The sequence below is a fragment of the Streptomyces sp. NPDC028907 genome, assembly GCF_055564995.1.
Genome location: NZ_JBVHVE010000021.1, coordinates 57,672 through 113,134, shown reverse-complemented (window position 1 = coordinate 113,134; position 55,463 = coordinate 57,672). Strand labels below are relative to the sequence as shown.

Sequence of the window (55,463 nt, the reverse complement as noted above, 5' to 3'; positions counted from 1 at the left end):
GGAAGGTGACCGACGCCGCATCCTGGGACGGGTGCAGCGCGATCCGGGCGAACAGGTGGGACAGTCGTCGCCGGACGTACTCGGCGACTCCCGGGCCGAGAGCTGGTTCCATACCTTCGATGAGCTGGACGAGCCGGTGATAGCGCGGATTGAAACGGGCCAGGTCGAACAACTGGTCCATGCCGTCCACGGCGGCGAAGGCGAGTCGTTTGTAGAGCCAGTTGTTCAGCTCTCCTGCCTGGGCATAGGTCTTGGTCTCCGGAGTAACGGAGTGGAGCATCAGGTATTCGGACAGAACCTCGAAGTACAGGTAGCCGAGGAACGGCACGTGGGCCACGGCGTCGGACAACTGGTCGATGAACTCGGGTGCCGGAGTGGCATGGCCGGCGGCGTTGCGCAGGGCGACGTCGAGGAACACGGCCGCGGCACGCAGCCCGGTCAGCACGGCGTGGTCGAGCTGGTCGTTCTCGGCCAGGGTCAGGAAGCTCTGGTAGCGCTCGTAGGTACGCAGGTGGATGGCACCGAGATGCAGGTAGTCGACGCCCTTGGGCCGGATCGGGGCGTCCGGGATGACCTCGAAGACCATGGGCGTGGTGGAAGGCTTCGTCCGCATCAGGTAGGCGCCGAGGTTGTGGGGGCGAAGTCCCTCACGCTGACTGACGAGAGGCGAGCAGTACAGGGCTCCGACCAGGCATCCGCTGGAGACGTGCAACTGCCGGCTGATGCGGATGGCGTCGATGTCCTTGGTGGTGTGCAGCAGGTACATCGGCTTTCCGCTGACGAGCGCTTCGGTCATCGCGTTGTGCCGTATCAGCCAGCCGTTGGGGGTTGAGTGCTCCAGGTAGTGGCGCCAGTCGCTCTCGCTTTCGGTCAGCGAGGAAGGAATTCGACGCTGCGCGGGCATGGTGTAGTCCGTGTGGGCGTGTTCCCATTCGTCGCGCAAGGCAACTCCCGATGATGGAGGATCTGCAGCGAGGTCGAGGGCTGATTTCGAGAAGCTAAAGAGTCTCGACGTTCGGCCCGGAAAGGCGGTTTCGGCAGTCGAGAACATAGGTTGCGCATTTCTCGATCATCTGGAGGTCGAATCGCGGGTGGTCCATGAGAAGAACCACTGCATCAGCGGCGGCTACCTCGTCCGGGGTCGCATCGACCCGGGGCACGTTCAGCTTGGTGTCGTCGCCGTCCGGGATGTTGGGTTCGGCGCCGCGGACCTCGGCGCCGAGGTCGATGAGAAGTTCGGCGACACGTGCCGAAGGGGAATTGCGAAGGTCGGTGGCGTTGTACTTGTAGGTCAGGCCGAGCAGCAGGATCCGAGATCCGCTGACGGGCATGCCGCGCTTGTCGAGTGCTTCCACGAGACGCCGGACGACGTAGTCGGGCATGTGCCGGTTCACGTCGGCGGCGAGTTCCGCGAACCGGAACGGGACGCCAAGCTCCTGCTGGGCCTTCCACGAGAGGAACATCGGGTCAACGGGCAGGCAGTGCCCGCCGACCCCCGGCCCCGGGGTGAACCGCGTGAATCCGAACGGCTTGGTCGCGGCGGCGTCGATCGCCTCCCAGATGTTCACGCCGAGGGAAGCAGCCAGCATCGCCATCTCGTTGACCATGGAGATGTTGACGAACCGGAAGGTGTTCTCCAACAGCTTGGCCAGCTCGGCGACCTTCGTCCCGGACACCGGTACCGTGGTCTGAAAGATGCCGTCGTAGAAACCCTTGATCGCATCGAGTGATTTGGCGTCGATTCCGGACACCACTTTCGGGGTCCCGTCGAACGACCATCGCTTGTTTCCGATCCGCTCGGGACTGAATCCGGCCAAGAAGTCCACCCCGCCCTTGAGGCCCGACGCCTTTTCCAGGATCGGCAGCAGCAGTTCCTCGGTGGTGCCGGGATAGCTCGTGGACTCCAGGACCACCGTCGCGCCGGGGCGAAGGTGCCCTCCCAGCGTCCGGGCGCAGGACTCGATGTAGGTCAGGTCGGGTACGCCGTCCCGCAGCGGGGTCGGCACGGTGATCACCGCGATGTCGAAGCCGGCCAGCGCGGCAGCGTCGGCGGTCGCGGAGTAGGCCCCGCAGTCCAGCACCGCGCGCAGCCGCGAGGAGTCCACGTCCCTCACGTAGGACTGGCCGGCGGCGAGCTGCTGGACGCGGTGCGGGTCCACGTCGTAGCCGACGACACGGTGACCCACCTCTGCGGCGCGTACGGCCAGGGGAAGCCCTATGTAGCCCTGACCAGCGACAACTATCTGCATGGCAGCTCCTACTCGATTGCGGTGCTTGAATGGACCGTCGTTCCTGGTCTGGTAGGGAGAAGCGCTGTGCCCCTGGTGTCCGTCGTGATGCCCGTGTACAACTCGGCAGCCACCCTCGGCGCAGCCGTCCGATCGGTGCTCACGCAGACCCACAGCGACCTGGAGCTTCTGGTCACCGATGACCAGTCCTCCGATGGCTCCATGGACCTGCTCCGCGAGTTCGCCGAGCAGGACGAGCGCGTCCTGCCGGAATCGGCACCCGAACAGGGCGGTGCGGGCCGGGCCCGCAACCTTGCGATCGAGCGTGCCCGCGGGGACTACGTGGCCTTTCTCGACAGCGACGACATGTGGCTTCCGGAGAAGACCGAGAAGCAGCTCGCCTTCGCTTCGGAGGCCACTGCGCCTTTGACGTTCACCTCGTACTTCAAGATGGACGCCGACTACGACGGCGAGAGCACCGACTGGGTCCCGAACGGGCGGGTGATCCGTGCGCGGGAGCACGTGGACTACCGCGCGATGCTGCGTCGGGACTACATCGGCGCCTTGACGGCCATGTACGACCGCAATGTCCTGGGCACGAGGCTGATGCCGGAGATGCGCAAGCGCCAGGACTACGCGCTGTGGTTGAGCATCATGCGGGACGGCTCGGAGGCCCAGGGCCTGGCTGAGCCGCTTGCGGTGTACAGGGCCCACCAGGCGGGATCGCTGTCCTCCAACAAGCTGTCGCTCGTGCAATACAACTGGGCCCTGTACCGCGAGCACGAGCATCTGTCGGTCCCACGGGCGTCGCGGGCGCTGGCCGGCGCTGTGTGGCAGTCGCTGCGCAACTCCCGCATCTAGGTCCGCGCACGGGCTCGGGGAGCCCGGTACGCGACTGTTTCCGGGGGTACCCGACCGGGCCCCGCCCCGTGGCCGTGCCGCGTGATCGAGGGCTGGACCCCGGGGTGGGACTCGGTGGGTCATCGGTGCTGTCGGCCGACTACGCGGCCGAGCCATCGCCGGCCCTCGGGCGCAGGAACAACTGAAGGAGCAGCCGCCGACCGGCCTCTGGGACGGTCTCCTGACCGCCGTGGAGCGCCTCCCGACCGTGCAGGAAGCGGCGCTGGTTCACGATGAGGTAGTCCCCGGGCTGGAGCATGAAGGAGACCTGACCCCGGACCAGCTCCTCGGCGAGCTCCCTGGCGGCGTCGGCGTGTACTTGGCCGAGCTCGGACCTCTCCAGCATCTTGGCGGTGAACCGGACGAACCCCTCGCCCGGGTCGGAGCCGTCCAGGATCGGGAACGGCTTGTACTCCTCGCCCACGCCGAACAGGTCGAAGAAGGTCCCGTAGTGGTAGGCCGACTCGGCCAGCAGGGCGCGGCTGTCCTCCGACAACCGCGCCACCGCCGCGTGGGCGTCGGAGAGGATGCTGGGGCCGCCGCCGAGCGGGTCGGGGCGAACGCACAGGAGCGTGGTGTAGTCCGGGGGCAGGGTCGCGTTCACCAGGTCCATGTGAAAGGCGTTGTACCCGATGCCGCTGGACTTGCCGGGGTCCTTGTCGATCTTGACGCCGATGTCCTTCCACAGGGGCCACCGTGGGAAGGGCGAGAAGGGGATCGCCACCTCGGCGGCGAAGGCCGTCGCAAGCCGCAGGAACCGGTCGTCGTCGGTCCCCAGCGCCTTGGCGAGGTTCCCCAGCTGCAGCACCGCGTATCCGCCGCCCTCCCCGGTCAGTGCGTGGCGCAGCGTTGCGGTGGTCTCCGCGAACCGCGGGGTGGCCGTCAGCTCGGTCCGGTACCGCTCCACGAACCATCCAGCTTCCACGTCGGGAGGGGAAGGTCGATCAGAGCGGCTTCGAGTTCGCTCGGGATGTCGATGAACACGCGGAGCTTCCTTCTCTCTTAGGGTCTCGGGGGCGACCCGGAGCTCTTGTGACCGCCCCCCGAAGGTCCACTGCTGTTCTCTCGTTCAGGCGGTCGAGCGTGGGGAGAGCCAGTGGGAGGGGCTCTCCCCACGCGCTTCTTCCGGTGCCGAGCCTTCTTTCAGGTCTGGTCGCCGGGTGGTGCACCCGCCTGTCTCCAGGCAGGTCGTCTCGTCAGCTCGCGCACAGCGTTTACTGGCCCTCGCGGCGTTCGCCGTTCCGGCCGGCGCCTGCCTCGATGTTCCAGACGGCGACGTCGACGGTGCTGGCGTCCATGAGGTCCCTTCAGCCCTGGGTTCGATAACTACGTGTGGCGAGTTGAGTTGATGGGCCAGCCCCTGGCTCCACACGGAGGGCGGCCGGGGCGCGACGTCACGGCGCCGCCTCCTCCACTGCGGTCTTTGGGTCCTCTATGCACGGGCACAGTGGTCCATACGACCGCGAGGCCCCAGCCCTAGACGGAGGCAGGCTCCAGGTCACCGACCGCGGCGGTGTACTCGTCGTCGAGGATCGAGTTGAACGCGTGGTCGGTGCGGTCCATCGCCTCCTCCTCACGGAAGGCGCCGGACCGGGCCCAGTACGCCCGGTAGGGAGCGCGCTCCATCAGCGCGCGGGCTTGCACACGAAGCGCTGCTCTGTCGAGCAGGCCCACGCGGAACTTGACGGACAGGAAGCTGATCAGCCGGTTGCAGTGCATCAGGCTGACGTTCTCCTCGTCGGACAGGCCGTTGGCCGCCCAGATCGCCCGGTGCTCGGGGGCAGCGGCGATGTCAGCGAGCAGTTGCTGGTGCATCTGCGCGGTGTCCAGCGCGAGCCGCTGCCGGTGCCGGCGTTCGGCGAGCCAGAGCCCGGCAGCCCCCACGGCGGAGGCGACGAGGACGGCGTGCGGGATCTTCATTGTTGGCCTTTCGTGGTGGCGTGCAGCGGATTCAGGCGCGCGACGCGCGCTCGCTCCTCGCGGACTTGTTCGGTGGCGTGGTTTAGGGCCTGGACGAGGCGGGCGAGGTTCTGCGCGCGGTGCGTGGCCGACCGCGGGGCGGCGCTCCGGGCCAGGGGCTTCAGGTTGAGGCGCCCCGCTGCTTCGCCGAGAGTGGCCTGTGCACCGATGCCAGCGTCCGAGTCGGCGGGGATGCTGAGGCGTTGGGTGCGCAGCTCGTCGGAGACCATCCGGCCGTAGCGGGTGAACTCCTCGGCCATGTCCAGAGCAACATCGACGGACGGGAGATCGGCCCCGTTCAGGTCCCATTCGAGCGCCGCCTCGACGAGCGGCAGGATCTCGGTCTTGTCGGGGACGGTGGGGCTCAACGCAGCCATGCGATCACCTGGTCTGGGGTCAAGATCTGGTACTGCCATGCCCGCGTGATGGCGTGGGCGCGGTTGCGGGCTTGCAGGTTCGTCAGCAGGTCGCGGCCGTCCCGGCGGACGATGTCGACCGGCCGCTTCAGCTCGGTGACCATCTGCGCGGCCGTCATTCCCCGGGCGATGAGCGGCACGATTTCGCGCTGTTCACGGGGCAGGTCCAGCTCCTCGGGGTTCAGCAGCTCCGGCCAATCAACGGCCCTAGTGGCGTAGGCGACGGCGAGCGCGGCAGCGTTCTCGGTCACGCCGTACAACTTGCGCTTGGCGAGCTTGAGGTAGCCCGCTGCCGTGCCCTCTCGGATCTTGAGGTCAATCGCGACCACGGCGAGGGTGCTGCCGTCGGCCAGGCCCTCAAGGACCTGCCGTTCCCTGGGCGCGAGGATGACCTTCGCGATGGCCGTGGTCACTGCTGTACTCCTTGGCGAGTGTGGGTGATCTGCTGACACAGCGCGGCGAACCGCAGTTCCTCGACGGCGGCCAGGCGGTATATGGCGGGTCTCGGCCGTCGACGGCGCCGCGACCACCGCAGGGCTGCGAGGGGGAGCACGGCGGGAACGATGCAACGGACGTGGCGCGCGGCGTTGGGCCGCTTCGCCCCCCATGGGGAGCAGACAGAGTCGTGTTCTCCCAGCCCCGGGCATTGAGCCGGGCCGTCAGGGCAGGCCAGACGTCCGCGATCGTCGCACCCTCGCTGCTCCGGCATGACCGGGAACGCGAAGGAGTAAACAGCGGTCCGGGAGTCGGCCTCGTCCAGGTCGACGGAGACGGGCTGGTGGTGGCCGTCATGCTGCGCTCCCCACCAGTACGAGCTGCGGACGGTCGTCTTCGTGGGACGGCTCGGTCTCCGCCTCGCGGCTGTGGCGCAGCCGCAGGGCTTCGTAGGCGGCGGCATGGGGCGGCAGGCCGACGCTTGCACGTCGGGCGTCGAGGTTCTCCAGATCCTGTGTCGGCAGCATCTGTATGCCGGCGAGGTCGCGCCGGCACTGCGTGCCGAAGGTCTGCGGTTGTCCGGCGTTGATACTGCACCGGTCGCGGAGGTGCGCCCATTGCTGGATCGGCGCTTCGCGCTGCTCTACCGCGGTGGCCAGAAGCCGGAGCGCGAGCTGTTGCAGGTCGGGGAAGTCATCGGCGTACAGGGCAAGTTGCCAAGCGGCTTCGGCGCCCTCGTCGCCGACCATGCTCTTGCCGGGCCATCCGTGTTCCGAGGCGATCCGCCTCAGCACCTGGGCGTCGGCGTGGTCGACGTGCCGTCCCATGTCGATCTCGGTGGGGCTCAGCAGTCCGCGGACGAGTTTCGTCCGGTGTTCCCGTGCCCGCTCGGCGCGGTCGATGAGATTGCGGGCGATGTCGGGCCGCAGTGGTGGTGTGGTCATCGTCAGACTCCGAACTGGAGAGTGATCGCGAGGCGACGTCCGCCGCTTGGCGTCGAAGTGCGGGTCATTCGTCGTCTCCCATCAGGTCGAGGAGGGCGACGATCGCGAGGGCGTACCGGCGTAGGTACGACAGCGCCTCGACCTCTGTCGGCCGTTCGTCACCAAGGGCGATAAGGCGGCTCATCTCCTCGGTGGGATACACCGCGACTCGGTGCGGAACGACGTGCTTGAGCTGGTGGGTGGCTCGGCGGAACCGGTTGGTGATCCGCACAGCGTCTTGCTCGCTCAGCGGCTCGACCTTGAGGGGCCGCGATCGGGGCAAGGGGAGGCCGAGACGGGCTAAGAGGCCGTCGTGCCTCCGGCTGGGGGCCGCGGAGGATGGCCGGTCGCTGAGGACTTCTTCGAGGGTGTCGATCAGGTCGTCGCTGATTCCCTCGGCCACGAGGGAGCGGGAAAGGACGTGGGCCAGCCTGCGCTTCGCTTCGTCTTCGGCGGAGACCGGTCGGCTCAGTAGCTCGGCGGCGGTGGCTAAGTCGATGGCAACCATTACGGCCTCCCCGATGGAAGGCGGAATGTGGCCCAGGTGGTTCGGCCGTCGTTGGTGACGCCCCATTTCCGTGCGAGGACGGTGACGAGCAGCAGACCGCGGCCCGACTCGTCGTCGTCTCCAGCAGTCCGCATCCTGGCCGGAGTCGGGTTGCCGTCGGTGACCTCGATGCGGACTTCGTCGTCGGGGTACCGGACTCGCAACCTGACGTCTCCCTCTCCGTGCTCGATTGCGTTGGTGACCAGCTCGGAGACGACGAGCACGATGTTCTCGGCCAGTTGCCCGCGCACGTTCCACAGCCCCAGGACGGCCGTGGTGATCCTGCGCGCCCGCCCAGCACAGCGCGGGTCCGACGCGAAGGCCATCTCGAAGGCGCGCGACGTCTGCGCCACCGGCTTCGCAGCAACCGGTGCGACGACTGCGGCGGGGCTCATCGGGGGCCTCCCAGGCGGGTGGTGTGGGGGAGCGTGCGCCACGCGGCGCCGTTGCGTCGCAGGGCACGCCTCGTCCTGTCGATCACGGGGCGTGTTCGCACGGTGACCAGCGAACACCGTGCGGTATTGAAGAGGGAAGGAAGTTCCAACGAAGTTGACTCGTCAGTAATGGCGTTCGGGGTGCCGGAGCCGGGGCCCGTCCTGACATGCTGGGCGGCATGGTCACACTTGACGAAAAGCCCGCAACCGCAGATGACTTGCTGCCTCTGGCGTTGACGAACTACGGACACTTCACGTCTATGCGTGTCGACACTGACCACAGCATCCGCGGCCTGACGCTGCACATGGAACGCCTCGTGCGGGACTGCAAGATCGTCTACGGTGCCGACCTGGACGCCGGCCGTGTCCGCGACCACGTCCGCGCGGCTCTGGACGGGCAGGTCGGACCGTGCGTCGTCCGCGTCACGATCTACGATCCCAGCGTTGAGCTGGGCCACCCCGCCGACGCCAAGAACCCGAGCGTCCTGGTCACCGTGCGCCCCGCTGGCAAACTCCCTCCAGCCCCGCTGCGCGCTCAGAGCGTGCAGTACGAACGTGACCTTCCCCAGGTCAAGCACTGCGGCCTCTTCGGTGCCCTGCACGCGCGCCGTGCGGCCCAGCTCGCTGGGGCCGAGGACGCGCTGTTCGTCGGCCGCGACGGCTACGTGTCCGAGGGCGGCACTTGGAACGTGGCCTTCATCGACGGCAACGGGAGCGTGGTCTGGCCGCAGGCACCTGTGCTGCCCGGCGTGACGATGGCCCTGCTCCAGCAGAACGCCACCGGCGTCGAGCACCGGACCGCCACCGTCACCGTCGACCAGGCCAAAGGCATGGCCGCCGCCTTCGCTACGAACACGTCCATCGGCGTCCGCGCCCTGTCGGCCATCGACGACCAGGAACTGCCGACCGAGCACCCCGTGCTGAGCGCACTCCGCGACACGTACCTGTCCATCCCCGGCGAAACGCTGTAAACGCAGGGGGCGAGCGTGACGACGGGGGTCACACGGTGGACCGGGCGGGAAGTCGCCCTGCTGCGCGAGGCACTGCGCATGAACGGCAAGGACTTTGCAACCAAGGTCGGCATTAGCTCCCGGCAGCTCGTGAACTGGGAGGGACGGGGTGACTCGATCAAGCCCAACCCCGGCAACCAAGCGGCGCTGGACACCTTGCTCTCCACATCGTCCCCCGATGCCCAGTGGCGGTTCGCCCAGCTCCTCACCGAGCAGGCCGCCGTGGGACACGACGAGCGCACCGAGGAGCTGCTGCGCCGCGACCCGCGCACCATGAGGCATCCGGTCGACGGGAAGGTCATGGTGTTGATCGAGGAGGGCATCTACCTGTCCGGTCCCGAGGACACCTCGATCTGGGTGGACGCGTACCGGATCGACGTCTACCCGACGACCAACCTCGACTATGAGCTGTTCACTCGTGCCACAGGGCACCGGCCCCCGCAGCACTGGCCTGGCCGGCGCTGCCCCAGCGCCCTGCACGACCACCCCGTGGTCTGGGTGACATGGCACGACGCTGAGGCGTACGCCCGATGGGCGGGCAAGGTGCTGCCGACCGTCCCCCAGTGGGAGAAGGCTGCTCGCGGCTCGAAGGGACACGCTTATCCCTGGGGTAGCGAGCCCACCGCCGCGAAGTGCAACACCGCCGAGTCGGGCATCGGCGGCACGACGCCGGTCGCCCGCTACCAGTCCGGCGTCAGCCCCTACGGGGTTTTCGACCTGTGCGGCAATGTGTGGGAGTGGTGCTCCACGCCGGGAACCGACGGGCCGGACCGCTACCAACTGAAGGGATCGGCGTTCAGCAGCCCGTTCGAGCGCGCCGCGCCGGCGCTGGAGAACGCAGCCAACGTCTCGATGAAGGACAACGACACCGGGTTCCGCTGCGTCACCGCCGTGTAGACCGATGTCGAGGGGCCGTCCGGTGCTCGCCCCCGGGTTCACGACTGCCTTCCCGCGGTCTCGGGCGTCACGAGTGCGACGAACCCGCCGTGCTCCTTGATCAGGGTGAGCTGGAGTTCGTACTCGTCGAGGTGCGGGCTGATGACTGAGTGCGTGAGCGCCACGGCCCCGTCGACGAAGCCGGCCCGGATCTGCTGGCGCACCGCGGACCAGCCAGGCCGCAGCAGCGGATCGGTCGCGCCGATGCGGTCCGTGAAGACCTGGAGCGTGCTGATCTGCCAGCCCCGGCCGAGCGCGTAATCCCGTGCCGCATTGAAAGAGTTCGTCGGCTCGTAGTCGTGCGCCGCGAGTAGGTACAGGCACACTCGCGGTACGCGCCCCACTGACTCGATGCGAGTGAGGTGCCCGTGGAGCACTTCGCGGCGGTCGTCCATGAGCCGGACCAGCGGGTCCTGTGCGACACGAACCTCGTCGGGATGAAACCGTGCGTGAAACGCACGTTCTTGGTCCGTCCAGTCCTGCCCTCCTCTGCGGAGGACGGTGATGCTCTGGCGCATTGCAGGCCTCGGCTCGTCCGGGGGAGTGGGGGTTGTGCCGTGCGGCCCGGCTCCCGAGGTCTCCTGGGCTGGCCCTCGCAGGCCGGGACCGCACACGATGCACGGGGACGCATGTCCCCATGGGCTGCGTGAACTGGGTTCACGATCAGCGCGCTCAACTACCGTGCTGCATGTGCGATTTACTGTGCAAGGGCAATCGCGAGAGCGCAGAAATTGGCAAATGCCTAAGCACAGGCAAGTGGTTGTTCAAGAGGGCACTGGGGGTGGAAGACTCACCGACACGACCCGCAACGGCACCGGACATAGAGCGTGTTGAGCACCGGCAGGACTGGGGAGAGGGTTACACAGTGGCAGCGAAGCGCGGGGCGACGTTCCGACGCAGGGAGCTGGGCAAGGAGCTGCGAAAGCTCCGGGACAAGAAGGGGGAGACGCTCCAGGAGGTCGCCAAGGCCCTGGGCTTCTCTCATACGAAGCTCGCGCGGGTCGAGATCGGCGAGAACGACCTCCCGCGTGTGAGCGACCTTGAAGCGCTCATCGACCATCTCGACCCGGATCTGCCCAGAGAGGATCTGGAGACACTTCTCCAGTTGCATCGCGAGTCGCTGAGCAAGGAACCGTGGACGCCGTACAAGGCGCACATGCCGTCGAAGATGCCTACGTACCGCGGTCTGGAACAGGACGCGACAGTGATGCGTGCCTGGCAGCCGGCCTTCGTCTTCGGCCTGTTCCAAACGGAGGGTTACGCGAAGGCTCTGTACCAGATCGCCAAGCCGGTGGATGAGACGACGAGCGAGTACATCGAGCAGAACGTCCGGCTACGGCTGGAACGGAAGGAGCTGATCACACGCTCGGATGACCCGCTAGAGCTACGCGTAATCATGGATGAGGCCGCCGTCCGGCGGATGGTGGGCGGCCCCGAGGTGATGCGCGGGCAGTTCGAGGAGATCGTGAAGCTGAGTGAGCTGGACAACGTGACTGTCCAGATCCTCCCTCACGACGTCGTGACCTATCGCTCGGAAAGCAACTTCATTCTGCTCGACTTCTCCGAGAGCCTTGACCCGGTCGTGCAATCCGACATGTGGAACACGATCAGCGTCACGGATGAACGACAGGAGGTTCAGCGGAATGTCCGCCGCTTCGATGCCATGCGCGACAGCGCCCTGCCCCCGGCTCGCACAGCCGGGTTCCTGGAAGCACTAGCCCGAGAGTGGAAGTAGCCATCAATACCAAGACCATGGCCCCGGATGTGGCCCCAGAGTCCGCCTGGTTCAAGTCGTCGTACAGCAACGACTCGGGCGGTGCATGCGTCGAGATCGCAGGGCTGACCAGTCTGGTCGGCATCCGCGACTCCAAGGACAAGACCGGCCCGGCCCTCGTGGTGCCAGCCACCGCCTGGTCCTCGTTCGTCGAGCTCGTGTGCTCCGGCGACGTCGACTTCGGCGTGGTCAATCAGTAGCGTCCAGACCAAGCGAAGAGTGGCTCGTCTCCCCCCGGCCCATAACAGGGGGAGACGGACCACGCTGGTACAGCCGTACCCACCGGGTTAGCGGAGCGTACCCCCCATGATCGGGCAGGAAGACGCCATGAGGGCAGCGCGCGTGTACTTGGCTGATGATCTCCGCCGATACGCGGAGTGCTCTGGCCTACCATGCCATTTGCTGAAACGGGGAGGGCGACGGCGATGCAAGGTCTCGAATTAGTGCTCGTCCGGCTGGCGTCGACGGTGGGCTCGATGCTCGCGAAGTCCGTACTGACGCCGAAGCCCGGGGCGGGGCTGGTGAGCGATCCGGTTCGGCCGCTGCCGAAGCCGGCGACACCGGAAAGACTGGCGCGGGTGCTGTCCGGCCGGATCGCGTCCGCGTACGGGTCGCTGCCGGAGCACGAGAGGCTTGCAGCCGTGGCGGCGGTTCAGGACACGTTCGCGGCGGCGGCCCCGCTCGACGCGAATCGCTTGTTCGCGGTGGACCTGGATCCCAAGCGGCTGGCAGCAGAAGTCCGTCGGCCGGTGACGGACCTGTCCGACCGAGCGGCCGAGTTATACGGGGAGTTACTGGGGCTGTGCTGTTCGCATGTCGTCGAGCAGCTCACCGCGCACGCGTCGTTTCCGGCGCGGGCGGCGGTCGAGCAGACGAGGAGGGCCGGCCGTGCGGAGGAAATGTTGCGCGACCTGCGAGGTCCTCGTCCCGAGGCGGTTGCGCTGGATTTCGAGGAGAGGTACGCGGAGTTCGTCGCCGCGACCCACTCGCGCGTGGAGCTCTTCGGAATCACGCTGGGGAGCAGAACACGCGCTGAATGGTCGTTGGACGCCGCGTACATCAGTCTCGCGGTCACCCATGAGCGGTTCGACGAGGCACCCGGGGAGGAACACGGTCTGCCGCGCACCGCACCGACCGCCATCAAGGTGGAACGTGCCCTGGCGGACTGCGGTCGACTGATGCTGCGCGGCCCGGCGGGGGCGGGCAAGTCGACGCTTGTGCAGTGGCTCGCGCTCAACGCGGCGAAGCGGAGCTTCGGTACGGAGCTGGCGGACTGGAACCGCTGTGTGCCCTTCGTGCTGCGGCTGCGGTCCTTCAACTCACTGGGCAGCCTGCCGATGCCGGAGGACTTCCTGGCCGCCTCGGGGGTGCCGCTGCAGCCACCCGCCGGGTGGGTGACGGAACTCCTCGACCGAGGGCGCGCGTTGGTGCTGGTCGACGGGGTCGACGAGGTCCCGATGCGGTTGCGGAGCCGTACGGAGAGCTGGTTGAGGTCACTGATCGCCGCGTTCCCGAACGCACGCTACGTGGTCACCACACGGCCGTCTGCGGTGCCCGAGAGCTGGCTGACGGGTCAGGACTTCACCGCGCACTCGCTCCTGCCGATGGAGCGGGACGACATCCACTCGTTCATCGGGCACTGGCACGACTCGGCACGTCGGGAATGCGCGGCCGACTCGGAGCGGGAGCTGCTGGACACGTACGAAGCAGGCCTGAAGGAAGCCGTGACGACACGCCGCGACCTGGGCCGACTGGCGACGAACCCGCTGATGTGCGCACTGCTCTGCGCTCTGAACCGCGACCGCCGTATGCAACTTCCCCGTGCACGCAAGGAGTTGTACGACGCGGCGCTGGACATGCTGCTGGTTCGCCGCGACACGGAGCGGGAGGTGGCATCCGTGGAGGGGGTCACCCTCTCCCGCGAGGAACAGACGGTACTGCTGCAACGCCTGGCGTACTGGCTGATCCGCAACGGCCAGGTCGAAGCGTCCCACGACGACGCGGTCGAGATGCTGGACGAGTGGCTGGCCACTATGCCGCGGGTACGCGAGCAAGGTGATGCCGCCAAGGTGTTCTCGCACCTGCTGATCCGCAGCGGCCTCCTACGCGAGCCAGTCCCGGGGTACGTCGACTTCGTGCACCGCACCTTCCAGGACTACCTGGGGGCGAAGGCGGCCGTCGAATCACGTGACTTCGGTGTCCTGGTGAAGAACGCGCACGACGACCAGTGGGACGACGTGGTCCGCATGGCAGTGGGGCACGCACGGGTCGACGAGCGGGGCCGGCTGCTCCGACAACTGCTGCGACGAGCCGGCAAGGTGCGCAGGCACCGGCACCGACTGGTGCTGCTGGCCGCGGCCAGTCTGGAACACGCGGCGGAGCTCGATCCGGTGGTTCGGGCGGAAATCGAGGCCCGCATGCAGGAGCTGGTGCCCCCCAAGACATTGTACGAAGCGGACGAACTCGCAAAAGTGGGCGAGCTCGTGCTGGAACTCCTGCCGGGTCCGGAGGGACTGGACACGACGGCCGCGAGCGCCGTCGTGCGTACCGCCGCGAAGGTGGGCGATGACGCCGGGATGGCGGTGATCGCGCGATTCCGGGAGGACACGCGTATGTCCGTAGTCGCGGAGTTCTGCCAATCCTGGTCCTCGTTCGACGCCCGGCGGTATGCGGACACCGTGCTTTCCGCCACGACGCCGGAGGCCTACGTACGGGTGTCCACCGCCGAGCAACTGGCGGAACTGCCACGGTTGCCACATCTCCGTCGGATCACCCTCGTCGGCCCCCATGGACTGCCCGCCGAGATCCTGGAACACCGGAACCTGGAGTATCTCTTCGTCTGTGACGACCCATCGCTGCGCGATCTGGCACCGCTGGGTGCGCTGCCTCACCTCACCACGCTGGTCCTCGCAGGCTGTCCGTCGGTGAACGGTCTCGTCCCCCTGCGCGGCCTCGGGATCGAGTTTCTCTCCGTGCATGACCTGGCTGAGGGCATGTCCCTTGCCGGACTCGACGGGCTGGCGGATCTTCGCCATCTGGCGCTCGGCTTCGCCGCCGGGGTGGCGGATGTCGCCGCCATCCCGGTCGAGAGTGCGCTCACTGGCCTTGTCTTCCTGCGCGGCGCCGCGCACATCGGCCTGCACGGACTCGAACGCTGGCCCGAGTTGAAGACTCTGGGGATCGCAGGAGACTTGCAGGGGGCCCAGTTGGCGAGCCGACACGAGGAGACCCAGCTGGTCGATCTGCACATCTACGACCAGACCGCACTCGATCCGGCGACACTGATACGGCACCGGCGGCTGAAGGAGATCCAGCTCAATCGCTGCCGGCTGACCACGGGACTCAATCCGCTCAAGGACCTCCCAGAGCTGACCCGCCTTGTCATCAGCAACGCCCCCGAGCCCTTGGACCTCACCCCGCTCGCGGAACTGGAGAACCTCACCGTTCACACGCTCTCCGGCGTAGCTCCGGTGGGCACCGAACACTTCCCACCCGAGCGACTCAACCCCAGACCAGACTGACCACGGACATCAGCAGGCCCACACCGACCTTCCCCGTACGCAGACGGGCTCGCTGCGTCAGCGGGTGGTTCGGACAGTGAATCATCTCCAGCCCTGGCTATCGGGGATCGCTTTTTCCAGCTCGGCCATCCATTTCCTGTCCGGCCTGCTTCGTGCCCGACGCCTGGAGCGCGGCAGCTGATGGCGTCGGTTCCCCCATGACGGGCCGGCCATGCTGGCCTGCCCACCTGCGGTGGGGTCATACCTTCGCACCAGTTGGCCGCTGGTTTCGGCGTTGGGACCATCACGGTCTACCGGCCCCGGGCTTGCCCCGAACGCTGCTACCTGCCCATCAACCGAATCGCTGGCGACGGCAGTACTACCCGGGCATGCACAAGACCTAAGGAATCGGGATCATCATCAGTGCGCTGTCTGCTCGGCTTGTCGCGCAGGCTCGGCTTCTTCGAAGCGCCGATCGGCTTGTGAGGGCCAGGCTTCGAGCTGGAAACGCGCTGGACGGTCCTCGTGCCGTCCGACCCGGCATTCATCGCCGGCCTTGCCGAGGGCCTTGTTCATTCGAGTGAGGAACCGGTCGTACTGCTCGTGCCAGATCAGGGTCGAGCCCGCGTCCGCATACGCATCGGTTCTCGCGAAGGCCAGGGCCGCGATCTCGTACCCCAGGCCCTCGTGCTTCATCCAGCACGGCGGGATGACGTCCTGCGGCTGCCAGGCATACCTCCAGTTCAGCCAGCGGCACACGGAGTCGAGCCAAGCGGGCATCGGCGCGATCAATTCGGCTGGCAGAGCCCCGAGATCCCAGGGAGCGGGGCCGTCGACCATGGACTCCTCCGCGCTCCGTTCCGCGATGTACTCCAAGATCAGCGCGGGCGGCTCGGGGAAGGGCTCGCATTGCGGACGGAGGTTCGTCATGCGGCAGCCGCCCCCTGGCGGCCAGTCCAGGCGGCAGCGTGAGCCTTGGCCTGGTTCTTCTTCGCCGTGGCCTGCCGTGAGCGCTCCGCCTCGTTGGCCGTTCGCAGGTCGCGGACGTGACCTTCGATCTCGGTCCAGGACTCCCAGGTCCACATGCCGTCGAGACGGGTGACGATGGGCGGGAGGTTGTCCGCGAGGACCAAGGCGTGACCTTCCGGCAGACCTCTGATCTCGTCTCCGCGCAGGACCGGTTCCAGTGCCATGTGCGTGGCGGTCGAGTGGCCGCCACGGTCTCCTCCAGTCGTGGTCTTCGTTGTCCGCTCCCGTTCAACCTGACCGCACAGGTCGGACATGTCCCTGAGGAAGGCAGGGTCCTTGTCCCCGCTGAAGACCACTACGTTGTTGGTGAACGCTGCCAGCTCTTTCGCCGTGTCCTCGCCGAAGCGGGCGCGGGCGGACGCCCAAGCCTGAAGCCCGTAGATGACCGTGATGCCTCGACCACGGCCGTCTGCGACGCGCTGACGCAGGCTGGGGATGGGCGCGATATTCGGCGCCTCGTCCAGAGCGGCGAGGAGGGCCGGGTCGAGCCGTCCGGCCGGGGAGGCGATGGCGTGATCCTCTGCAAGGTCGAGCAGGTCTTCGGCTATCGCTGTGGTCAGGGGTGCGACGCTGTTCACCTCCGAGTCCTTGCCGAGCAGGTAGATGGTGCCTTCTGCGTCAAGGAACTCGTGGAAGTCCGTAGCGTCCTCTCCATCGCCCTGGAGAGCGCGGATCACAGTCTGGTGCATGAACGGTTCCAGGGCCGCGTCGAGGGTCGAGGCGGTATTGCCGACGGTGCGGCTGTCTCCTGTGGTGGCAGTGCGGAGCATGTCCGCCCAGCCGGGGCCGGCGCCGGGATGGGCGTTGAGGATGCCAAGGGGGGCGGGGTCCGTGAGCTTGCGGGCCCACTTGAGCACCCAGTCGAGGTTGGCGCCGTCGAGGGCGGCGGCGTGGAAGAAGGCGGCGAGGATCTTGGATGCCTGCCCCTTGTAGAAGGCGCTGCCCTCGCTGGACTGTGCCGCGGAGCCGGGAGTTCGTGATCCCGCGACGAACGCCTTGGCCCTCATCATCGCGACCTCCGTTTCGGACGCGCCGTTGATCGGCGTCCAACGGAACTTCGGGAGGGAGGGCGCGATGTTCTGCGGGTCGAAGACCATGACGGGTCTGCCGTCACGCCACCGTGCGTCGAGGGTCAGTTCGACTAGGTCGGGCTTGGTCGAGGTGGCCAGGACCGGACCCGCCCAGTTGCGGATGGTCGGAGCGAAGAAACGCAGAGTCTTTCCGCTGCCCATGGGACCGATGACCCGGCATGCCTTGTCGGCGCGAGACCACAGCTCAACACCTTTCGGGCGTTGCGAGGTTCCCAGCGAATAGCCGAAGTCGTAAGGATCAGGGAGGTGGTGCATGACGTGCTCCGGATCAAAGTGGGGCGAGGAGAGGGCGGATCAGCGACCGGCGGAGCGGTCCTTCGCGAGGCTCACTGCTGATGCACGAGCGGGCTGGTCTTCACCGCGGGTGAGGGAAGGGCGGATCTCCGTGGCTCTCAGGACTGCCTTGGCCGACATCTGACGCTTCAGCTGCCCCTTGCTTGCGAATCCGGCATTGCGTCGGCCCCGGTTCATCAGGGCCCAGACCGTCACCAGGACCACCGCGCACACGACGGTCAGGGCGTACAGGGCCAGGGCGATCCCACTGGGCATGACGTCCACTACTCGGCCCTCCGTGCGACGCGGGCCGCGAGGTAGCGCATCCGCCGGCCGCAGAGCCGGGAGAGGGACACGTCGGGCCCGGCACAGCGCGGCGGTGCAGTGTGGAAGGCGCTGTGCAGGTCCTCGGCGGCTCGCCAGATGTGGGCGACGGCCGTAAGGACGCGGCCCCCGGTGGCTGAGTAGTCGCCGTGGTCCAGCACGGTGGCCAGCGCCTTTGTACGGTGAGCGAGTTCGAGAACTTCGGCGTGCAGCTGATCGATGCCCTGCCGTACCGAGTGCTCGTCGGCCGGGAACGTGGTCACGTCGGTGGCGATGGTCATGGAGGGGGCGCGCTCCGAATCTGCGTGGAAGGGGTCGGCGGCGGAGAGGTGGCGGTACCTGGTCATTCGGTGTCCGGGGATGTGCTGGCCAGGTCGGTCATCGAGCCGGAGGAGAAACACAGGTGCTGCTCGGCCTCGACCAGGAGGTGTTGAACGCCGGGATAGATGACCTCCCCGACCTTCCACAGAGCGATCCCGCGGCGCAGGCGCATGATGTGCTCCGCCGTCCAGGACGGCAGTCCCAGCCGGGACACCGTCGCTTCCGCCTCGGACTTCTTCTGCGAGTAGATGACGATGGTGTCCGCCATCTTCAGCGCCGCTTGGGTCTCCGGGCTGTCATCGATGTCCGACAGGTGGTGGACGATGAAAATGCAGGACAGTCCGTAGCCACGAGCGAATTTGAGGAACTTCTCCAAGAGTGAAGCGAGTTGGGGAGTTCCGAGAATGTGCCACGCCTCCTCGCAGACGAGGATGCGCTTGCGCTGGGTGTAGCGGCGGCAGCCCGATTCCAGGCTCGGCCCCAGTTCCCAAGCTCCGGAGTTCGCGTCGACCACGACGCGTTCGTGCTGTCCCGGTTCCCTCTCGCACTCGCACAGCGGACGCAGCCACACCTCTTCGAGGAACACGCTGATGACGGCGACGAGGATGGTCATGGCGACGCCGCCGGACGGGACCTTCGTCAGGTCGAAGACGATCATGTCGGCGTCGAGGTCTACGCCGAGGCTGGTCGGTCCGTCGAGCATGCCGGTGAGGTCGCCGGTCGCGTCCTGCTCGCTTCCGCAGAGCCGATCCAGCACGTACGACGCTTCCAGGCCGTCACCGAGGAGTTCGTCCCGTGTCCGTTGCTTGGCCGTGGCATCGGACTCCTCGGGGGACCGGAGCGCGGCGGCGACGTCCGCCAGGACCGGCGTGCGGCTGAGGCTGCCCGCCCGCTGATGGGCCCGGCGGATCGCGATGCGCAGTGCGGAGCCAGCGAACTCGTCCAGAGACTTCCCGAGGCCGAGTTCTACGATCGTCCGAACCAGCTCGATCTGCCGCTTGCCCGCGATGGCGGGGTCCATCGGGTTGATGCAGGAGGCACCGCGACCGCCCCCTGGGGCGAACTTCACGGGGGCCTTCCCGGTCAGCGAGCGACCGAGCGCGGCCCACTCGCCCTCTTCCCGCTCCTTCTGTTCCTTGGTGTCGAGCACGACCACCTGACGGCCGAGGCGGATCTGTCGTGCGGTGTAGGTCTTGGTGAGCGCCGACTTCCCCCGCCCGGTGTCGCCCATCACGATCATGTTCCCGCCGGGCAGACCGTCGCCGAACGCCGAGAATGGGCAGTAGATGAACGCCTTCCCCGAATACAGCTCCCGGCCGATGATCGCGCCCGCGGTGCCGAGGGTCGGCGGCGCGATGGGCAGGTACAGGGCCTGGCTGGTGGTCGTCTCCGTGTAGAGCGGGCGGCGTACCGTCTCGTACATCGGGGACAGCGGGGCGAGGTCGAGCAGGTCAGTCACTTGATGCCTCCGGCGAGGGGGAGAGTCGTGGCGAAGGCCCTTGCGTGTTCGAGGTCGAGCCATTCGATCCGGAGGTGTGCGTTACGGGCTCGGGAGGCGGTCGTCCGTTTCGTGCGCTCCAACTCCTCGGTGCTGCGGGCGGAGATGGTGATGTAGCCGACGACGGCGGAGCCGGCCGCGCCGGAGGAGGCCAGGGCCATGCCCCGTGATCCGGTGGCGTCCGCCGCGATCCGGTCGCGCGGGTCGATGTTCTTGCCGCGTTTACGGTCGCGGTCCATCTCCGCCTGGTTGTTTGTGTCCTCCGCGAGCATCCGTTCCACGGCCTTGTCGTTCGGCTCAAGCTGCTGCGTGATCGAGATGGTGCGGATCACGTCGGGCATCCCGATCAGCAGGGGCGACAGGAAGTCGGGGCCCACGGGCGTGGTGGGCCACCCGACGACGGCGGCCGTGGCGTGGAACCAGCTGTGGGTGGAGCCTGCGGCCCGGGTGGCGACGAAAGCCCCGTTGCGAACGTCGACGTTGCGCGGGAAGGCGTGCGCCTGCGGGAGGTCGGTGTCCCAGATGGCGTGGTCCGGGTCGTAGGAGTTGCGGATGAACGCGGTCATCCGGCCCTCGTCCAGAGGCGCGATCACGGAGAGGTCGGCGTCCTCCGCGCGGGACCACAGCTCTTCCAGGTAGGCGGCCATGGCGGCAGCGACCCCTTCGTCACCGGTGCCTCGGGCCGCGCCTTCGGCTGCCAGGTCGCGGGTGAACCTCGCGTGGATGGTGATGTAGTAGCGGTGTTCCTCCGCGGACGTGGATACGGCGTTGGCCAGGATGTCGTACGAGTCCTTCAGCCACTGCGGCGCGTCGGCCGTCGCCGCCGACTCGTCGCGCTGCGCGATGAACCGCTGGTGCGCGTAGGGGTCGGACTTCATCTGCCGGGCGAGGACCTGAACCCTCTTTACCGGGTGTTCCTCGACGTTGCCGAAGGCGTCGAGGAGTTCGCCCCAGCGCTCCAGGGCGACGACCTGTTCACCGACTTCCTTGCCACCGAGGCCGGGAGAGGCGATCTCCAGGGTGGCCGTGACGCACCCGGCCTCCGGCTGGAGGACCACGACGGCCTTCTGCCCACGGATCGTGACCGGCACCCACGTCATGCCGGTGATGCCCTCCGGCTCCGCGTGGGCTGCGTCCGGCGGGGTGCCGTCGCGTCCCACGCCGGCCTCGAAGGCCGGGGACACCCACACGCCGCCTGTACGGCGGAGCGCCTTGCGGTGATACCGGTTGATCCGCCACCAGCGGTAGAGCGTGCGCCGCTGGGACGTGCCCTTCGGCCGGTAGGGGGCGTACACGATGACCAGGGCGAGCAGAATCGGCAGCACGAGGCAGGCTGCGCCGATGGCCGTCACGCCGTTGAACAGGTAGCCGAGCAGGATGCCGGTGACCGCACCGCCACCGAGAACGACCTGTTCGCCGAGGTCGCGGCGGCCCACCAGCCCCGTGGGGCGGTGCTTTCCGAACTGATACGTACGAGTCGACATGGGTCACCGATCCTTGCTGGGGTTCGGACGTCCGGGTGCCTGCCCGCCCGACGGCCGCGACGGGGGCGGGGGCGTGACCGAGGGCCCGGAGCCCGAGGTGGTTCCTGATGCAGAGGAGGGGGAGGGGGAGGCAGGCGGCGTCGGGGAGGAGGCCGCCGGGCCGGGAGCCGGTGGCGAGGGCGGCTGTGCCGTACTCGGGCCACCGCTGGCTCCCGGTGGACGGCCGGACGCTGCGTGGCTGCCGGCCGAGGACCAGTCCGGAGGGGGGCTGACGACCGGGTCGGAGGTCGCTCCCCCGGGGCGAGCTGCGGTCGGGGCACCAGAGGTACCGGCGTGGTCGTCGCTGCCCTGCTGGCCTTCGGGCTGTTCGGGCCTGCCCCCGTTGGCGGCGTCGGTGCCCTGCATACCGGGAGAACTCGTGGCCTTGTTCTTCACCATGTCGACCCCGGCCTTGGCCACGGTTGCCCCGGCGGCGACCGGCCCGGCCACGGCCGTTCCGCCGCCCATTGCGGCGCCCGCCGCCTTGCTGCCAGCCGTCTTCGAGCTGCCGCCGACCAAGGAGTCCTGCACACGCGCCCCGATCGCACGGTTGGCGTGCTGGCCGGGACCGTCGATCGCGGCGGCCGGGCCAGAGGATTGGGCGCTCTTCCTGTCGTGGTGGAGCTGGGCCATCTCGTCGCCGAAGGCGGGCACCCACTTGTAGAGGGTGGCGCTCGCGAAGACGGCGAGCAGGAGGATCAGCGCACCGACCAGCGTCTTGGAGACCGCGTCGGACATGCTGCCCGAGGTGTCGCTGAGGACCGCGCCGCCGAGGCCGAGGAGGGCGAAGAGCACAGGTTTGCTCAGACCGATCGCGAAGATGGCGCCGAACCACTTCTTGCTCTTGTTCCACAGATCGCGGTCGACGAGCCCGGCGTTCACGACGGGACCGAGCGCGACGGCCACGTAGATGGCCGCGCTGCGGATCAGCAGCTCGATCCACATCAGCAGAGCGCCGAACATCATGATGAGGTTGACGACCAGCAGCTGACCCACACCCGCCACGGGGTTTGCTGCCATCGTCCTGAGGATGTTCTCCAGGAACGGCTTGAAGTTCGCGGTCGCGTAAGGCTCGAAAACGGCCGTGACCTCGTCAATGGCCTTCACCAGCAAGGCAATTGCACCCGGAGTCATCGCGTTGACTACGAACTGGAGGAGCAGGAAGCCGATCGCCTCGGAGACCGCGGTGGCCACGGCGACCCCGCGGACCGCCCTCTTGGCCACGGCGATCAGCCACAGGGCCACGGTGAGCAGGCTGGAGGCCGCGAAAATGATCGCGTACTGCTTCAGGAAGCCAGCCGACGTGAGATCGATCTTCGTCGTGTTCTGGATCAGCTCCAGCATCTTGCGCAGGAACCAGATGTTGGCCTCGGTGAGCTTCTGGAGCAGGAAGCCCAGCGGATCCGATACGAAGTCGATCGCCGCCTTCGCCTCGCACACCATCGGGATGTAGCAGAACGGATTGGCGACCGCAGAGGGCACGAACAGAAACCCGGTGATCACGTTGACCATGGCCACCGTCTGAATACGGCACCGCCAGCGGCTCGGCGTACCCCGTTCGACGGTCAGCAGCCCAGGGGCATCGTCACGCAGTCGCAGGCGCATTGCTGGCACCCCCCACGTCCGCGAAGCTGTCGGCCGGGTCCGCCTCCTGCATGGCCGGCGGCGACGGCACGAGCGGTTCGGACGGCGTAACGGCCGTCGCCTTCCAGGTGCCGTCCTCCCAGACCAGGTCCACGGTCATCCGGAGGAAGGCGACCTGCGGCCGCTGTGTCTCGTCCTTTCCGGCGACACCGCCCACAGACGCGGTCCAGACCTCGATGCTTGCGGCCTGGTCGGAGTACGAGATCGAGCGGGTGGCGAGCGCCGCCGTCCGTGTGATCAGTTGGCTGCCTTCGGCGGTCTTGCCGTCGGCACCGACCCCGCGGTTCTCCATGACCAGGCGGGCCGTCGAGTCCGCGTCTGACGTGACCGAGTGCAGCACGCTCGGCGCTGCGGTGGCCGTCAGCATCCGGTGCCGCCACTCCTCATCGGTGAAGAACCTCGGATCGCCGTAGAGCATGGTGGCGCTGACAGCGGCGGCACGGGCGCCGCGCTCGTTGCGTCCGTACGGTGCTGGGAATCCGTCCTGACCAGCCCAACCGCTTAGGACGGGGTCTTCTGCAGCGGCCGGTACGTAGTCGGAGAAGTCGCTCGTGACGTTGGACGACTGCCGCGCGTCGATCGGCGCGACCAGCCCGTTCGTGGTCGAACTGGCCTTCAGCTTCCAGTCGTTGGACTCCCAGGTGAGCGTGACCGTCACCGACTGGAAACCCACCCTTGGTGTCGCGTGCCTGGCCGCGCTACCGCGAACCGTCGTCGTCCACAGCCGGACCATCGCCCCATGAGCGTCGAAGCCCAGGATGTGAGCCGACAGGACGCCGGTACGGGCGATGGTCTTCTTCGCGGAGACCTTGGCATTGTCGCCCCGGAGTGCGCTGACCGCTTGACGGGCAGCGTGGTCAGCCTTCTTCGTCGACGTGCCCGCGGTGCCCTTGGCCGCCATGACCGACACGGCGCGGTGTCGGGCGCCCTTGCCCGTGAGGAAGGCAGAACTACCGCTCACTGTGGTGTAGTTGGCCGCCGCCGCCTTCGCGCCGGCCTGCGTGTGGGGGTAGCCCACGGGGACGCCGTGCACCACACGCACGCCCTCTCCGTTCGCCTGCGGTGCCGAGTGGACGGGTGCTGACGCTGTGGGCGCGGGGGCGGGCGGGTTGCCCGTGGCCAGGCTGACGATCACCCCGGCCGCGGTGACCACCGCTGCCCCACCGACGGCTATACCCCAGAGCTTCGCCGAGGGCTTGCGTGCCTCGGCCGCCTTCCTGGAGGAATCGTTCCTCCTTCGAGATCGGGAAGCCATGGGTCACACACCCATGCCGTACGTGATGGCGAAGATGGTGCCGAAAGAGGCCACGAGGAAGACACAGGTCAGGCCACCGACCATCATGCCCTTGCCGCGCGAGCTGTCCATGGTGGAGTGGCCTTCACCGAACCAGCCCTTGGACTTGCCGACGCCCGCGAGGAATGCGCCAGCGCCGACGACGAGGACGACGGCGGCGATGACACCCAAGATCACCTTCGCCGTGTTGCCGAGCTTCCCGAAGGGTCCCCAGTCCGGTTTTACGCCGGACACGACGTCGGCCCCCGCCGCGAGGGTCGAGTGCAAGGAAGGTTCGGCAGCGGCAGAAAGGAAGTTGTGCATATTGGTGCCCCTAATGCTTTGGATATCGAACGGGGTCGGGTTTCCTGGTGGCGGCGAATGCTCTAGTCAGGAGAGTTGCATCGGTGTGTTGATGTAACGTCGGGCCACCCAGCCCGTCTTGCCCTTGTTCGCGCCTGACTTCACCAGCACATGACCCCACGACTTCCCGCTGCCGGACGATCCGCGGGTGCAGGACCAGTAGACTTTCGTGTTCTTGGCGAGCTGCCTCATCGCGACGTACTTGGTCCCCGGCCCGCTGCGCAACTTCACAGTGGCAGAGACGGTGGTATTCAAACGCGCCCACTCGGTGCAAGCCTTCGTGCCGACAGTACTGACCACCGCGCTGGCCGGTGAGGTGGTGGTCGCTGTCACGCCAGCGACCACAGACAGGGCCAGCAGGCCTGAAGTGGTCAGACGCGCAGGGGTACGCAGATTCATGTAATTCCTACCTTCCAAGGATATTTGATTGGGTTGCTTCGGGCGTACGGAAACGGCGCCTGATCCAGCCGCGCAGCTGCGCCCTCATCGACCGGCGATGACTGGGGGACTGGCTGGATGTCAGGCGAGCTCCATGTGTGGGAGTTCACTGAAAGCGACATGGGACACGGGATTCCGAAGTGGTTAGCCGACGTGCCGCATCGCGATAATCTGCGGTTTCCAGTAAGTGAGAGATTTGATCCGGACCTTGGCCCCGGTGTGCGGGGCATCAATAACCTGGCCATTGCCGACGTACATGCCGACGTGCTCAGGCCCGGCGCTTCCGGGGACGCTGAACAGCAGGTCACCTGGGGCGAGTTGGGAGACGCTCTTGACGGCGGTCCCGGCGTGGACCTGGTCGTACGTGACCCGGGGGAGGTTTACGCCCGCCGCGGCCCAGGCCATCTTGGTGAGCGACGAGCAGTCGCAGCCGCCTGCACCCGTGTATGGGCTGACGCAGCTGCCGCCCCACCGGTACCAGGTGCCCAGGGCCGTCTTCGCGGCGGAGATCGCACGAGCCGCCCCCTTGCCGGCGGGAGCGTCCGGGCGGATGGCGTCCGCCCATTTCGAGGCCAGCGCACGGATGTTCCGCACGTAGTCGCGGGTCTCCGGGTACGGGGGGACGCCGCCGAACTTGATCACTGCGGGGCCGCCCGCGTTGTACGCGGCGAGCATGTTGTCCGTCGAGTCACCCGGCACGTTCTTGACCTCTCTGGCCAAAGTGCAGTCGTACGCGGCCTGTGCGGCGATGGCGTCGGCCGGGTTCCGGATGTCCTTGACTCCGTCCCCGTCACCGTCCTTGCCGTGCTGGGCCCAGGTCGCCGGCATGAACTGAGCGATACCGAGGGCGCCGACACGCGACTTCGCGTCGGAGTCGAACTTGCTCTCGGTGTAGAGCTGAGCCGCCAGGAGCGAGGCCGTGACCTGCGGACACTCGCCCGCGTGCTTGTTGATGAATTCGCGGACCCGGCCAGGAACGGGCGCGTCCGTCGTAATGCCGCCGCCCGCCCCGGTCTCCTGTGCGGAGGCGCTGTCGGCCCCGCCGAACGTGGTCAGCAGGGCGACACCCGAGATGACCCCGGCCGTGAGCAGTGCCAGACCAGCTTGTGTGCCCTTGTTCATCGCGGCCCCGTCACGCCCAGGGCAAGGCGGTGACGCGCCAGCCCTTGGAGGTGTGCTCCAGACGGAGAGCGAGCTGTTCGCTGCTGCGGTGCGTGTGCCCGGACTTCGGGGTCGTCGTGAGGGTGTAACCCACTCGAACGAGGGCGGAGGACGCCGTCACAGCCGGTGCACCGTCGGGGACCACAGCCGAGGTGATCTCGACTGTCTGGCGGGCCTTCTCGGCCCGCAGCGCGGCCCACGCGACGTCCTGACTCGGCCGCTTCTGGCCAAGGATGCCCACCAGTTCACCTGCTGCGAGCCGGGCCGCCCGAGCACCGGCATCGGCGTACGAGCTGTCCTTGCCGTCGCGGGCGTCGTGCTCGGCGTAAGCCGTGGTGAAGGCCCGTGCTGTCTGCTCAACATCCTTCGGCATGGCGGTACTTGGCGGTGGCGCGGGGCTTTCCGCGCTCACCGAGGTCGTCTCGGTGATGCCCGCCGAGACGGAGTACGGCTGTGCGGTCGGGGTCTTGGACGGGCCGTTGGCCGAGCTGGAGCAACCGGTCGACAGGACGGCCAGAGAACCGACTATCCCTATTGCGGTAGATATATGTATGAAACGGGTGGATCGAGGCATGCGGGAACCACAACCTTGGTGCATGGGTTTCGAGAGATCGGGTGGCGCGGCCCCGTGGGGGCTGGGGGTCGCGCCACCCCTTCACAGGAAGAGGGGGACTCCTCCTGCGGGCTTTACCGGCGACTGCCGGAGAATTCGAGGACCAGACAGGAGCCTTGGGGTCCCGGTCTGCCACGCTTCTGATTTACGGGAGAGTTCGGACGTGTTTCGCGTTTAGCGCCGAATTCCGTGTCAACGCTCAACCTGCGGCATAGTGCGCGACGGTCGAGTTCCAGTGGCCGCTACTCATATCAAGGTCATCAACTCCTCGCTCGGTTAAGGGAGATCGATAAACGAATCTCCATCGGCCAGAAGTCGCAGTGATGTTGGCCGTGCCTGAATCTTCGCAGGGGTTCGCGGACAACTCGAATCAGAGAAAAGTCGGAACCTAAATCTAGGAATTAGGTTCCGACTTCTGTGATGGGGAGGCTGTTTCGGGCGGTCTGGTCGTCTCTAGGAGATTTCACGTTCCCGCGGTCTGTCTCGGCCGGGGAATGGGGGTCACTTCCGAGCAGGGATGAGCGCAGCAAGGGGAAGAGTGTTGAGCAGTTCAGTGCGGCTTCTTTACTCACCAGTAACCACTGTTGAGCTGGTAGAGAGGAATTCGCCAGGACGCGCCAGGGTGCGCCGCCTGGCCCGCCGCCACCTTCGTCGGGTGGAATGTTCCATCAGCGCATCCCAATAGCAAGGCCACGGAGGACACTCATGCCCGGCCGGTGCGAGCACCAACGCAACAGCGCGTCCCCAGCTCGAAATTCGCGCAGCTGCCGTGCCTCGCGCTCATGCTTCGGGTAGCCTCCCCCGCTCGCCAGCCCGGGGCACCCGGGGACGGTGCAGGGGTATGGGGGCCTCCACGGTATGGGTCACTCCCTTGAATATGTTCAAAACAGTGACACTGGCCGAGAATTAGTCACTGGAGCTTATGAAAAACGTGTGCGGGGTCACTGATCAGTGACTAGTGACTGTTGCGGCTGTCTCTGCACGGGTCTGCAATGCACTCGTCACGTCCCACGAGAGGTAGCCATGAAGCCCAAGACCGAGACCCGCCCTGCGTTCGAACTCCGCGTTGGCGGGGTGCACTTGACTGTTCAGCGCATCCCCGGATGGCTCGTCGCCCTAGTCACCACCGTGGGCGGGGCGGCGGGAACGTGGTGGGTGCAGCACTAGGCCGTGGTCGCCCCGAACTCGGTGTTAGTCATGCACGCGTGGCACGGAACGTGCACGTTGCGGGGTTAGAAGGTCGTGCGGCGCAGGTGCTCGATCGCGACGCCGAGCCAAGGCGCGGCCGGGCCGGTGAGGAGCAGCGGCGCACACACGGTGTACGAGAGCACGACTTCGGGCTGTCCCGTCGTGACCCCGGACAGGAGGGCGTGGTCGAACGGCAACCAGGTCGATGAACCGGATGGCTTGAGCCGTACTCCGATGGAGGTCAGGACCACCCGCGCCAAGGCGTGATCGCGCCACTGCGGCTCAGCGGCAGCCTCCGCCTCTTGACGACGCCGGGCGTCGAGCCGGCGGTTGGGCACCCAGCGACGGCCGAAGGTTGGGTGGTCCTCGAAGTAGCCGGCCGATCGCGGGTCAACGATGTCGGTTCCGTAGAACCGGGCGACCGAGCACGTTACGTCCGCAAGGGCGATCTTTCCGTCCGCAAGAGGGAGGTCGTCCACCTGGACCGGTGCAAGTTCGCCACCGTTCTGGAGGTGGAGCGCGAGTGCGGAGCCCGCTTGCACGGCATCGGGTCGGGCGGCGTCCTCCGCTGGGCCTTGTCGGTGTCGCCACATGGTCTTTCCTTCCTGATCAAGCGGACCATCCACGGCCTCTACGGGGTGAATCCGCGGAGGCTGTGGGGCACCTACGAGATGAGATCACCAGAGGGCGCTGGAGGCAGCGGCGGGTGCCTTCGCGGCCTCGTCCTCTTCCTTCAGCCGGGCCAGCAGTACGCCCAAGCGGTCGTTGCTGATCGGCTGGTGTGCGCGGACGGCCTCTTTCACGACGTCACGACTGATCCGCCCCGCCTTCTCGGAAGCGGCCCGTGCGATCGGCAGCAGATCCTCAAGCCATTCGTTGTCGGCCTCCCGGTCCTGCGGGAACTCGGCGCCGTCCGGGACGGGGGACTTTTCGCCGTCCGCACGGGTGCGGACCGTCGCCGGGACGGAGGGCTCGGCCGCCGTCGGGGGCGCCGTGGCAGCCCCGTGGTCCGCGAGGGCGACGGGCGGTCCGTCCGCCTGGTCCGGCTCCGCACCGGTGCCGTCCGCACGCGCGGACGAACCTGTACTCGACTCGTCCGTACGAGGTTCCGCATTCTGTGCATCCTCGTGTTTCCGCAGGTCGACGCCGGTCCCAGCAGAACTGCCCACTGCGGACGGACGAGCCGCGACACTTCGCGTTTCAGCCGATGCCGTTGCCTCCAGCGGACGAGGTTCTGGCTGGGCCGTGATGCTGCCGAGCGGCGGGACATCTCGGCGGACCGGTCCCGGACCGCTGTCTGCGCCGTCCCGGACCGACATTTCGGCGGTCCGCGCCATCAGGATGTAGAGGTGCACGGAGCCCGCCAGCGCCAGCGGCGCGAGTGTCGACAGCACCCCGACGACGCTGTCCGTGAGGTGCAGCGCGGACCGTCCGACCTGCGGACCGTGATTCAGCGTGATGGCATGAAGGGCGTTGGCGCCGAGACTCGCTCCGGTGGCCGCGAGGAAGAGAAACCAGGCGTAAAGACGAGCGCCGAAGCGCTGGTGTCGAAGGAGCACGATTGCTCGGACGCCGTACGCAATGAACCCGTCGATGAACACCGGAAACAGGTAGCTCAGGGTCTCCCGGGCGTGGATCGCGATGGCGATCTGCCGCAATGCGTCGTAGGAGAACGCGAAGCCGGCCGCGCCGAGCAGGATGATCGCGGAACGGTCCCAGGCCGTCATACCGCGAAGGCTGTAGATCTCCTGCGGCTGGGTCGCCGTCGCCTCTATGTGCGCGCGAGACATCAGAGATTGCCTCCGTCGCGCGGGTCGATGGACTGCCAGGCCGGGGTCTGGGACAGCAGCTGCCCGAGCTGCTCCAGCGACGTCACCTCGTGCACATGCTGACTCGGGCAGCTCACGCACGACACTCGCAGCAGGATGCGCTCCGTGCCTCCCTGGGCGGTGTAGTACAGCTCCAGGTGCTGGCCCCCGACGGTGTCGAGTGAGGCGAAGGCTTGCAGGTGTTCTTCGAAGGAGAGGAGACCCAGGACCTCCCACTCGAGAGTGACCGCCCCGTCGCCCAGGAGGTGGTGCGCGTACTTCGAGGCTGCTGCGACGGACCGCGGACCCCAGGTGCGGAAGGCGTTCTCCCGCGCGGCCGTGCGCCGCTCCTCGGCGGTCGTGAGGTGCTTGGCCGCAGCGAGCATGATCGGGTGACTCATTGGGGGCCTTCCAGGGAGTTGCAGGTGCGGATCACGTCGCCGTCGCCGGATTCGTTGGCGAGGCGGAGGAGAACGTCGGCGTGGCACGGCGCGGCGAGGGGACAGGTGCACATCAGGTCGCGACCGCGCAGGGCTCGGGCGAACCGGGCGGCGTAGCAGCGGCCTACCGGGCCGCGGAGTGTGGCGGCGAAAAGGTCCACGGCCTCTGCCGCGTCCATCGGCGGGCCGAGGGGAGAAGGAGCGCGGTCTCCGGCCTTGAAAGGGTTCGCGAATCGGCTGCGGGGCCCGACGTATATGCAGGCTGTGGACAGGTCTGCGGCCTCTCGGGACGCCCCGCGAAGACGGACGGGCATCAGGCTGCCCTCCCGCCACGCCGCCGGTCGGGTCCGATCATCGGCACGAGGCTGGTCACCATCTCGGCCAGGCGGCTCGCCACCCGAGCCCCGACGAAGTCGGTCAGGTCCGGCCCGTTGTCGTCGCGGGCTGGCAAATTGGACGTGATGATCGTCGGCAAGCAGTGGTTGTACCTGTAGTTGATGAGCCGATACGTCACCTCCTCGGTCCACTCCGAGGTTTTGGCCGTACCGAGGTCATCGAGCAGCAGGTACTGCACCTCGCTGAGCTTCCGCAGCTCCCGTTCCGCCGCACCCATGACCTGTGAGGGGCGCAGGTTGCCGTACATGTCTGCTGAGTTGACGGCGATCAGCTCGAACCGGTCCGGCCCGCCGGCCGCGATCCGCCGCAGGGCTCCGTAGGCTTGGTGGGTCTTGCCCGTGCCCGTGAGGCCGGTGAGGAGGAGAGCGCCAGCGCCAGTGTTATCCGTGAGAGCGCGATCAGCCCACGCGGTGACCTCCGGCATCGTCGCTTCAGCGTCGCTGAACCGGGGAGGGGTCGCGGTCCGCCACCGGTTCAGCGCGTACTCGGCGCGAGCACGGCGATGCCATTCGCGGTCCCCTGGATTTTCTTCCGGCGAATCGTCGGCGGGGCTGTCGGGCACGACCTGAATTCCTTTCGCGGCCAGTATTTGTTCCAGGCGGCGCATTGACCGGGCGTTACCTGCGGGTTCCGGCTCTGCCATGATCAAAATCCGTTCTGGTAAGCACTGGGTTCGGCTGTGTTCTGAAAGGGCGCCCATCCTCCCGGCTGCCGACGCAGGGGAACGACGTTGCCTTGGGACGCCGCTGCGGAGGCGTGCGATGGGAGGTCTGCCCAGATTCGAAGCAGGTAGCGGGCCGACTGTGGGGGTCGGCTGGCATTCCATCGCCGCGCGATCATGTCGACCAGCCGTTCATTCCCCCATTGGGCCGCGAGAGCTGTTACCCGATCCCATTCCGATTCGGTCAGCCGCCAGCCGACGAGCATTCCGGCATTAGTGATGGCTGTAACCAGGTCCTTGGCGCCTTCAGGGACCTTGACCGATTCCTGATGAGCTGCTTGGTGGTGGTTCCTGCTCGGCCCAGGCAAGCTAGCTTGCTTTTTGGTGGTGGTAATACTCCCGTAGGGAGTATTACCACCACGCGCGCGCGAGGAAGGGACTTCCCACTCTCGGTGTGGAGACTTCCCACTTGCCATCATTGAGGGGGAGTTGTGGGCAGGAACTTCGTGGAACCTCGTTCCCTCTTGCGATGCTTCGGGGGGCGGAGTTGGAAGTTCTGTCTCTGAACCAGCTGCTCTCTCAGCGCCCTCGTTAAACAGGAGTATTGAGTAGCTGTTGGGGTTCGAGGCGCCCCCGCCGCGCTCGCGGCTGATTTCGCCGAGCGTCGTCAACTCCCCGAGGCACTTCGTTATCGAGCGAGCAGTCAGTTGGGTGAGGGCGGATATCTCCTCCAGGGTCAGGGTGGCCCTGCCCTTATCGTCGGCCTCGCGGGCCAGCGCGAGCATGACCAGACGCGAGCCCCTGCATGACTTGGACTGTGACCAAACGAGTTCGGTCGCTAGGTCGCTCATCAGCAAGTCCCATCCATCGCTATGCGACGGACGAGGGCAAGGCCAAAAGAGTGATCATCTTCGGGGATGTACCCGGTCTGATGCGGTTCGGGAGTGAGGTACAACGTTCCGGTCGGGAGGTAGAAATCATGGGCGCGGCGCCAATCGGCGGAATCACCGAAATTGCGCCTGATCATGTGTGCCACTCTTTCTTCGGTTCGCCGGTCGATAAGCATGCGGTAGAAGTCCGATTCGAAGAGATGGGTAACAGACCGGCGCTCTGGATGCATGCGGACAAGGACTGCCGTGGGGGCTATTTCACGGATCGCCGCACTGAGATTTGCGCACGCCGAAGTGGCGGGGTTGTTCTGAGACATGTGGGGAGAACTCCCGTAATCGCAAGGCTTGCCTTGCGGGAATAATCGTTTCCTTGCGGAGGCGTGTCAGGCTGCGTCAGCGCTGCCAGCAGGCAAGGATGTGGCCGGCTTGGATTGGGACTTCTTCCGGTGGCGTCGCGCGAGTTTCAACAGATACTCGTGCGTAACTCCGAGTCCCCGGGCGACAGCGGCAGGTTCCAATGACGGGTCTGTCGCGAATCGAGCAATCACCGCGTCCCGCTCGCACTTACTCAACGCCGCAGTAGATCCCTGGAGGGCAGCTTGGACGGCGTCTTCGTTAGCCCGCTGCTGCCACGCGGCGCGCAGTGCGGAACGCTCCGAAGCCAGCAGGCCAGCTCGAATGCCGTATTCGTCGTCATCCTTCAGTGATTCGATTAGGCACCGGGCAGCCACAGCCAGCGGGCACGATGCGCAGAGATTGCGCGGCCGGTTGAGGTCTGTGCCCAGCCTGTGCTTCACAAGGTCGGGATCTTCGCGGGGGCCGTCCCCGAGGGGAACGAAGATGTCGATTTCTTGGTTGGAACACCTAGCGTCTTCCGCCCAGTGCTTTCCGGGGGCTCTCTTCGACTCTTCTATGAGAGGCGACCAATTCCCCTGATGTGCAGCCTCGATGAGACTGTATATGTCAGTGCTCATTTGCATCTCATGGTGTTCACGGCGCCGCGCGCTGTACGCGCACGAGCGCAAGAGGAGATCAGAAGCGCTTGCGTGAGCGCTTAGAGGGCTGAAGCGACATCAACGCCGACTCGCCGTCCTTTTCGGACACTGTGCCCGGGTTGACGAAATGCATGTCGGAAATAGCGCGGAGGTCTTCCTCCGTGAACTGCACGAACTTTCCGAACTTTCGATGGGGCAGCGCTGAGATGCGCTCACGCAGCCACTTCTCCGGTATGTTCAGCCGTTCGGCCGCTTCGCTGTATCCGATGTGCAGACGCCTATCGCGAGGCTCTGACGGCCTGTTGCTCAGCAGTGCATCGAGGCCGCCGGCCTGAGCCAGCAGGTTCACCATGGCGGCGAGCCCCTGCAATTCGATGGGCCCGATGGAGGGCGGGCCTGCGTTCGCCGGTGCCACGGCCGACATCACGCTTCCAGCCCGCGCAGCTGAGCCGTTCGCAGATCGAAGGCGTGGCCGCCTGAGGCTGCCCAACCGGCCTGCGGGAACGAGCGGATGATCCATCGCGCGATGGTGAGCGCCTTCGCTCGGGGCACCCGAAGGGCGTGCCCACGTTCGTTCACGGCGGTTAGCCCTAGGTGCGGCCACAGGGTCCGAGGGCCCTGGAGGCGAACCTGTACGACGGCGGCACCGGGCAGCATGGATGTCAGCTGTGCAGCCAGCCGCTCAGCCGGTTCGGAAGCGATCTCTGGCTTTGGGTTGCAGTCCGCAGTAGGGGACATGCGACACTCCTCTATGTGGTACGCCGCTCCGTCGTGCCGTGCGAAAGGACACAGAGCGGCTGTGCGAGTGATCTTGCGCCCCTCAGGGGCAGCGGATCACGAGCTGTCTGGCGTCCGAGAGGTGCGAACTCTCGGACGCCGATGGCGTTTTGAGGGGAAGGAACACGCGCGAGTCGCGCGCGGCTTCTCCTCTCTACCGGGCCGGTCCCCGGGGGAGCCAACAGGTAAGCGAAGGCAGAGAGGGGTGCGAACCCTCTCGTTTTTCGCTAAACTGAAGCTATCGTGGTTCCTGCGGAAAGTCAACAGTCCGGGGTTTCTCCGGTTCACCCAAAAAACGAGGTCTGATGCCAGCTCGACGCTTCGATAGAGTCCGTGTGCGCGCGGTACGTCGAGCCGCCGAGGTCCCGCAGTCCGCCGTGGGATCCGCCCTCGGCGCGGCGGACTCTACGGTCGCGGGGTGGGAGTCGGGCGCAAGCGTGCCGGATCAAGAGAAGCTGCCCGCCCTCGCCAAGGTGCTTGATCAGCCGTTGGACGAGCTGTTCCCCCGTGACGGCTTGCCCGATCTCACCGACCTCCGGTGCGACGCCGGCCTCTACCGGTACGAGACGAAAGCGATCATCGGCACCAAGAGCGACGGTCCGGTGGCCGGGGCGGAACAAGGGATCCGACGCCTCAAGGAGAAGTACATCCCTGCCCTGGCGGAAGCTTACGGCGTGACCGAGGACGAGCTGAGGCGCGCGCAGGAGCGGTCATTCGGAGAAGGCGGAGATGACGAGTCTGCTGCGGTCGCTGAGGCTGAGGAGCCTCCGCGGACACTCGCCGAGAAGATCACTCTCCTCCTAGAGCGCTCGTACCCGGCGGGGACCGCACCGGGGGACGAAGAGATCGCGGAGGCGGTGAACGCTTACGCGGGCTCGTTGGTCACTACGGCCGCGAAAGTCGAGGCCCTTCGAACGGGGGCCGACGAAGCCCCCGCGCCGGTTGTCCTGGAAGGTCTCGCCCAGTTCTTCGGCGTCGCTCGTATGTACTTCGAACCGGACGACGCTGTCGCCCGGCAGGTCTACGAAGGGCTTCGCCTGATGTCGGCGGCGAAGCAGGGGAAGGTGGGCCGAGTCCGAGCCCGCGGGATCGGCCCCGAGGGCCTGCCGGCCGACGTCCTCTCGATTCTGAATGACCTCGCGACCGAGCTGGACAAGAAGACGGATCCCGACGCCAACGACTAGCATTGGCCTAGGGATCCTCCGCGTCCGCCATGCGGCGCAGTAGGTCGGGCCGCAGAATCGTGAGGTTGCTCCCATCCCGGCTGATGACCTCAAGACGGCCGAACTCGCGGAGCGCCCGCGTCACCGACTCGCGGGTGACGTCGCTGGCTCCAGCCAGTTCCTGAAGGGTCAGCGGCACAGTGAGTTCGATGCCAGCTGCCGAGCGGCTGCCGTGTGTGCGCGCGAGTTCGAGCAGCAGCACGGCCATGCGCTGGCGCGCGTTCAACGCGCCAAAATTCACACGGCGTTGGTCGGCGCTCCGCAGTCGGTCAGTGGCCAGGGCGGTCAGCTGGCGGGCGGCGTGGGTGGACACGTCGAGGAACTGGCGGAAGCGTCCGGACTCCACCACGACAGCTCTGACCTCTCCGTCCAGAACGGTCACTGTCGCCGTGGGGGCACGCCCGTCCAGGGCCGACATCTCCCCGAGGATGTCTCCGGGGCCGCGCAGCGCGAGGATCGCCTCGTAGCCGTTCTTTCTCTCGGCTGCGGCCGTGACCTTGGTCCAGCCGGAGAGGATGAGGACCACGTAGGTGGCGGGCTCGCCCTGTCGGTACAGGGTGCTGCGGGGTGCATAGGTACGTTCCAGGCCGAGAGCCAGGAGGGACTCGCGGTCGCCCGGTTCCAGACGGACGAGGAACGGCGGGGTGTCAGTGAGGCCCGGCACCAGAGGCTCGGGGTCGGGCTGTGCCGGGGGCGAATACGGCAGGTCCGGAAGGCCGGTGACTCCGGCGGCCACGACGGTCGTATCGCCTTCCGTGGTCACCACGCCCACCAGTCCGCCGTCACCATCGAGCACCAACGCGCCTTGCCGAACGCCGTAGAGACTGCGATTCGGATCGGCGGTCGTGAACACAGGTGCACCCGGGCCTGGATCCGTCGCCGTCACAGGGAAGACCTCCAGCGGGTGGCTTGGGCGGTCCACCTGAACCACCGTGTACGCGCCACCGGCTTGGATTTCCCTCACGAGGTGCCCGTAGACAGCATCGTCCGCGCCAGTTTCCGTGTGCAGTTGCAGGTCGACCGTCAGTGCGAGTTGGCTCCATTCCCCTCGCGGCATCAGTTCCGTCACGTACTGCTCACCAGACACCCTGCCCGTGCCCAAGGACCAGGGTGGCGACCACGCGACGCTCAAGGGCGGGACGGCGGACGAGAGGCTGACGCGACCGCCATGGGCCAGCACTGTTCCTGGACCGGCCAGGTACCCGGTGCTCAGAATGTGCTGCCCGTGTTGCCCTGCGCGGACCCGCACCAGATACCGCATCACCGAACGGGTCGGCCGGTGCTTCCTCATCCGGTGGACATCGAGACGTTCGAGGGCCTGCTGCAGGAAGTCAGGGGGGTTGCCCTGGCGTTCCGGCACAAGGACCGGAACGAGGGTGCGGTTGAGTTGGTACAGGCTCAGGTCGTCTTCTTGCCACAGCAGTGGCGCGTTGGACGTGCCCGACTGGATCGGCGTCGTGCCGAACTCCAGTGCTTCGTCGAGCCAGTTGCCGTCGGCCACCTCCGTGTACCGTGGTACCGCGTCGGCCAGTAGCGCTCCGGGCAGCGTTACCCAGTACCCGAGTCGCACCGCGTCAAGGGCCACATTGATCAGTGCTCGCGCTGTCGGGGGAGCCTGGTGGTAGCGCTTCAGGGCTGCGGGGGCGACCGTCAGGTAGTACGGGATGTTGCGGTCTTCGCCCGCCTGAGACCGTGCCGCAGCGAGACGGGGGTCCCACCGCGCGGCGTCGTCGAGCCGCGCCAGCTCTCGCTCGCTGAAGACGGAACTGACCTGCACAGCCTCTACGTCGGCCTGGACCTCACGCGGCAGCTCGCCCGACCAGTTCTCCGGCTCGACGGTAGCGACAACGAGCCGCGGCCTTCTCCCGTCGCCGTAGAGAACGTGCTCGTAGCCCGGGAACCGATGCAGACCGTCGAGCAGCACCGCAGCCCGTGGTCCCAACACGCCTTGGACGGCAAGGATTTGAAGTTCGTCGGGATGGGGCTCCCAGAACTCCCACCCCTCCGGCAGCCCCCGCAGCGCCTCACGAGCCGACCGCGTCTTCCCGCACAGCGGACGCCCCACCAGTGTCACGAACAGGTGCTCCCCTGCCGCGGAGCGCGCCACCATCTCGCGCAGTTCCACGTCGAAGTCCCGCTCGACATATGCGGGTTCCGCGCCAGAGACGGCGCCCCCTGACTCAGCGAACGGCGCCGCGTCCGGCCGGATCCTGCGTTCCCCCTGCCCCGCGCCGCTGGCCCGCGTCCGTAGCGCCGGGAAGTCCCCGCCGCCTTCGACGGCCCGCCGCGCGACGTACGCGCCCACCTCCCGGCGTACGAGATCCTCGACTTCGGCGACGTCACGGCGCAGTTGCCCACCGAGAAGCGCCTCGCGCACCCCCGCCCGGAACCGGAACTCGAAGCGCGCGGAGTCGAACGTACGTGCCTCGCCCGGTACCCACGGCTCAAGGAGGCCACCGAGCGCGACCTCCGCGAGGTGGCCGTGTTCCGTGCCTGGGAGCATGACGCGGCGTACCAGCGTCATCACCGGCAGCGTCAGCGGATGGACGGCTGAGAGGTAGCCCGCCAGTTCCTGGGCGAGAGGCGAGGCGCGCTCCTGGAAGCGCCGGATGACCGGCAGCGGGCCCCCGGACGGCCGCGTCACGGGCACCGTCACCCCGGAAGCCCCAGAACCCATGAGCGTCTTCGCCCGCCCCACCGTCACACAAGGCACGCGCGTCCACCGCCCGCTCCCCAACACCAGCGAGGCGAGCACCCCTAGCCCCTCGGGGGACGCCTCAATGACCGGTACGGGGATCCGGTCCCGCGTCCAGCTCGGGGTAGCAGCTCCGCTGTTGGCACTGGCCCTGCGGCGTCGCGCCGCGCCCGCCCGCCCAGGCGCCGCGCTCCACATAGCATTCGGGGCCGCCGGCTCCGCCGTGCGCAGCAGCAGCCCCTCGGGAGTCAGCGCGGTCCTGTCCCACAGCCTCCTCGGCAGCAGGTTCAGGATCGCGACTGGGCCGTGCGCCGACCATTGCCTCAGCGCGTTCTCGACGTCCCGGCCGCCCCAGCCCGCCCCGATCGTGTCGGTGACGACCAGGACAAGGCGCCGCCCGGAGGGGTCAGCGACCTCGTACGGGCTGCGGGGTTCGCCGTTGGACGTGCGTGGCGTCACGACCAGGGGCGTTGCGCCGTCCGTGCCGTTGAGGCGCCACACTCGTACGTCACGGAAGCCGCCGGTCCGTTCGAGGGCGCTGATCAGCTCCTCCACAAGGTCGTGCCAGAGCAGCATCGAGTGATGAGCATCGACGACCAGGGCGAGGTCGAGCCAGTGGCCGCGTGGCGGCCTGAGGACGGGGACCGTCATGCACTGTTCGGCGCTGGCGGTAACCGTGCGTTCCTCGTCGAGTTCGGTGCGGTCGGCCAGGTCGTCTGCGCGCCGGCCGAGGGGACGCAGGGAACGCATCAGGGCGAGGGGGTCGTCCAGGGCCGTGGCACGCCTTACGAGAACCGCATCTCCGCGCTCGGCCCCTGGCAGGGCACCTGCTGCTGCTTCGGAGGCCGCGCTGTAGTACAGCTCGTGCTCCGGCCGCTCCGGGTCCGGCTCGGCGGCGTCCGGGGGCTGTGGCGACAGGCCTTCTCGTTCGCCGGATGCGCCGGATGCGCCGGATGCGCCGGATGCGCCGGACGCGGAGGGCGCCAGGGACGCTCCCGCCGTCTCTGCTCGCAGGCCTGGAACCCGGGTCGCCAGCCACAGGATGTCCGCGAGTTCCTCGGGGCCGACCCCGGGGTCCGCCTCGCTGAATGCCGCGAACAGCTCCTCGATCATCGCCGGGCTCCTCTCTCACATCGCCGAGGGGCCGGTGAGTCGCTGCATGACGATCTCCAGGAACTTCTCGCGGTCGCCCTCCGCCGACCACGCGCCGGAGAGGCGCAGCTGGACGGCGTTGAGGAGCTGGTCGGTAGCGAGGTCGCCGTGCTCGCGCCGTGCCACGAACTCCTCGACGAGGTCCTGGAAGGCGCCGCTGTCGTCCATGTCGATGCCGAGCCGCTGGAGCACGATCCGGGTGAGCTTCTCTTTTCCGGGCGGCTTCATGTGCAGCCGCACGCAGCGACGCAGGAAAGGAGGCGGGAAGTCGCGCTCGCCGTTGCTGGTGAGGACGACAATGGGAAAGGCACGGCACTGCACGCGACCACCCCGTACGGTCACGCCGTGGACCGCGTCGTCGTGCGTGCTGATGACCGCATCGGGCTGGCGAGAGGCGACGCGGGCGAGTTCGGGGATCTCGAAGGCCCCTTCCTCGAAGACGTTGAGAAGATCGCTGGGCAGGTCGATATCGCTCTTGTCGAGCTCGTCCATGAGCAGGACGCGGGGCCGCTCGCGCGGCAGGAGCGCGGTGCCGAGCGGGCCGAGGCGCAGGTAGGTGCCGATGGACGGGTCGCCGACGCCGTCGACGCTGTAGCGCATCGTCTCGTCGTGGCTCTCGGCCGCGAGGTGGCGGAGGTTGGCGTCCTGGAGCCGACCGATCGCGTCGTAGTGGTACAGGCCGTCGCGCAGCACCGTGCGGCTGGTGACGGGCCAGTGCAGGACGGGGCCGAGGCGGAGGTCGGCGGCGATGCTGTACGCGAGCGTGGACTTGCCCGTGCCCGGCTTGCCCGTGACGAGGAGGGGGCGGCGTAGGTAGAGGGCGGTGTTGACCGCATCCACCTCCTCGGGGTCGGGCACGTAACCGGAGCCGCGGCGCTCGGTCTCCTGCCAGTCCGGCCCGTCGCACGCCGCCGAGCGCTCGATGGGCGAGACTGGGTCGAACCTCCGCCAGGGCGGGGCCTCGACCAGGCGCTCGTACCGATCCTCGACAGTGCCCCCGCCTTGGTAGATCCACCAGTCCTTGGGCGTCATGACAGCGGCTTCCTCTCCGGTACGCGTTCGGGGTCGTCCCACATCAGGGCCAGGGGGCAGGGGCCTTGGCCCCGGATGCGCCGGGTCCTCAGCTCGGTGGGCAGGGTGGCGACGTTCCGTCCCTCAAGGGCTTTGGCCAGAGTGCCGGACGGCGGCGTCTGGGGCCTTGGCCGCGGCCACACCGCGACCGGCACGCCCCCGTCGAGCACGGCGTCCAGGGCCGCCTTCAGACCATCCTGGGACACGTCTGCGAGGAGGCAAATCGGGTGAGCGGCGGCCTGGAGGTCCGCGAGTCCCCTCGCGATGTCGCCGTCCGACACCGCGCGGACTGCCCTGGGGTCACCGCCGCCGTTGGCCTTGAACCACTCCCATTTGCTGAGCCACAGCTGCCCGGAAATGCCGTCGCGCTCGTCGGGGCAGCGCACCACGACCTCGTAGTGGCAGCCGAGCGCGACGGCCGTGCCGCCTCGGCCGATGGGCAGCTCCCACGCCTCGAACTCCTTCCCCAACAACCGGTACGGCACATGGAATTCGATCCGCGCGTGCGGCCGCACCCGGCCCGCGCCCAGTTCCTCGGCTAGCGCGCGTCGCACACCGTCGAGGGTCAACGGCCCCTCCGGCTCCCGCACCGCCTCGAAGGCGCCCTCGCGGTAGACCCACACCCGCATCCAGTACGCGTCGGCGGAGCCCGGGTCTTCGGTGAGCCGTATATGCAGTCCGGGCCGTTCCGGAGCGGGGCTCGGGGGCGGTGGCACGGGTGCCGCGCCGAGGCGGCTCTGGGTCGTGTCCACCCACGCCTCCGCCGCCCGTGTCCACGGGGCGTCGTCGGAGCGCGCGGCGAGATGACGTACGAACGGGAGGGCGAGCGGCAGGTTCCGGGCACCGCCCTGGCGGGCGTCCAAGTCGTGGGCGAGACCCAGGAGGTCATCGGCCGGCAGCCCACGGTGGGCGGGGAAGGCGCAGCCGGTGAATTCGAAGGCCCAGCGGTACGCCTCGTGGGCGTGCGCGGGTAAGGGGCGGTCCCGCAGCAGGACGCCGAGGCTGTTCCAGGCTTCCTGGTCGAGGCATCCGTCGTCGGCGGCCCAACTGCTGTGGCCGAAGATCGAGTTGTCGTGCCAGTCACGGTCGACGACGAACTGCGGGTCTTGCCAGGCCCGCTCCGCAGCGCGCAACTCCTCGAAGTCGGCGCGGACGGCATGGGCGAGGTCGACGAGCCCCCGCACGCTCTCGTTCAGGGTGGCGCGGGCCAGGCGGGCGAGGAGGACTTCGGTGAACTGGCCCGCGCGGCGCTCGTCCTCGTTCTTGGCCGTCTCGCCAGCATGCGCGGCGTACAGCCTGAACTGGCGGCGCCGGGGCAGCGGTTCGCCCGCGTCGTAGCCGACTCTGCGGAAGGACAGGCCTACGCCGCGGGTCTTGCTGACGCGGCAGGCGTCCACCGTCACGATCTGGCGCTCGAAGCCGTGCCCGCGGGGCTGCGCCTTCCACCAGCGGAGGGCCTCCTCCAGGTGGAAGTGGTTCATCAGGCGGGGCTTGGCGTTCGCGTATGGCAGGAGCAGCTCGCCGCGTTCGTCGATGAAGCCGTGCCCGGCCCAGTAGATCCACAGCAGATCGCCGCCATGTTGGGGGAGTTCGTGGAAGAGGAAGTTCTCCACGTGCTCCTCCGTCGGCGTTCCGGCTCGCCCGAGCCGTGGGTGTGCCTGCGCCTCCCGGCTCGCGCGGGTGGTCCACAGACGTATGTTGTCCTCCGGCACTTCGGCCCTCCGGGTGAGCCAGGCGGCGAAGCGCTCGGCGTCGTCGGCCGCGCCCGGCAGGCTCCACCCCTGCCCCATATCGTCGTACTGCTCGATGCCCACTACCAGCGCGAACACCCGCTCCGGGGCGATGAGCTGTCCCACCGTGCCGCCCCTCACCCGTGCGCCGCCGCAAGGCGTTCCGCTATCGCGTCGTACAGCGCATCCAGTTTCCAGTACGCGCTGTGGCTCAGCGGGAACGGCTGGCGGCTGTGCACTTCGTGGTCGGTGACCCGCGGGTCGTCGGGGAAGACGGGTGCGGCGCGGAACGCGAGGAGGTCGCCGCGGTCGTAGACGTTGAGCCAGCGCGGGAATCCGGGCGGCAGTATATCGCCCGGCAACAGGCCGGTGAGGGCGCCCAGTTCGTGGAGGAACGGCGCCTGGGAGCCGACGGTGACCAGCAGGCGCGGCGCCGGGAGTGCGCGCGCACCGGTGGCGGCCAGGGCGTAGAGGTCGACCAAGGCGATGCCGCCGAGGCTGTGCCCGATTAGCACAGGCGGCTCGCTGTCGGCGCTGTGCGCGATACGGTCCGCGAGGTGGTCGCGGAGCGGGCCGCCGCGCGCCTGGTAGCGCAGGATGTCGCCGAGCGCCGGAACAGTTCCGGTGGTGAGCGGGGCTCGCCAATGGTTGAGGGCGGGCTGGACGGTCAGGCGCAGCGCGAGCCTGCCGAGCGCGGCCGCGGCCCGGCCGCCGGGGACCCGGGCCGTGCCGCCGAGCCGGTCGGCGACCAGGTCCACGAGGCGGTCGCGTTCGTCGCCGGTGCACAGCGCGGCATCCCCGGCGCCGCGCAGGGACGCGGCGACGACGGCGCGAGCCGTGGCGGCGGCCAAGTCCCGGCCCGATGCGGTGTCGGAGGCCTTCAGGTACGCGTCACGGAACTCCCTGGACCGGGCGACCTCGGCTACCGCTTCCGCGAAGACGGCACACGTGCCCGTCGCGACCAGCAGCGCCGGCAGGTCGTCGCCGTCTGCGCCCGGGTGGCCCGGTTCCGCCCACGCGGCCAACTCGTCAAGCAGCTCAGCGACTTGCTCACCCGTCCCCCGTACGCCGGGCATGGTCAGGCCGCCGTCGGCGATGTCTCCCGCAACCGCTCCCCAGACGCGCAGCTCGCACACCGGATCGGCGAGCAACAGCAGCCATGCCGCGGCTTCCTCGTCCAGCGGGGAGCCATCAAGGTCGGCGGCGCCGCGGGCGCGGTCGCGCCGGGGGATTGACGCGCCGCCCGCGCCGAGGGTGGCACCGTACTCCTCGCCCCAGAAGCAACACTCGACCCGGGCGCCGGGAAACCGCTCGGTGAGGCGGGCCGAGACGAGACCGGACAGGTGGTCATAGCGATCCCGTCGCACACCGGTGCCGTGGACGAAGATGAAACGCATGCGCGTAGGCCCTCCCCCTCATGCCGCCCCACCAGCAGGAGGATAGCGGCACCCGCCCGCACCCCGCGCCGCCCGCACACGCGCCGGACAGGCCCCTGCCAGACAGGGGCTGGAAGATTCATGAAGCAGGGGCGCGGCATCGCCACCCGCTACGGCAACTGCCGAATCCCCGGGCAGCCGTCACCCTTGCATCTCTGCTGTGGCGTTCGGCTCGTAACGCAGGCCGGAGGCGAACACGGCCCGGATGTCCTTCAGAGCGGCGAGATCAGTGAGCGGGTCGCCGTCGACCAGGAGGAGATCCGCTCGGTAGCCGGGAGCGACCCGCCCTGTGGTGGACCCCAGCCCCAGGGCCGTAGCCGCTTCGGACGTCGCCATGTCGATGATCGAAGCGTTCGGCAGGCCCAGGTGGGAGTAGAACGACAGGGCCGGAACCAAGCCGTCGAAGCCCGCGCGCTGCACGCCCGCGTCGGTTCCTGCCACCAGGCGCACACCAGCGTCGGCCATCCGCCGTACCAGGTCGAACATCGCGGCAGCGCGCTCCTCACCGAAGAAGCGCGGGAGCATCTCCCAGTGAGGGCTTACTGCCGGGCAGACGGTGATTCCCTGAACGATGATCTGCTGGACCACGTCCGGCCGGAAGTCGAGGCCTCCGCTCGTCATCCACGTGCAGTGCTCGATGGTGTCCACACCCGCCTGCACGGCCGCGGTGATGCCGTCGGCACCGTGCGCATGGGCCGCGACGGGAACACCTGCCTTGTGTGCTTCGTCCACCAGGGCGGTCAGTTCCTCTGCTGTGAACTGGGACTGGTGGCTCTTGGGACCGTCCTTCGTCAGACCGCCGCCGGTGACCATGGCCTTGATGACACCAGCTCCCGCTGCGAGGTTGCGCCGTACGAGGTCGCGGACCTCGGCTTCACCGGAAACCTCGCCGCCGAGGAAGTGGCAGTGCCCGCCCACGGTGGTCGCGGGTGTGCCCGCAGACACGATCCTCGGTCCCGGCGTACGACGATCGTTGATCTCCGCAGCCAGACGGAGTGCGAGTCCACCCCGGTCACCGAGGTCACGGACCGTGGTGACACCGCTGTGCAGGAGCTGTTCCGCCCGGCGGCGCATGTCCTCGAACAGGACCTCATCCGTCGAGTTCTGGAGGGTGGACACCGGATCAGGACTGCCGTCGAAAGCGAGGTGGACGTGCGCGTCGATCAGGCCCGGCAGAACGGTACCGTCGAACGTGAACCGAGGTACGTTGGCGCGGGTCTGCTCCTCGACCTCCTTGCGTGGCCCGACAGCAGTGATCGAGTCGCCCTCGATGAGAACGGCGCCGTCTTCCAGGTAGGTTCCCGAGTCGACAAGCACTCGTCCACCGGTGATCAGCATCGTGACTCCTAGATCATGGGAGGTCATGCGGCTTTGCGCAGTGCGTCGGACACCGCAATCAGTTGTTTCACATCCGACTCGCGGTCGCTTCCCAGAGCCATGGCGAGGGGGACCGCTCGGCGGGGTGCGGGGACCCCCTCCTCGATCCGATCGGAGGCCCGACGGAGCCGGGCGGCAAGCTCTGCGGAGTCGATGTTGAGGGCCGCGCTGTCGTCACCCTCATCCAGCAGGTACGGGCTGATGTCCACCAGACCGTCGCGGCACTCCACGATGCGGCGGTGGTAGCGCCGGTGCACGCCGCGGGCCCGCCACCGGTCCAGTGCAGCCGGGGAGGCCGGCCGCAGCACGTTGTCGGGGTACGTCTCCGCCAACAGCTCCCACAACGGGGCGAGGCGACGGTGATCACGCCGATGCTGGAACCAGAGCCGAAGGGAGGAGATCCGGGTGCGCGCTCCGGAGTACGTGATACCCGCCGCGAATAGGAGGACGGATGCCACCAGGAGGAAGGCGATGGCGGTCATGAGCTGCTCGGGTACCTCTATGTCGGCCCAGCGAATGGCGACGAGAACGGCGCGGATCGCGCAGGCCACCGCCATCGCCCCCAGGCCAACAGCCGCCATCCAGAGCCCGGTGGAGTGCGGGCGCCGGGCGATGCGGGCATAGCGGCGAGTCCACCGGCACGCCATGCCGAGGGCATACATGAGATAGAGACCAGCGCCGCCGTAGAAGAAGGCGATCTGCGGAATCGTCATGTCGGCCGTGCTGAAGCTGCCCGCGAAGACCTCGTGCGGTACCGACTCCGCAGCCACGGTGATGGCCACCGCAACGACTCCGACGACGACGGCTTCCTTGCGTGCGCGGCGGCGGCCCGCTTCTTCGTCGGCGGCGGAGTAGAGGTAGAAGCACATCAAGAAATACACCGCGAGGAGCAACAGCACGTTCTGGATCAGCTTCGCCGTCCCGTGGCCGGCGACCGTGTCGACGCCGGACGCGCCGCCGGGCATGGCCACGGGGTACGACAGCGCAGCGCAGAACAGGCAGAGGGTGACGGAACGCAGAGGTGCGTCATGAGGGGATCGCTTCAGCTGGTAGAGCTTCCAGACGAGAGCGGCCACGAGCCCCAGGAGTAGCAGTTCCACGGTTTACAGCCATCCTCGCCGGTCACCGAGAGCCGACTCCACACGACGGAGGGAAGGGTCGTCCGACAGCGGAGTGGAGCCGTCCAGCAGAGACGACCACTCCAGAATGATGGTGGCGACCAGTTCGACCGAGCACTCCTCGCCGTCCTCGTACGAGCACCGGCGCGCGACGCGCTTGATCGTCTCGGGATCGAAGACCGGCAGCATGGTGGCCCAGCCCTCCACGAAGATGGCCGTCTCCTCGTCGGGGTCGACCGCAGGGGCTTCTTCTGTCGTTTCGCCCGCGGCCTTCTTTTTGGCCTCCTCGTTCTCCGCTACGAGGATGTGGCCTATCTCGTGGAGCTTGATGTGATCTTGATGCAGTCGGGTTGTTTCCTGCTGGTACAGGATCACGTCGTAGTCGTCGTACTCGACCCACATCCCCGAGGGGCCAGGCTTCGGCAGCGGAGCTTCGCGCAGGTACAGGGGGCGCCCGCGCCGTCGGCTGAGTGCCTGGCAGAGCTCGTCGACATCGAGCGGGGGAGTCACTCCGAGGTCTTGCAGCTCACGCCGAATCAGGCGGTGCAGATCTCTCTCCACCGTCCGGTTCGCGGCTGTGCGCCAGCGCCCGATGCGTCGTCGGCGCGCTTCGCCCTGAGCAGGCAGTTTTGACTCAGCCGCGTCGCGACGACTCTTCCCCAACCACATTGAGGATCCCTCCAACCGATGGCTCCCCCGAGCCGGGCGACAGCGCGCCCGTGTCGATGACGTCCGGTTCCCAACGCTGGCAACGACCGCAGACGGGCGTGTCCGCATGTCCCACCAGGCCCCTGCAAGGGGCCCGGCTGACTAGCCTGCAGATCACTTCGCCGCGCTGATGTCACTGATGCGAACGCGCAATGAAATACCAACGAGCTGCCTCATTGGAAGCTCTCGGGAACCTCTTTGGACAGTACGTGACGGGCATGGCCGAAAAGCGTGATCGATCTGTGTAGCTCACCAGGCGCCTCGATCCCACAAAATGATCCAAATCGGCCAAGAATGATCTGGGCCATGCCTTTGACCTGCGCTTTTACGTCCTGGTGTGAACACTTCAAGTGTCTCGCGTCGGCGGCGAGCCTGTTATGGATTCGAGACTTTTCCGCTCGTTAGGCTTGGGATGCAAGTGCCCGAATGGTGCAAATTACCTACGCGAGGCAGATGTGGTCATGGTCACTTCAGGACAGATCGGGCAACACTCGCCCTTACGCTTTCAGCCATGTCGAACGCGCTGCTGAGTCAATCTGACGGCTACCTGGAGTTCTGGAATGAATACCATCTGTGCACGCTAACCACACTGCGCCCTGATGGTCGACCGCATGTTGTGCCTGTTGGCGTGACGATCGATGCCGCCGCCGGAGTGGCCCGAGTTATCACCCGCAAATCCAGTAGGAAAGTTGCCAACGTCCTCGCGGGTGGCGGGCCTGCCCGAGTCGCGGTGTGCCAGGTCGACGGAGGCCGGTGGGCCACGCTCGAAGGCGTGGCAGAGGTCTGCACCGATGCCGCAGCGGTCGAGGAGGCCGTTGCCCGCTACGGAGAGCGATACGGGCGTACGCCGGCCCCGGACCCTGAGCGGGTTGTCATCCGGATCTCTATAGAACGGGCGATGGGGCTGACCCACGCTCCGCGCCCCCGGGGTGCTTCAAGCGCTGCGGCGTAGTGCAGCCCGTACGTCGAACACGGGTGCTCGGGGGTAAGAGCCCCAGGCACCCCTGGCGTGATTCATGGTGTCGATGTTGGTGACGGCGGAGATGGCCATGACCAAGTCTCCGACATGCTCGGCGGCAACCTGCTGGTCGGACGGCATGGAGATCATTCGGCCCGCCTGATCTCCAACGATATGCCCGGCCGGAGGCTCCGGTGGGGCCTCCGGCCGGGCGGTGGATCCCTCCGGATCCTTGAGGTCCTTACGACGTCGCGGCCTTCAAACCGGCTCGGTGGCCGTGACTTTCACAGGTTCGGTGACCTTCACAGGTTCCGTGCCAGCCATGCTGTGCCTCTCGGCCCAGCTCTCCGTGGCCGTACGGCAGGCGTGGTTGAGGTGGTGGAGTCCGGACAAGTCCAGCTCCACCGGGCGGTCCTGCGGCAGGGCCTCGAGGCTGTCGAGGATCTTCGGCAGCCTGAGGAAGGTCGCGTTGCCCGACCGGTACGCCTGGATCGGTCCGGCGCCCTTGTCTATGACCTCCAGCTTCACGTGCGAGGCCTCCCAGGCGGTCTTGGCGACCGACAGGGCCAGACCGATCAGCACGCCCTCGAACATGTTCACCACGACGATCGACACGGCGGTGACGACGAGGATCAGCGCCTCGCCCTTGTGGCTCCGCCACAGAAGGGGCTCGCCCTGCACATGTGCACGATCGACGTACTGAACAGGCGCGGCGTCATGAGGGAGGGGTTCCTATTCTTCGACCAGTTGAGGTGCAACGGCAGGTCGGCCCGGAGGGAATCCGTTCCCTCATACGAGCGCACCGGGCGTCGTGCGGCACGGTCTCCCGGCCCCTCCGATGCCGCACCAGCACCCGTCTCGCCGCGACGCCGTGAGCGTGCTCGGCGATGCCGTGCCCTATCCGAGCACGCTCGCGCTTATCAGGCCGACGGCGCTCCAGTGAGAACCTCAACCCTGCCAGTGTCGAGGGAGTAGTAGGCGCTGACCACGGCGAGGTCGCCCTTCTTCACCATGGGGGCGAGGTCCTTGTTGGTGCGCAGGGCGGCGGAGGTCTGCTTGGTGTGGATGCGGATCATGGCGTCGACCGGGTCGGCGTGCTTGCCCTTGGCCGTCTCCTGGTACGCCGGCTTCAGCGCGTCGGCGATGGCCTGCAGGTTGCCGGGCAGCGTCTTGCCTGCACTCATCGCCTCGTACGCGGCCTTGATGGCGCCGCACCGCTGGTGCCCGAGCACCACGATCAGCGGCGTCCCCGAGGTCATGGGCCCGTATTCGACGGAGCCGGTGACCTCCGGGCCCACCACCTGGCCGCCGGTGCGCAGCACGAACAGGTCGCCGAGGCCGGTGTCGAAGAGGAGCTCCGGCGGCACCCGGGAGTCGATGCAGGAGAGGATCACGCCGTACGGGTCCTGCTCCGCGGCGACGAACTCGCGCCGCTTCGGGTCCCGGTCAGGATGCTGGAGCGTCCCGTTCACCCAGCGCTTGTTGCCCTCCATCAGCCGCGAGAACGCCGACCAAGGCGAGTCCGGCCGGGCGTTCGCGGCCGGCGAGGCGTTCGCTGCGGCCCCCGTCGCCGTGGCCGACGCTTTCGCATCAGCCGTCTTCGACGAGCATCCGGTAATCAGGGCCGCGGAGGCCAGCAAACCTCCGGTGAGTATCGCCCTGCGCTGCGGGTTACCGGCTATGGCCATGGATCTTCTCCTTGCAGTTCAACTATTTGCTTGAAAGTTTCAGAATTGGCGGAGCGCAAGGTACCAGAGGCAGATGAGGCTGCTGTGACCCATGGCGTGCATGATCTTCACAATTGCACTCAGTCCGATCGCGGGGCGTCTCGCGTTGCCCGCCTCGCTCGCACTCGGCCGGATCGCGGGGCATGTGCGTGCGGAGCCGCACCCCTGGAACGCCGCGACCTCGCGGAATGGGATGAGCTTGAAGCCCGCGTGCACCAGGATGCCGGCCAGGGCGGGGATCGGGATCAGGGCCAGGGCCAGGGCCCACGGCATCGCGGCGGCGAACAGCAGCAGCCACAAGACTGCCTCCGCCTGGCTCATCGCCCTCTACTACACCGTCTTCCTTGGCCTGCCGACGCTGCTGCTGGACGCCGACGCGACCTGCCAGTCCGCCTACGACTGGTTCAAGGTCGCCCAGGCCGAGGGCTTCGAGATTCCGGCCAACCTGGTGGTCGAGCGGTACCTGTTCGACGACATCGCCGAGTACATCCGCGCCAGGTGCGCCGAGTTCGGCGCGATCGTGGTCGACGCCGGCGGCGGCAGCGCCCGCATCTGCCACGAGGCTGTCACCGAGGCGAACCGGCCGGCCTGGCGCACGATCAGTTGCATGCCGAGCGCGTCCTGCGCTGGGCAAGCCTCGGATCGTCCACTGCGTCAGAGCGCCGGCTCGTGCTCGTTCAGGTGGTCGATGATCAGGCTGGTGAGGACCTCGGGAACCTCATCAGGGACCCAGTGACTGATGCCTTGCAATGCGTGGAACGAGTAGGGGCCGCTCACCCACTTCTCTGTGGCATGAGCTGCGGTGGACCCGAGCGCGACGTCCTCGGTGCCCCAGACGTAGAGCGTGGGTACCTGGATCTTCCCGACCGCGACGTCGGGCCTGTCGGCGCGGTAGTAGTTGAGGGCGGCACTCAGGGCACCGGGCTCGGACAGACGTCGTACGTATGCATCAAGGTGACGGTCGGGAACCTTGCCCTGGTAGAGGGAACGCAGAAGTGCGGCGTCGTCCGCCAGGAAGCGGGTTTCTGTGTAGGGGCTTCGCCAGTCCTGCTGGTACTGAGAGCGGCGGACCTGGTCGTCGTCGGTGCGAAGTGCTTCGCCCAACGCGCTGGGATGTGGCGTCGATACAACGGTGAGCGTACGCAGTCGCTCGGCGTGCCGGGCCGCGGTCCACCAGGCGACGGCACCGCCCCAGTCGTGCCCGACGAGGTCGAAGCGGTCCCAGGCGAGTGCGTCGGCCACCGCCAGAACGTCCCCGACCAGTTCGCTCACCCCGTACGCGTCGGCATGCATGGGGCGCACACCTGGCGAATAACCGCGGGTGTCGGGCGCGACTGCGCGGAAGCCCTGGTCACCCAGCGCGGCCAACTGTTCTTCCCAGATGATGGCGGTCTGGGGAAAGCCGTGCAGGAGCAGGACGGGGCGGCCGTCGACGGGTCCTGCTGCGATCGCGTCGAAGGTGCCTGAAGCCGACGGGATCTGAAGGTGTTTTTTCATGATGCATCCTTTCGGGAAGGCGGGCGCCCATGGGGCGCCATGCATAGGGTGCTCCGGTACGCGCACCCGGTCGTTTCCCCCAACGCCCCGGATACCATTGTCAAGCGTCCAGGGCCATAACCAACTCCCGGAGCAACTTGGCGAGTTGGGGGCAGTCCTCTGCGTTCAGAGCTGACAGCATTCCTGACTGCATCGCGAGGCCGGCATCAAGCGCCTCGTCAACCACACGCATACCCTCGTCGGTCATTGTCACCCTGAGTGCCCGGCGGTCATGCGGGTCAGGTGAACGGCGCAGCAGGCCTGCCCGCTCCAACCTGTCGAGCCGACCCGTCATACCACCGGTCGTCACCTTGACCGCCTCGCACAGCTGTCGGGGCGCGAGTGTGTACGGCGCGCCCGAACAGCGCAGCGCGGCAAGGACCTCCACCTCGCCGAGAGAGAGTCCGAGAGGTGCGTACGTCGCGCCCAGCCCGTCTTCAACTACGCGCGACAACCGGAAGACGAGCTTGAAGACACTACTTGGAAGCGCTTTTGAACTGGCTGAGGTCATCGAAGAACCCGTCGTTGCCATTGAGTGAAGGTCTCCACAGGATCGCCGTCCTTGCCCCAGGGCCACGAGGTGACGATGCCGTCGAGCTTGACGAACACGCGTCCGGCATCCTGCAGGCGATCCGCCTTGACGAGCGCGTACGCGAGCAAATTGAGGTCGGCGAGCGCGGCCGCAGTACTCAGAAATCCCGGGCTGAGCAATTCCTCCAGCGATCGGTCCAGAGTCCGCGCCGCATCCGGCTGGGACCAGTAACGAGAGGCCTCCAGCCGTGACACGAGTCCGACCTCTCCGAGACGTCGGTGGTAGAGCATCACACCGGCCGTGAGCGGCAGGGAAACCGCCGGAGCGTCCGAAGGCATCTCGGCTCTCATGCTGTCCACGAACGCGAGGAGGTCGGTCAGTGATCCCTGCTCCGTCGGAGAGAGGTAACCGAGCGCCTCAAGGCACGCGGCCCGATTCCACGGGTCACGCAGCCTGACCTCCGACCATGCCGGCAGCAGGGCGGAACGCGGCTGTCCGTCCAAGCGGAGCAGCCCGAGCCTGATCACCCACGGCATGGGGTCGTACGGTCGTAGGCCGGCTGCCAGGGTGCAGAGGTCCAGGGTTCCCCGCACATCGATCGGCGCAGCGCCCACAGACCAGCTTGGGTCGGCTGCGGCGCGGCGCAGCCAGGTCCACTGAGACCACGCCCGTAGAACCAGAGCGTCCGGGTCCCGAGGCCGCCGGTCATGCCAGTGACGCGCCACGGAGAAGGCCGCGCCGGAAAGAACGCCGAGACGATGTGCGCGCCGATCCCAGTCCTCACCGGTCTCCCGCAGCAATTGCTGCACGGAGAGGAGGTCCGTGTCAGGTTGGCCCACCATCCTCGACGCCGTGAGACGGGCACGGACCCTGCCGAGCGCGACGTCGTCCAACTCCGGCGCCAACCGAGGTCTGTCCAGCCCTCTACGCCTGCGTATCCTCAACGGTCTACCCCCTGTGAGAGCGCGCCGCTCTCCTCTTGCGCGTTCTGGCGGCGGCCGGGTTTCCGCCGGAAGATCAGCACTTGCGTCGGCCTGTTCCGTTCGCGAGCTGCGGTGCCGCCGCAAACTGGTCCGCCCACCGAACTCGGCGAGGGGCAGGAGCATTCCTGCCTTTTCGGTCACCTCAGCATCAGAGACGTTCCGGTGCGACAGGACGACGCCGAAGCAGACCGTCGTATCACCGGCCATCGTCAGCCACCGGACGCAGTCCGCAGCTCGGTGCTGTGGGCCCAGACCACCTCACGGTCCGGCCGCTGCGCCTGCCGACATCTGCAGGCGCAGCTCCTGTCGCCGTACCAGCTCGGTCAGCGCTACGCGGACAGCCTTCACCTCCTGCTCGTTTCAGAGGCCGACCAGGGGCCGTCGCGCCGCATGCACGGGACCCTCCAAGCCGGTCAGAGGCAGTCCACTGCCACGCCTGCGGAGCGCCACGATCTCGGCGACGATGGACAAGGCGGCCTCCTCCGGCCCTCGGCCACCCAGATCAAGGCCGATCGGCGAACGCAACCTGGCCAGTTCGTCCTCCGTCACACCGGCCTCGCGCAGGCGGACGAGCCGGTCCTCGTGGGTACGGCGGCTGCCCAGCGCTCCGATGTAGCCCGCTGGGCTGCGCAGAGCCGTCCGGAGCAGCGGCACGTCGAACTTGGCGTCGTGCGTGAGGACACACACCACCGTGCTCGCGTCGACACGGTCACCTTGGCTGTCGAACCACCGGTGCGGCCAGTCCACGACGACTTCATGGGCTTCCGGAAAACGTTCCTTCGTGGCGAAGACGGGGCGTGCGTCGCACACGGTCACCCGGTACCCGAGGAGCGCTCCGAAAGCGACCAGAGGCCGGGCGAACTCGGCGGCTCCGAACACCAGCATCCGTGGCAGCGGGGCGAACGACTGCACCAGAAGCTCGGTCGCCGGCACACAATGCGGATCACCGGCTTCCTGATCCCCACCGATGCGGACGCTGCCGCTTGCTCCTCGGGCCAGCAGCCCCTCAGCCGCGTGAGCGGCCGCGCGGTCGAGCTCGGCCGCTCCCAGTGTTCCGCTGGTTCCCCGCGAGCCGACCGCCATCGCCGCGCCGGGCCGGACACCGCCGTCGAGCACTGTGACAAGCGCGACGGGCAGTCCATCCGCCGCGTCGGCCGCGACTCTGGCCGCCGGCATGTCGCCGGACGCCTCGCGCACGAAGACGTCGATCGTCCCTCCGCACGTCAGTCCCACGGAGAAGGCGTCGTCGTCACTGACCCCGTAGCGCTGCCGGGCGGGTGGGCCGCCCGCCAGCACGTCGTGTGCCAGGTCGAAGACGGCGGCCTCCACGCACCCTCCGGACACGCTGCCCACGACCCGGCCGCTGTCGCTGATGAGCATCGAGGAGCCTGCAGGATGCGGGGCGGAACCCCAGGCGTGCACGACGCTGGCCATCGCGAAACGGACACCGTCCCGCTGCCAGGTGGCCGCCTCTTCCAGAACGTGCCGCATGGGAATCACCTCGCTTCGTACCCGCCCGCCGCAACCCGGCAGGTTGTCGCAACGGACCTAGTGATGGATCCTGCCGATCGTCAGCAGGTGGTGCCCAGCCGGTCCGCCAGCCAGTCGGCCATCCGCAGCCGCGGCTCCGGGCCGAGGTTGTGGCAGCAGTGGTCGCCTTCCGGCTCGATGTCGATCTCCAACTGGGCGTTCACGGCGTGCTCGACCAGCACGTCGATCTCGGAGTCGGGTATCTCGTCGAGGGAGCCGTGCAGCACGTAGGTCGGAACCTTCAGCTGGTGCAGCACCGGTCGGGAGTCGAGGTTCTTGCACACGAACTCGCGTGCCTCATCCATCGTCGGCATCGCACTCACGTACTGCCAGCTTGCCTTGGTCATCGGTGTCTCGGTGTCCCACCCGTCCATGTCGACGAATCCGCCCCAGGACACACAGGCGACGAAACGCGGATCCAGGCTGGCACTGCGCAGCGCGTAATAGCCTCCGAGGCTCCGGCCGAGTACGGCAATGCGTTCGGAGTCGATCCGGGGGTCGGCCACGAGAGCGTCGACCACCGTAGAGGTGTACCGCTCGTAGTCGCCACGCAGCGGAGTCCCGGGGAACATCTCGCCCTGGCCGGGGCCGTCGAAGGTCGCGACCGCCATGCCTCGCTCCAGCAGGAGTTCCTCGAAGCGGAAACTCTCCTCCTTCGTCGACTCCAGCCCGCCGAGGAGCACGACGCACGGCTGGGGCGATTCGGCGCCCCGGGGAACACGGATGTAGCCAGGGATGGACGTGTCGTCGATGGGCAGGTCGAACCGCTCCGCCGGCGGGTCCAGCAGGGGCGCCGCGCGGCGGTACAGGGCCGCCTTCCGCTCCTGCCCACGCTGTCGCCGCTCGTCGAACCACAGGAACTGGCCGTACTGCGCGGCCAGCGATCCCATCAGGAGAAGTTCGGCCGCCGTGCGCCGACGTCCCGCGAGGAGGGCGGCGTCGGCCAACTGCTCGTAGCGGTCGGCAGTGGCCATCCAGTGGTCGAACCACGACACGTCGCCGCTCCTGTCGCGAGCCGCGACCAGGTCCGCATACGGCAGCCCGTCGAGGAGAAGACGCCCCCAGTTGAGCATCTCCTGTTCCGGCGAGGGGTTGGTGACAAGCTCTGCCACGAGGGTGTCCTTCCGCCTGCCTGCCTCCCGAGGCGGGGCTCAGGTGTGCAGGCCGTGTAGACCGTGCTCGTCGGTGGCACGGCGCTGCGCCAGTATCAGAGCTGCGCCGTCACGGGCGATCCTGCAATTGCCTGACAACTTGGCCGCGAGCTGTCCGGATTCCGAAAAGGCTCACTCCGCCGTCACTTCCGATAATCGAGTCATCCCATATCGCAGGAGGAGCGCCTTCCATGAGTCTGTCGAACACCTCGAGCATGGATCCGCAGCCCCGGCGTCATGTCGGCGCCCGCACGCCACGCCGCGAGGACTCGCGCCTGCTGCGGGGCCAAGGCGCGTTCGTGGACGACATCGACATCACGGGCCAGCTGTTCATGCGGGTCGTGCGCGCCTCCGTCGCGCACGCCCGGATCACCTCGATCGACGCGTCGGCAGCGCGCGACCTCCCCGGTGTACACCTGGTGCTCACCGGGGAGGACGTGCGGGAACTGGGCCCGGTGCGGCTGGAGGAGCTGGGCTACCACGACCTGTTCCCCCACCTCGAGGAGTACAGCCATCCGGTACTGCCCACCGACAAGGTCCTCTACGTGGGTCAGCCGGTTGCCGTGGTCATCGCCGAGGACCCGTACCTGGCCGAGGACGCGGCCGAGCTCGTCGAGGTCGACTACGAGGAGCTGCCCGTGGTACTCGACCCGGTCGAGGCCGTAAACGGTGGTGCGTCCCTCCACGAGCTGGGGAACGAGCCGGCGA

At 67.6% G+C, this 55,463-nt stretch carries 53 protein-coding genes and 1 pseudogene (2 of these 54 cut by a window edge); 10 read left to right on the top strand and 44 right to left on the bottom strand.

Annotated elements, in window-relative coordinates:
• On the bottom strand, positions 1-1,051 hold the 5' portion of the coding sequence (locus tag ACZ4UU_RS41070; protein ID WP_471908547.1) for a hypothetical protein. It extends 446 nt beyond the left edge of the window; only the first 1,051 of its 1,497 coding nucleotides appear in the window; its start codon is at positions 1,049-1,051; its stop codon lies beyond the left edge, outside the window.
• The gene (locus ACZ4UU_RS41065; RefSeq protein ID WP_471908546.1) at positions 999-2,249 is read right to left on the bottom strand and encodes a nucleotide sugar dehydrogenase; all 1,251 of its coding nucleotides are present in this window, start codon (positions 2,247-2,249) and stop codon (positions 999-1,001) included. Before ACZ4UU_RS41065 ends, ACZ4UU_RS41070 begins: the two co-directional genes overlap by 53 nt.
• A gap of 66 nt (positions 2,250-2,315) precedes the next feature.
• Here ACZ4UU_RS41065 and ACZ4UU_RS41060 point away from each other — a divergent pair, with 66 nt between their 5' ends.
• Positions 2,316-3,089, top strand: coding sequence for a glycosyltransferase family 2 protein (locus ACZ4UU_RS41060; protein ID WP_471908545.1), 774 nt, complete (start codon positions 2,316-2,318; stop codon positions 3,087-3,089).
• A gap of 139 nt (positions 3,090-3,228) precedes the next feature.
• On the opposite strand, the gene ACZ4UU_RS41055 is transcribed toward ACZ4UU_RS41060, so the two are convergent.
• The 7 genes from ACZ4UU_RS41055 to ACZ4UU_RS41025 all read right to left on the bottom strand — a co-directional run bounded on the left by ACZ4UU_RS41055 (position 3,229) and on the right by ACZ4UU_RS41025 (position 7,863).
• Positions 3,229-4,053 (bottom strand): TauD/TfdA family dioxygenase, encoded by an 825-nt coding sequence (locus tag ACZ4UU_RS41055; protein WP_471908544.1) that lies wholly within the window; start codon positions 4,051-4,053, stop codon positions 3,229-3,231.
• 551 nt (positions 4,054-4,604) lie between these two features.
• On the bottom strand, positions 4,605-5,048 hold the full coding sequence (locus ACZ4UU_RS41050) for a DUF6082 family protein (RefSeq protein ID WP_471908543.1): 444 nt from the start codon (positions 5,046-5,048) through the stop codon (positions 4,605-4,607).
• On the bottom strand, positions 5,045-5,464 hold the full coding sequence (locus ACZ4UU_RS41045) for a DUF6415 family natural product biosynthesis protein (protein WP_471908542.1): 420 nt from the start codon (positions 5,462-5,464) through the stop codon (positions 5,045-5,047). Before ACZ4UU_RS41045 ends, ACZ4UU_RS41050 begins: the two co-directional genes overlap by 4 nt.
• Complete coding sequence (locus ACZ4UU_RS41040) at positions 5,452-5,916, bottom strand: hypothetical protein (protein WP_471908541.1); 465 nt, start codon at positions 5,914-5,916, stop codon at positions 5,452-5,454. Before ACZ4UU_RS41040 ends, ACZ4UU_RS41045 begins: the two co-directional genes overlap by 13 nt.
• A gap of 375 nt (positions 5,917-6,291) precedes the next feature.
• Positions 6,292-6,882, bottom strand: coding sequence for a DUF6624 domain-containing protein (locus ACZ4UU_RS41035; protein ID WP_471908540.1), 591 nt, complete (start codon positions 6,880-6,882; stop codon positions 6,292-6,294).
• Between the two features lie 64 nt (positions 6,883-6,946).
• Positions 6,947-7,429 (bottom strand): hypothetical protein, encoded by a 483-nt coding sequence (locus ACZ4UU_RS41030; RefSeq protein ID WP_471908539.1) that lies wholly within the window; start codon positions 7,427-7,429, stop codon positions 6,947-6,949.
• Positions 7,429-7,863: an ATP-binding protein gene (locus tag ACZ4UU_RS41025; protein WP_471908538.1), complete on the bottom strand. Its 435-nt coding sequence runs from the start codon at positions 7,861-7,863 to the stop codon at positions 7,429-7,431. The genes ACZ4UU_RS41030 and ACZ4UU_RS41025 overlap by 1 nt, the downstream gene beginning before the upstream one ends.
• A gap of 218 nt (positions 7,864-8,081) precedes the next feature.
• Between ACZ4UU_RS41025 and ACZ4UU_RS41020 the strand changes: the two genes are divergently transcribed.
• Positions 8,082-8,873 (top strand): aminotransferase class IV family protein, encoded by a 792-nt coding sequence (locus ACZ4UU_RS41020; RefSeq protein WP_471908537.1) that lies wholly within the window; start codon positions 8,082-8,084, stop codon positions 8,871-8,873.
• A gap of 15 nt (positions 8,874-8,888) precedes the next feature.
• Positions 8,889-9,809, top strand: a complete 921-nt coding sequence (locus ACZ4UU_RS41015; RefSeq protein ID WP_471908536.1) for an SUMF1/EgtB/PvdO family nonheme iron enzyme — start codon at positions 8,889-8,891, stop codon at positions 9,807-9,809.
• A 38-nt stretch (positions 9,810-9,847) separates the two neighbouring features.
• Here the strand turns inward: ACZ4UU_RS41015 and ACZ4UU_RS41010 are convergent, their stop codons facing one another.
• The gene (locus ACZ4UU_RS41010; protein ID WP_471908535.1) at positions 9,848-10,243 is read right to left on the bottom strand and encodes a hypothetical protein; all 396 of its coding nucleotides are present in this window, start codon (positions 10,241-10,243) and stop codon (positions 9,848-9,850) included.
• A 470-nt stretch (positions 10,244-10,713) separates the two neighbouring features.
• Between ACZ4UU_RS41010 and ACZ4UU_RS41005 the strand changes: the two genes are divergently transcribed.
• The 3 genes from ACZ4UU_RS41005 (at position 10,714) to ACZ4UU_RS40995 (ending at position 15,143) form a co-directional block, all read left to right on the top strand.
• Positions 10,714-11,583, top strand: a complete 870-nt coding sequence (locus ACZ4UU_RS41005; protein ID WP_471908534.1) for a helix-turn-helix domain-containing protein — start codon at positions 10,714-10,716, stop codon at positions 11,581-11,583.
• Between the two features lie 17 nt (positions 11,584-11,600).
• Complete coding sequence (locus ACZ4UU_RS41000) at positions 11,601-11,822, top strand: DUF397 domain-containing protein (protein ID WP_471908533.1); 222 nt, start codon at positions 11,601-11,603, stop codon at positions 11,820-11,822.
• A gap of 225 nt (positions 11,823-12,047) precedes the next feature.
• Positions 12,048-15,143 (top strand): NACHT domain-containing protein, encoded by a 3,096-nt coding sequence (locus tag ACZ4UU_RS40995; protein ID WP_471908532.1) that lies wholly within the window; start codon positions 12,048-12,050, stop codon positions 15,141-15,143.
• A 399-nt stretch (positions 15,144-15,542) separates the two neighbouring features.
• On the opposite strand, the gene ACZ4UU_RS40990 is transcribed toward ACZ4UU_RS40995, so the two are convergent.
• From ACZ4UU_RS40990 to ACZ4UU_RS40895, 20 genes are all read right to left on the bottom strand, one after another.
• Positions 15,543-16,052, bottom strand: coding sequence for a hypothetical protein (locus ACZ4UU_RS40990; RefSeq protein WP_471908531.1), 510 nt, complete (start codon positions 16,050-16,052; stop codon positions 15,543-15,545).
• Complete coding sequence (locus ACZ4UU_RS40985) at positions 16,049-17,383, bottom strand: type IV secretory system conjugative DNA transfer family protein (protein ID WP_471908530.1); 1,335 nt, start codon at positions 17,381-17,383, stop codon at positions 16,049-16,051. The genes ACZ4UU_RS40990 and ACZ4UU_RS40985 overlap by 4 nt, the downstream gene beginning before the upstream one ends.
• A gap of 153 nt (positions 17,384-17,536) precedes the next feature.
• Entirely contained in the window at positions 17,537-17,791 is a 255-nt protein-coding gene (locus ACZ4UU_RS40980; RefSeq protein ID WP_471908529.1) for a hypothetical protein, read from the bottom strand.
• An 8-nt stretch (positions 17,792-17,799) separates the two neighbouring features.
• Positions 17,800-18,186, bottom strand: coding sequence for a DUF6238 family protein (locus ACZ4UU_RS40975; RefSeq protein ID WP_471908528.1), 387 nt, complete (start codon positions 18,184-18,186; stop codon positions 17,800-17,802).
• Positions 18,183-19,619: an ATP/GTP-binding protein gene (locus ACZ4UU_RS40970; protein WP_471908527.1), complete on the bottom strand. Its 1,437-nt coding sequence runs from the start codon at positions 19,617-19,619 to the stop codon at positions 18,183-18,185. Before ACZ4UU_RS40970 ends, ACZ4UU_RS40975 begins: the two co-directional genes overlap by 4 nt.
• On the bottom strand, positions 19,616-21,142 hold the full coding sequence (locus tag ACZ4UU_RS40965) for an SCO6880 family protein (protein ID WP_471908526.1): 1,527 nt from the start codon (positions 21,140-21,142) through the stop codon (positions 19,616-19,618). Before ACZ4UU_RS40965 ends, ACZ4UU_RS40970 begins: the two co-directional genes overlap by 4 nt.
• A 3-nt stretch (positions 21,143-21,145) precedes the next feature.
• Positions 21,146-22,786, bottom strand: coding sequence for a hypothetical protein (locus tag ACZ4UU_RS40960; protein WP_471908525.1), 1,641 nt, complete (start codon positions 22,784-22,786; stop codon positions 21,146-21,148).
• Positions 22,767-24,080 (bottom strand): DUF8175 domain-containg protein, encoded by a 1,314-nt coding sequence (locus tag ACZ4UU_RS40955; protein WP_471908524.1) that lies wholly within the window; start codon positions 24,078-24,080, stop codon positions 22,767-22,769. Before ACZ4UU_RS40955 ends, ACZ4UU_RS40960 begins: the two co-directional genes overlap by 20 nt.
• Positions 24,081-24,083: 3 nt before the next feature.
• A complete protein-coding gene (locus tag ACZ4UU_RS40950) occupies positions 24,084-24,422 on the bottom strand; it encodes a hypothetical protein (protein WP_471908523.1) in 339 nt (112 codons plus the stop codon).
• Positions 24,423-24,488: 66 nt separating this feature from the next.
• On the bottom strand, positions 24,489-24,860 hold the full coding sequence (locus ACZ4UU_RS40945; protein WP_471908522.1) for an SH3 domain-containing protein: 372 nt from the start codon (positions 24,858-24,860) through the stop codon (positions 24,489-24,491).
• Positions 24,861-25,043: 183 nt separating this feature from the next.
• Entirely contained in the window at positions 25,044-26,021 is a 978-nt protein-coding gene (locus ACZ4UU_RS40940) for a C40 family peptidase (protein ID WP_471908521.1), read from the bottom strand.
• Positions 26,022-26,031: 10 nt separating this feature from the next.
• Positions 26,032-26,433 (bottom strand): hypothetical protein, encoded by a 402-nt coding sequence (locus ACZ4UU_RS40935; protein ID WP_471908520.1) that lies wholly within the window; start codon positions 26,431-26,433, stop codon positions 26,032-26,034.
• A gap of 1,472 nt (positions 26,434-27,905) precedes the next feature.
• Positions 27,906-28,487 (bottom strand): hypothetical protein, encoded by a 582-nt coding sequence (locus ACZ4UU_RS40930; RefSeq protein WP_471908519.1) that lies wholly within the window; start codon positions 28,485-28,487, stop codon positions 27,906-27,908.
• A 51-nt stretch (positions 28,488-28,538) separates the two neighbouring features.
• Complete coding sequence (locus ACZ4UU_RS40925; RefSeq protein ID WP_471908518.1) at positions 28,539-29,651, bottom strand: DUF2637 domain-containing protein; 1,113 nt, start codon at positions 29,649-29,651, stop codon at positions 28,539-28,541.
• Entirely contained in the window at positions 29,651-30,070 is a 420-nt protein-coding gene (locus ACZ4UU_RS40920; protein WP_471908517.1) for a DUF6195 family protein, read from the bottom strand. Before ACZ4UU_RS40920 ends, ACZ4UU_RS40925 begins: the two co-directional genes overlap by 1 nt.
• Complete coding sequence (locus ACZ4UU_RS40915) at positions 30,067-30,423, bottom strand: DUF4326 domain-containing protein (RefSeq protein ID WP_471908516.1); 357 nt, start codon at positions 30,421-30,423, stop codon at positions 30,067-30,069. Before ACZ4UU_RS40915 ends, ACZ4UU_RS40920 begins: the two co-directional genes overlap by 4 nt.
• Positions 30,423-31,148 carry an ATP-binding protein gene (locus tag ACZ4UU_RS40910; protein ID WP_471908515.1) on the bottom strand — a complete coding sequence of 242 codons (726 nt, stop codon included), beginning with the start codon at positions 31,146-31,148 and terminating at the stop codon, positions 30,423-30,425. The genes ACZ4UU_RS40915 and ACZ4UU_RS40910 overlap by 1 nt, the downstream gene beginning before the upstream one ends.
• An 868-nt stretch (positions 31,149-32,016) precedes the next feature.
• A complete protein-coding gene (locus ACZ4UU_RS40905) occupies positions 32,017-32,373 on the bottom strand; it encodes a hypothetical protein (protein WP_471908514.1) in 357 nt (118 codons plus the stop codon).
• 66 nt (positions 32,374-32,439) lie between these two features.
• Complete coding sequence (locus tag ACZ4UU_RS40900; protein WP_471908513.1) at positions 32,440-33,030, bottom strand: WhiB family transcriptional regulator; 591 nt, start codon at positions 33,028-33,030, stop codon at positions 32,440-32,442.
• Between the two features lie 58 nt (positions 33,031-33,088).
• Positions 33,089-33,475 carry a helix-turn-helix domain-containing protein gene (locus tag ACZ4UU_RS40895; protein ID WP_471908512.1) on the bottom strand — a complete coding sequence of 129 codons (387 nt, stop codon included), beginning with the start codon at positions 33,473-33,475 and terminating at the stop codon, positions 33,089-33,091.
• A 658-nt stretch (positions 33,476-34,133) separates the two neighbouring features.
• Here ACZ4UU_RS40895 and ACZ4UU_RS40890 point away from each other — a divergent pair.
• Positions 34,134-35,012, top strand: a complete 879-nt coding sequence (locus tag ACZ4UU_RS40890) for a helix-turn-helix domain-containing protein (protein WP_471908511.1) — start codon at positions 34,134-34,136, stop codon at positions 35,010-35,012.
• A gap of 7 nt (positions 35,013-35,019) precedes the next feature.
• Here the strand turns inward: ACZ4UU_RS40890 and ACZ4UU_RS40885 are convergent, their stop codons facing one another.
• The 7 genes from ACZ4UU_RS40885 to ACZ4UU_RS40855 form a co-directional block, all read right to left on the bottom strand.
• Positions 35,020-38,859: an SAV_2336 N-terminal domain-related protein gene (locus ACZ4UU_RS40885; RefSeq protein WP_471908510.1), complete on the bottom strand. Its 3,840-nt coding sequence runs from the start codon at positions 38,857-38,859 to the stop codon at positions 35,020-35,022.
• Positions 38,860-38,874: 15 nt separating this feature from the next.
• The gene (locus tag ACZ4UU_RS40880; protein WP_471908509.1) at positions 38,875-39,930 is read right to left on the bottom strand and encodes an AAA family ATPase; all 1,056 of its coding nucleotides are present in this window, start codon (positions 39,928-39,930) and stop codon (positions 38,875-38,877) included.
• The gene (locus ACZ4UU_RS40875) at positions 39,927-41,825 is read right to left on the bottom strand and encodes a VMAP-C domain-containing protein (protein WP_471908508.1); all 1,899 of its coding nucleotides are present in this window, start codon (positions 41,823-41,825) and stop codon (positions 39,927-39,929) included. Before ACZ4UU_RS40875 ends, ACZ4UU_RS40880 begins: the two co-directional genes overlap by 4 nt.
• Before the next feature lie 11 nt (positions 41,826-41,836).
• Complete coding sequence (locus ACZ4UU_RS40870; protein WP_471908507.1) at positions 41,837-43,096, bottom strand: hypothetical protein; 1,260 nt, start codon at positions 43,094-43,096, stop codon at positions 41,837-41,839.
• 180 nt (positions 43,097-43,276) lie between these two features.
• Complete coding sequence (locus ACZ4UU_RS40865; protein ID WP_471908506.1) at positions 43,277-44,473, bottom strand: amidohydrolase family protein; 1,197 nt, start codon at positions 44,471-44,473, stop codon at positions 43,277-43,279.
• A gap of 23 nt (positions 44,474-44,496) precedes the next feature.
• Entirely contained in the window at positions 44,497-45,612 is a 1,116-nt protein-coding gene (locus tag ACZ4UU_RS40860) for an MAB_1171c family putative transporter (protein WP_471908505.1), read from the bottom strand.
• 3 nt (positions 45,613-45,615) lie between these two features.
• Entirely contained in the window at positions 45,616-46,140 is a 525-nt protein-coding gene (locus ACZ4UU_RS40855) for a hypothetical protein (RefSeq protein WP_471908504.1), read from the bottom strand.
• A 709-nt stretch (positions 46,141-46,849) separates the two neighbouring features.
• Here ACZ4UU_RS40855 and ACZ4UU_RS40850 point away from each other — a divergent pair.
• Positions 46,850-47,290, top strand: a complete 441-nt coding sequence (locus ACZ4UU_RS40850) for a pyridoxamine 5'-phosphate oxidase family protein (RefSeq protein ID WP_471908503.1) — start codon at positions 46,850-46,852, stop codon at positions 47,288-47,290.
• 264 nt (positions 47,291-47,554) lie between these two features.
• Here the strand turns inward: ACZ4UU_RS40850 and ACZ4UU_RS40845 are convergent.
• Both ACZ4UU_RS40845 and ACZ4UU_RS40840 read right to left on the bottom strand, forming a co-directional pair.
• A pseudogene (locus ACZ4UU_RS40845) lies at positions 47,555-47,959 on the bottom strand (SulP family inorganic anion transporter); the annotation flags it as partial.
• Positions 47,960-48,216: 257 nt separating this feature from the next.
• Positions 48,217-48,984, bottom strand: a complete 768-nt coding sequence (locus tag ACZ4UU_RS40840) for a carbonic anhydrase (protein WP_471908502.1) — start codon at positions 48,982-48,984, stop codon at positions 48,217-48,219.
• Between the two features lie 100 nt (positions 48,985-49,084).
• On the opposite strand from ACZ4UU_RS40840, the gene ACZ4UU_RS40835 reads away from it, so the two are divergent.
• Complete coding sequence (locus tag ACZ4UU_RS40835) at positions 49,085-49,759, top strand: hypothetical protein (protein WP_471908564.1); 675 nt, start codon at positions 49,085-49,087, stop codon at positions 49,757-49,759.
• On the opposite strand, the gene ACZ4UU_RS40830 is transcribed toward ACZ4UU_RS40835, so the two are convergent.
• The 5 genes from ACZ4UU_RS40830 to ACZ4UU_RS40810 form a co-directional block, all read right to left on the bottom strand.
• Positions 49,678-50,520 carry an alpha/beta fold hydrolase gene (locus tag ACZ4UU_RS40830; RefSeq protein WP_471908501.1) on the bottom strand — a complete coding sequence of 281 codons (843 nt, stop codon included), beginning with the start codon at positions 50,518-50,520 and terminating at the stop codon, positions 49,678-49,680. The genes ACZ4UU_RS40835 and ACZ4UU_RS40830 overlap by 82 nt on opposite strands.
• Before the next feature lie 100 nt (positions 50,521-50,620).
• Positions 50,621-51,070, bottom strand: coding sequence for a MarR family winged helix-turn-helix transcriptional regulator (locus tag ACZ4UU_RS40825; RefSeq protein ID WP_471908500.1), 450 nt, complete (start codon positions 51,068-51,070; stop codon positions 50,621-50,623).
• Entirely contained in the window at positions 51,067-51,900 is an 834-nt protein-coding gene (locus tag ACZ4UU_RS40820) for a hypothetical protein (protein WP_471908499.1), read from the bottom strand. The genes ACZ4UU_RS40825 and ACZ4UU_RS40820 overlap by 4 nt, the downstream gene beginning before the upstream one ends.
• A 534-nt stretch (positions 51,901-52,434) precedes the next feature.
• Positions 52,435-53,565 carry an XdhC family protein gene (locus ACZ4UU_RS40815; RefSeq protein ID WP_471908498.1) on the bottom strand — a complete coding sequence of 377 codons (1,131 nt, stop codon included), beginning with the start codon at positions 53,563-53,565 and terminating at the stop codon, positions 52,435-52,437.
• A gap of 80 nt (positions 53,566-53,645) precedes the next feature.
• Positions 53,646-54,716 (bottom strand): alpha/beta hydrolase family protein, encoded by a 1,071-nt coding sequence (locus tag ACZ4UU_RS40810; protein WP_471908497.1) that lies wholly within the window; start codon positions 54,714-54,716, stop codon positions 53,646-53,648.
• A gap of 230 nt (positions 54,717-54,946) precedes the next feature.
• Between ACZ4UU_RS40810 and ACZ4UU_RS40805 the strand changes: the two genes are divergently transcribed.
• Positions 54,947-55,463 carry the 5' end (the start) of a xanthine dehydrogenase family protein molybdopterin-binding subunit gene (locus ACZ4UU_RS40805; protein WP_471908496.1) on the top strand. 1,835 nt of this gene lie beyond the right edge of the window, so only the first 517 of its 2,352 coding nucleotides appear in the window; it begins with the start codon at positions 54,947-54,949; its stop codon lies off the right edge, out of view.

Excerpts from the sequence above, each read along its gene's own strand:
- ACZ4UU_RS41065 (WP_471908546.1), bottom strand. The coding sequence starts at position 2,249 with ATGCAGATAGTTGTCGCTGGTCAGGGCTACATAGGGCTTCCCCTGGCC.
- ACZ4UU_RS41050 (WP_471908543.1), bottom strand. The coding sequence starts at position 5,048 with ATGAAGATCCCGCACGCCGTCCTCGTCGCCTCCGCCGTGGGGGCTGCC.
- ACZ4UU_RS41045 (WP_471908542.1), bottom strand. The coding sequence starts at position 5,464 with ATGGCTGCGTTGAGCCCCACCGTCCCCGACAAGACCGAGATCCTGCCG.
- ACZ4UU_RS41035 (WP_471908540.1), bottom strand. The coding sequence starts at position 6,882 with ATGACCACACCACCACTGCGGCCCGACATCGCCCGCAATCTCATCGAC.
- ACZ4UU_RS41030 (WP_471908539.1), bottom strand. The coding sequence starts at position 7,429 with ATGGTTGCCATCGACTTAGCCACCGCCGCCGAGCTACTGAGCCGACCG.
- ACZ4UU_RS41025 (WP_471908538.1), bottom strand. The coding sequence starts at position 7,863 with ATGAGCCCCGCCGCAGTCGTCGCACCGGTTGCTGCGAAGCCGGTGGCG.
- ACZ4UU_RS41020 (WP_471908537.1), top strand. The coding sequence starts at position 8,082 with ATGGTCACACTTGACGAAAAGCCCGCAACCGCAGATGACTTGCTGCCT.
- ACZ4UU_RS41010 (WP_471908535.1), bottom strand. The coding sequence starts at position 10,243 with ATGGACGACCGCCGCGAAGTGCTCCACGGGCACCTCACTCGCATCGAG.
- ACZ4UU_RS41000 (WP_471908533.1), top strand. The coding sequence starts at position 11,601 with ATGGCCCCGGATGTGGCCCCAGAGTCCGCCTGGTTCAAGTCGTCGTAC.
- ACZ4UU_RS40995 (WP_471908532.1), top strand. The coding sequence starts at position 12,048 with ATGCAAGGTCTCGAATTAGTGCTCGTCCGGCTGGCGTCGACGGTGGGC.
- ACZ4UU_RS40990 (WP_471908531.1), bottom strand. The coding sequence starts at position 16,052 with ATGACGAACCTCCGTCCGCAATGCGAGCCCTTCCCCGAGCCGCCCGCG.
- ACZ4UU_RS40985 (WP_471908530.1), bottom strand. The coding sequence starts at position 17,383 with ATGGGCAGCGGAAAGACTCTGCGTTTCTTCGCTCCGACCATCCGCAAC.
- ACZ4UU_RS40980 (WP_471908529.1), bottom strand. The coding sequence starts at position 17,791 with ATGCCCAGTGGGATCGCCCTGGCCCTGTACGCCCTGACCGTCGTGTGC.
- ACZ4UU_RS40975 (WP_471908528.1), bottom strand. The coding sequence starts at position 18,186 with ATGACCAGGTACCGCCACCTCTCCGCCGCCGACCCCTTCCACGCAGAT.
- ACZ4UU_RS40965 (WP_471908526.1), bottom strand. The coding sequence starts at position 21,142 with ATGTCGACTCGTACGTATCAGTTCGGAAAGCACCGCCCCACGGGGCTG.
- ACZ4UU_RS40960 (WP_471908525.1), bottom strand. The coding sequence starts at position 22,786 with ATGCGCCTGCGACTGCGTGACGATGCCCCTGGGCTGCTGACCGTCGAA.
- ACZ4UU_RS40955 (WP_471908524.1), bottom strand. The coding sequence starts at position 24,080 with ATGGCTTCCCGATCTCGAAGGAGGAACGATTCCTCCAGGAAGGCGGCC.
- ACZ4UU_RS40950 (WP_471908523.1), bottom strand. The coding sequence starts at position 24,422 with ATGCACAACTTCCTTTCTGCCGCTGCCGAACCTTCCTTGCACTCGACC.
- ACZ4UU_RS40945 (WP_471908522.1), bottom strand. The coding sequence starts at position 24,860 with ATGAATCTGCGTACCCCTGCGCGTCTGACCACTTCAGGCCTGCTGGCC.
- ACZ4UU_RS40940 (WP_471908521.1), bottom strand. The coding sequence starts at position 26,021 with ATGAACAAGGGCACACAAGCTGGTCTGGCACTGCTCACGGCCGGGGTC.
- ACZ4UU_RS40935 (WP_471908520.1), bottom strand. The coding sequence starts at position 26,433 with ATGCCGAAGGATGTTGAGCAGACAGCACGGGCCTTCACCACGGCTTAC.
- ACZ4UU_RS40925 (WP_471908518.1), bottom strand. The coding sequence starts at position 29,651 with ATGTCTCGCGCGCACATAGAGGCGACGGCGACCCAGCCGCAGGAGATC.
- ACZ4UU_RS40920 (WP_471908517.1), bottom strand. The coding sequence starts at position 30,070 with ATGAGTCACCCGATCATGCTCGCTGCGGCCAAGCACCTCACGACCGCC.
- ACZ4UU_RS40915 (WP_471908516.1), bottom strand. The coding sequence starts at position 30,423 with ATGCCCGTCCGTCTTCGCGGGGCGTCCCGAGAGGCCGCAGACCTGTCC.
- ACZ4UU_RS40910 (WP_471908515.1), bottom strand. The coding sequence starts at position 31,148 with ATGGCAGAGCCGGAACCCGCAGGTAACGCCCGGTCAATGCGCCGCCTG.
- ACZ4UU_RS40905 (WP_471908514.1), bottom strand. The coding sequence starts at position 32,373 with ATGTCTCAGAACAACCCCGCCACTTCGGCGTGCGCAAATCTCAGTGCG.
- ACZ4UU_RS40900 (WP_471908513.1), bottom strand. The coding sequence starts at position 33,030 with ATGAGCACTGACATATACAGTCTCATCGAGGCTGCACATCAGGGGAAT.
- ACZ4UU_RS40895 (WP_471908512.1), bottom strand. The coding sequence starts at position 33,475 with ATGTCGGCCGTGGCACCGGCGAACGCAGGCCCGCCCTCCATCGGGCCC.
- ACZ4UU_RS40890 (WP_471908511.1), top strand. The coding sequence starts at position 34,134 with ATGCCAGCTCGACGCTTCGATAGAGTCCGTGTGCGCGCGGTACGTCGA.
- ACZ4UU_RS40885 (WP_471908510.1), bottom strand. The coding sequence starts at position 38,859 with ATGATCGAGGAGCTGTTCGCGGCATTCAGCGAGGCGGACCCCGGGGTC.
- ACZ4UU_RS40880 (WP_471908509.1), bottom strand. The coding sequence starts at position 39,930 with ATGACGCCCAAGGACTGGTGGATCTACCAAGGCGGGGGCACTGTCGAG.
- ACZ4UU_RS40870 (WP_471908507.1), bottom strand. The coding sequence starts at position 43,096 with ATGCGTTTCATCTTCGTCCACGGCACCGGTGTGCGACGGGATCGCTAT.
- ACZ4UU_RS40865 (WP_471908506.1), bottom strand. The coding sequence starts at position 44,473 with ATGCTGATCACCGGTGGACGAGTGCTTGTCGACTCGGGAACCTACCTG.
- ACZ4UU_RS40850 (WP_471908503.1), top strand. The coding sequence starts at position 46,850 with ATGTCGAACGCGCTGCTGAGTCAATCTGACGGCTACCTGGAGTTCTGG.
- ACZ4UU_RS40840 (WP_471908502.1), bottom strand. The coding sequence starts at position 48,984 with ATGGCCATAGCCGGTAACCCGCAGCGCAGGGCGATACTCACCGGAGGT.
- ACZ4UU_RS40835 (WP_471908564.1), top strand. The coding sequence starts at position 49,085 with ATGATCTTCACAATTGCACTCAGTCCGATCGCGGGGCGTCTCGCGTTG.
- ACZ4UU_RS40830 (WP_471908501.1), bottom strand. The coding sequence starts at position 50,520 with ATGAAAAAACACCTTCAGATCCCGTCGGCTTCAGGCACCTTCGACGCG.
- ACZ4UU_RS40825 (WP_471908500.1), bottom strand. The coding sequence starts at position 51,070 with ATGACCTCAGCCAGTTCAAAAGCGCTTCCAAGTAGTGTCTTCAAGCTC.
- ACZ4UU_RS40815 (WP_471908498.1), bottom strand. The coding sequence starts at position 53,565 with ATGCGGCACGTTCTGGAAGAGGCGGCCACCTGGCAGCGGGACGGTGTC.